The following is a 57,671-nucleotide window of genomic DNA, read 5'->3' as shown; positions in this document are numbered from 1 at the left end:
CAAGAGTTGAAGACGTTGAATGAAGAATTGACGCGAAAGTCGGAAGAATTGGAACAACTGACGCAGCAGCTAAAACAAGCCAATGAGTTGTTGAAAATTGCTGATATTCAGAAGGACGACTTTTTGTCAACGGTCACGCACGAAATACGTACCCCGCTGACGTCGATACGGGCACTATCGGAAATTGTCCACGATAACCCCGATATGGAAGAAGACCAACGGTCGCATTTTGTGAATACCATTACCAAAGAATCCGAACGTTTGACCCGTCTCATTAACCAAGTGCTGGCCCTCGAACGTTTTGAAACGGGAAAACAAGAGTTGGACATCGACGAATTTTTGATGGAAGACATTATAGAAGAGTCACTGGAAGCACTTGACCAACTGGCGAAAGAAAAAAACATCAAAATCGAAGTCACTTATGAAGGGATTTATGGCCCTATTCGCGCTGATCGCGATCGACTTATTCAGGTGATTATCAATTTGGTATCCAACGCGATTAAGTTTTGTCCTGCTGATACGGGAAAAATTCAAATCAATACCCTTCAAACCGAAGCATCTCTATCATTTAGCATATCAGATAATGGCCAAGGCATAGATAATAAATATCAAGAGCTTATATTTGAAAAATTTTATCAAACTCGCGACCAATCGGTGCGAAAACCGAAAGGCAGCGGCCTCGGATTAGCTATCTGCAAAAAAATCATAGAACTACACCAAGGAACTATCCAGGTAGAAAGCGAGCTAGGTAAAGGAAGTGTATTTACGTGCGAAATCCCACTGGGTAAAAACTAAAAACAAAATGACGGGCATGAAAATTTTGATTGTTGATGATGAGCCTAACATCTTAATGTCTTTGGAGTTTTTGATGAAAAAAGAAGGACATAAAGTGTTTATTGCTCGCGACGGTGCCGAGGCATTTGACATCATCGAGGCGAACATCCCTGATATTGTACTACTTGATATTATGATGCCCAAGGTGGACGGGTACCAAGTCTGCGAATTTATTAAAAAACACGATTCTTATAAACATGCTAAAGTGGTGTTTATGAGCGCTAAAAGCAAAGAAGCCGATATGGCCAAAGGGCTTGAGCTAGGGGCAAGCTTGTACGTTCCGAAGCCATTTTCTACCCGCGATTTGATGGCAAAAGTAAACGGACTGATACGGGAGATTTCGGGAGCAGCGGCCTAAAAATCAGGATGTTATACTGCAAAACAGTAGCTATACCAACTTAGCGAAAAATATTACTATTCCTCGAATATTTTAGATTACTTTTGGATGAAAATTCAGTTATCCCAAACTTTAATCTTATTCGTCATGGAAGAAAGTAAGTCGTCGTCAGGTATTGTTACCAAGGTAATCATTGCGGTTGTGGTGCTAGTATTTATTTATGGTATTTACTGGCTTTTGAATGGTGGTATGGACGGAGCTTCACTCGAAGGAAGCCACTAAGGTTGTCTCAATTTCACCCTTTCAATTGCCTTTGCCATGTCTAGCAATACACAATCAACAAACTACACTTCACTTTTTGAAGCGAGTCTAGCCAATCCCGAAACCTTTTGGGCCGAGCAAGCCGAGCAAATTGCGTGGTTTAAGAAACCCGAAACCGTGCTTGGAAAAGACGCCAATGGGCTTGACCGCTGGTATGCTGGGGGGCAGCTCAATACTTGCTATTTAGCGATAGACTACCACGTACAGAATGGGCGAGGAGCGCAAGTAGCGATGATTTATGACTCTCCTGTCACAAATACCATCCAGAAATATACATTTGCCGAGTTACAACACGAAGTGGCCAAGTGTGCAGGGGCATTGCGGGCATTGGGGGTTGAAAAGGGCGACCGAGTGGTGATTTATATGCCCATGATTCCCGAAACGGCGTTTGCCATGCTGGCTTGTGCCCGTTTGGGGGCGGTGCATTCGGTCGTTTTTGGAGGTTTTGCACCACATGAGTTGGCTATACGTATAGAAGATGCCGAACCCAAAGTAGTGATTTCGGCTTCGTGTGGAATTGAGTTTGACCGTGTATTACCATATAAACCGCTGTTGGACGAAGCCATCGAATTGGCCGCTTTCAAGCCCAAACATTGCCTCATTTATCAGCGTTCGATGTGCCATGCCCCAATGTTAGAAGGGCGTGATGTGGATTATGCGGAAGCCGTTGCGCAGGCCGACCCGACCGAATGTGTCCCCGTGGACGCAACTCATCCCCTGTACATTTTATATACCTCAGGAACGACAGGAAAACCCAAGGGTGTCGTGCGCGACAATGGTGGGCACGCAGTGGCACTTAAATTTAGTATGCACCACGTTTATGATGCCCACGCGGGAGATGTTTTTTGGGCAGCCTCCGATTTTGGTTGGGTAGTAGGGCACAGTTATATTTTATACGGGCCGTTGATTGCAGGTTGTACAACTATTTTGTTTGAAGGAAAACCCGTACGGACGCCCGATGCAGGTACGTTTTGGCGGGTGATTGCTGAGCATAAAGTAAAAACGTTTTTTACGGCTCCAACGGCGTTTCGGGCGATAAAAAAAGAAGACCCTGAGGCGTTGTTGAAGGCTAAGTACGATATATCAAGTTTGCAAAATATTTTTGTGGCAGGCGAACGCTGCGACCCGCCAACGTTGGAGTGGCTGCAACGAATTTCACAACTCCCCATCACTGACCATTGGTGGCAAACCGAGTCGGGCTGGCCGATGGTGGCTAATATGATGGGATTAGAGGCTTTTCCTGTCAAAGCAGGATCGGCAACCAAACCTGTGTGTGGGTATAATCTTAAAATTGTGGGAGAAAATGGTCAGGAACTTGAAGCCAACCACGAAGGGTATGTGTGTTTGAAACTACCGCTTCCTCCTGGATTTACGCCCACGCTTTGGAACGATGATGCGCGTTTTAAAAGTTCGTACCTTAAAAAGTTTGAAGGTTATTATTTGTCGGGCGACGGCGGGTATGTGGATGACGATGGTTACGTGTTCATCATGGGGCGCGTGGATGATGTCATCAACGTCGCAGGGCATCGCCTCTCGACGGGAGAAATGGAAGAGTTTGTAGCGTCGCACCCTGCCGTGGCCGAATGTGCCGTGGTCGGAATAGCCGACGAACTTCGCGGACAGCGTCCTGTTGGTTTTGTGGTTTTAAAAGACGGTGTTGTTATTGATGAAATGGCGTTGGAAGCGGAGTTAGTGGGCATTGTGCGTGATCAGATTGGAGCGGTGGCGTTCTTCCGTACGGCTATTTTGGTAAAACGTTTGCCAAAAACACGTTCAGGAAAAATTTTGCGAAAAACGATTCGCCAAATTGCCGATGGAGAATCTTACACCGTGCCATCAACGATAGACGACCCCGTTATTTTGGATGAAATTGCCGATTCCTTGCAGCGCAGAGGGGTTGGGCAAGCCTTTGAAAATCAGAGAATATGAATTTAGATTACAATCATAATGTTAGGTTAACTTCGAACGCCAGACTTGACTCAAGTCTGGCGTTTTTGGTAGGTTTGAAGCATGATTTTTATCACTTTCTATATATACTTAGCAATTTTGTGATGATAATTTCACCTAAACGGGAAAATGTTTTGCTATTTTTATACCCACAATTCAGCAACGGACTTTCCTTTTAATAACCTTAATCAATCAAACACCTTTGAAATCATGCTTATCCGTACATTTGAAGAGTATCAGGCCGCTTACCAGCATAGTGTAGAAGACCCGGAAGGTTTTTGGGCAGAAGTGGCTCAGGAGTTTAAGTGGCATAAGCCTTGGAAGAAAGTATTAGACTGGAATTTCACGGGCCCTGATGTAAAATGGTTTGTGAATGGTAAAACAAATATTACCGAAAACGCACTTGACCGACACTTACGTGAATTAGGTAATCACCCAGCAATTATTTGGGAACCTAATGACCCGCACGAACCAAGTGTGACGCTTACGTACAAGATGCTGCATGATCAGGTATGCCGTTTTGCTAACGTATTGAAACGCAACGGTGTTCAAAAAGGAGACCGTGTGTGTATTTACCTTCCGATGGTGCCCGAAGCCGCTATTGCTATGTTGGCCTGTGCGCGTATTGGAGCCATTCACTCGGTGGTGTTTGGTGGTTTCTCGGCACAGTCATTGACCGATCGTATCAATGACTCTGATTGTAGGGTGATTATTACCTCAGATGGTGCGGCGCGCGGCCCGAAAAATATCCCAATGAAAGATACGGTTGACGATGCGTTGATTGGATGCCGTTCGGTCGAAAAGGTAATTGTATTGACGCATACCCGCACACCGATTTCGATGATTAAGGGACGTGACGTATGGTGGGAAAGCGAAATGAAACAAGTAACGTCTGACTGCCCTCCCGAAATCATGGATTCGGAAGACCCCTTATTTATCTTATATACATCTGGGTCAACGGGTAAACCTAAAGGGGTGGTTCACAGTACGGGTGGTTATATGGTCTATTCGGCATATACGTTCCAAAATGTCTTTCAATACGAACCTGGTCAAATTCACTTCTGTACGGCAGACGTGGGTTGGATTACAGGACACAGCTATATCGTTTATGGCCCTTTGTTGAGTGGCGCTACTACGTTGATGTTTGAGGGAGTGCCAACTTATCCCGATGCGGGTCGTTTTTGGGATATTGTAGATAAGCACAAAGTGGATATTTTATACACAGCTCCCACGGCGATTCGTTCGTTGATGGGCTTTGGTTTAAAATATGTTGAAGGTAAAGACCTGAGCTCACTCAAAGTGTTGGGGTCGGTAGGGGAGCCTATCAATGAGGAAGCGTGGAACTGGTACAACGAAAACATCGGAAAAGGTCGTTGTCCGATTGTAGATACCTGGTGGCAGACCGAAACGGGAGGGATTTTGATTTCACCGATTGCAGGGGTAACAAAAACCAAACCTACGTATGCAACTCTTCCATTGCCAGGCGTACAACCAATCTTGGTGGACGAAAATGGCGTTGAAATTGAAGGAAATGGCGTGAGTGGTAACTTGTGTATCAAATATCCATGGCCATCAATTATTCGTACAACTTGGGGCGACCACGAGCGTTGTCGTCAGACCTATTTCTCTACCTATCCTGGGCGTTATTTTACTGGCGATGGATGTTTGCGTGATGAGGATGGATACTATCGTATTACAGGACGGGTGGATGATGTATTGAACGTATCAGGACACCGTATCGGAACGGCCGAAGTAGAAAATGCCATCAACATGCACGCCGATGTCATCGAAAGTGCCGTCGTTGGTTATCCGCACGACATCAAAGGGCAAGGGATTTATGCCTTTGTGATTTGTGATAATGTGCTTGACGATGAAGATTTGTCGCGCCGTGATATTTTAGCTACCGTAACGCGTATCATTGGGCCTATTGCAAAACCAGATAAGATTCAGTTTGTGAGAGGTTTACCAAAAACTCGTTCGGGCAAAATCATGCGTCGCATCTTACGTAAGATTGCGGAAGGCGATACTTCTAACTTAGGCGATACTACGACATTGCTCGACCCAACGGTGGTTGAAGACATTAAAGAAGGAGCTCTCTAGCGCATTTTACTAGCTACCAAAAAAGCGTTCGAAGCACACTGCTTCGAGCGCTTTTTTTATGTGGAATGGGTAAAAAATAGGAGTTGTCGTCGGGTTGTGAGCAACCCGACCCACGGTGAGAAGGGTTGCTCACAACCCGACGATGGCGTGATACTAACCACGAGAAGTAAGGGGTATATTTTCTAAATTTTTTTCTTTTTAAGTACAAAAGCGAAGTTTTACAACGAATTGTATAGCACCTAGTTCATGGAAAAGTTATTAAAAGAACTTCAACAGGCAGAATTGGAACGTCAGACGCGTCGGTATTTCTTGCAGACACTCGGCGCGGGCGTAGGTGGATTAGGCTTAGGGTCGTTGCTTGGAAGCTGTGGGTATGGCTCAAAAGAGAAAATGGCCGAAGCTCCACTGGTATCTGCCGATCCAATGAACGTTCGGATGCCGCAGTTTGCACCCAAAGTAAAACAGGTGATTTACATTCACATGGCGGGAGCGCCTTCGCAGTTGGAGTTGTTTGACTATAAACCAGAACTAGAAAAATACCACGGAAAAGATTGTCCTGCGGAGTTTTTGGAGGGAAAAAAGTTTGCTTTCATCAAAGGTGTTCCTAAAATGTTGGGACCCAAAGGGCAGTTTGCCCAGCATGGACAGTCGGGTGCGTGGGTTTCGGATTATTTACCTTATTTACAAACGGCGGTGGACGATGTGTCGTTTTTGAAGGCCATGTACACCGATCAATTTAACCATGCTCCCGCTCAGTTGCTGATGCACACAGGTAGTGCGCGGCTGGGGCGTCCTAGCTTGGGGGCTTGGACCGTCTATGGTTTAGGCTCCGAAAACCGAAATCTGCCAGGGTTTATCGTGCTGGCGTCGGGAGGAAAACAGCCTGATGCGGGCAAATCGGTGTGGGGAAGTGGGTTTTTACCAACGGTTTACCAAGGAGTTCAGTGTCGTACGGGGGGCGACCCTGTTTTGTACGTATCAGACCCACAAGGGATGAACCGCGACATCCGTAAGCAGACGATTGAAGCCATCAACGAAATCAATAAACAAACCTACGAGGAAGTACGTGACCCCGAAATATTGACGCGGATTAGTCAGTACGAAATGGCGTTTCGGATGCAAATGTCGGTACCCGAAGTAATGGATGTCAGCAAAGAGCCGCAGTATATTTTGGATATGTACGGTGTGCAAGCGGGCGAAGGTTCGTTTGCTATGAACTGCCTTTTAGCTCGAAAATTAGTCGAAAATGGCGTACGCTTTGTGCAGTTGTTTGACTGGGGCTGGGACACCCACGGTACGAGCGAAGACGGTTCGGTAGAAGTGGGGCTTCGGAATAAATGCTTGTCCTCTGACCAAGCCGTAACGGCCTTGTTGAAAGACCTAAAAATGCGCGGATTATTGGATGAGACGCTAGTGGTATGGGGCGGGGAATTTGGACGAACACCCATGCAAGAAAACCGTGACGGCCAAGTGCTTCCGTATTCAGGGCGCGACCATCACTTGGAGGCGTTTACGGTCTGGATGGCAGGTGGTGGAGTCAAAAGAGGGTTTTCAATGGGAGAAACTGACCCGTTAGGATATGCTGGGGTCAAAGACCGAACGCATGTGCATGATTTACAAGCCACTATTTTGCACCTAATGGGCTTCAACCACGAAAAGTTCACGTATCCTTTTCAAGGGCGTAACTTTCGCTTAACGGATACCGCTGGCAAAATCATTACGCCCATTTTGGCCTAAATCCCGTACTTATCCAATAAATAAATAATAGCTGCCATAGAAGCGCTGCCAAGGTCTAGTTCGCGTTTGTTGACGTTTTCAAAATTATCGTTGGACGCGTGGTGTACATCAAAATACCGCTGAGAGTCAGGTTTATAACCAAATAATACAGTGCCCGATTGCGCTAACGGGCCAATGTCGGCACCACCGCCTCCTGGGCCGATTTCATGCAAACTATAGGGTGCAAGCAACTCTTTCCACGTTTGGATTTTAGCTTTTTGCTCTGGACGACCTACGACGCCGAAACCTTTTGGCGTAAAGCCACCGTTGTCAGACTCTACCGCCGCAATGTGCTTTTCATTATTTTGTTTGGCCAAATCAGCGTATTTTACGCCTCCGCGCAGGCCATTTTCTTCGTTCATAAACATCACCGCGCGAATTGTCCGTTTGGGTTTGTAACCAATGGCTTTCAATACGCGTAGCACTTCAATGGATTGTACACAGCCCGCCCCGTCGTCGTGAGCGCCTTCGGCCAAATCCCACGAATCTAAATGGCCACCTACGACGATGATTTCATCGGGAAACTCGCTCCCTTTTATTTCACCTACCACGTTGTGAGAGTCAGCATCGGGCAATGTTTCGCAGTTTTGGCGAAAATAAAACGTCAACGTTGGGTTTTCTTTGAGTTTGTCACTGAGTAGGTTTGCGGCATTGGTGCTGATTGCCGCCGTTGGAATAAGGGGAGCGCCTGTGGCATAACGCATACTTCCCGTGTGCGGAAAATCGTCTTGAACGGTACTTACTGAACGGACAATTGCACCGACGGCCCCTAAATTTCCAGCTTCACTAGCTCCGTTGGCGCGTTGTTCAACGGCACTTCCGTAAGCTTCAAACGTATTGAGCTTGGTTGGGTCCATTGGACGATTAAAAAAGACAATCTTTCCTTTTACTTTTTCTTTACCCAATTCACGTAATTGCTGAAAGCTTTTAACCTCAATCACTTCGGCTTCTACGCCCTTCGTTGGGGTCGCAATCGATCCGCCGAGGGCTGCAATAGGAACGTTGATTTTTTGCTTACCCACGTGAATGTAGGCTTCTTCTTTTTTACCGCGTACCCAGTGGGGTACTTTTACATCTTGCAAAAACACGCGGTCAAACCCTTGTTGTTGCATCAATTGTTGGGTATAAACCACCGCTTTTTTAGCTCCTTCTGAGCCGCTCAAACGCGGGCCTACTTGCTTACAGAGGTAGCGAAGCCATTCATAGCCTTGTCCATTGGTGAGTGTTTCGTTGTAAATTTTGCGAATAATGACCGAATCTTCGCGGGTTTGAGCTAGTGAGCTACCAGCCAAAAGCAGGAGTAAAACAAGTTTTTTCAATGGGTGGTTGGTTAGAAGTTTGATGATGTGATTCATCACAAAAATACATTCTATTCCAATATGTCTCCTAGCGCTGTCAAAAGAATTCCCGTCGAAGTGGCATCTTGGTCGGCAAAACGGCGGTAGTTTCCTTTCCGCCATTGCGCTAATGTAGGCCAAATCCGTCGCAAACGGTTATCGGGTAAATGGGCGCGTACGTTGAGAAAATGCACTTTTTCGGCAACCACTTGCAGGTTAGGATGTGTAGATGGAATGATCCGAGCCAAATGAGCATACACCTTTTGAAGGTCTTCGGCTTGTTTTTGAAGCGGGGCGAGTTTATTACTATGCGGGCGTGAAAAACGATTGGTCAACGTAACCGATTGGCCATTCTTTGGTTGGGTGCCTACTTGCTGAGAATTGTGTTGGCGATAATGGATGAGGACTTCTGGAATGAATTGAATTTGATTTAGGATGGAGGCGATGAAAGCCATCCAAGTATCGTGTAAAAACGTTGAAATATCGGTAGGGAAAGGTAAAATCATTTCCACGAACGATTTGCGCACAGCCATCGTACAACCCGCAACTCGGTTGCCGACGAGCAATATCTCAATACTTCGTCCCTGTTTCCATTGTTCCTGTTGAGGGGTGCCAAAACGAACAACTTCCCAAAAATGTTTTTGGAGGGAATGAGTATGTTCATCTACCAAAAGAGCATCCGAAAAAATAACATTTATGGGAGGGTTCTCACTGAAGACTTTTGATAAATGGGCTATTTTTTCGGGTACCCAACAATCGTCTTGGTCAGCTAAAAAAAGAAGATCACCTCGGCAATGGGTCAATGCCTTTTCAAAGTTTTTGGTTACGCCTAGTTGATGTTCGTTTTGAAAAATACGGACGGGAAAGGGTGCTTTTTTTGCAAATTGTTCGACCAATGCAAGGGTATTGTCCGTCGAACCATCATCGCAAACGACAAGTTCGTTGGGAAGTAAAGTCTGATTTTGAATGCTTTCCAGCTGTTCCGTTACAAATCTTGCACCGTTGTATGTACACATTGCAACCGAAATCAGCTGTTGATGGCTGGGCATAAAGTCGAATATCGAGGGTTAGAACAGAGTTTAATTAGGCGTCGAGTAAACGCAACAAACGTCGGCAGCCATTAATGAGCACTCTCCGAAGCGCTTTATTTTTTTGGTAAAAATACGAAGGTTTATGATATGCGTTTGGTAAACTTTTAAAATGAGCATCATTATTAGCTGTTAGTTCCTTTTGGTATATGTCAAAAAGCGGTTTTACGTCGGGACGAGCATTGAAAGAGAACCTATCTTGGTGAACAGACAAGTTATCTGGACTAGAAAGTCGGTAGCCACTAAAATGAAAAAATACCAAAGGAAAGGAGTCGTTTACCCAAAAGCCACCATTTTTCTGTGATACTTTTCGCTCGTGCATGTTCCAGTAAGCCAAATTATAACCTAAATGCGAACTGACAAGGGAGTTGGCATAAAACAACGGAACATAGTTGAGCCATAGTTGGTCGCAGTTCATTCCTTCGGCAAAGTTGAAATAGCCTTCGTGCCAAACGCGGTCTTCCCACCAAGCCAAAAAACGAGTAGTTTCTTCGGAGCGGCGAAGCGCAAAAAAACCGCCGTTGTACAAGCCTGCGTTCAAAAAACTGCGTAGATGCGGAATCCCTTCGCCAGTGATGGGAGTGACCACGTGTGGCGTAATGACAATGCTGTGATGGTCAAGGTCTTTTTCGATGGGAGTAACATCTCCAAAAAGCCGAATGTCAGCATCAAAATAAAGTAGTTTTTCAACATCGGGATAAGTTTTGAAAAGCCAACTAGCCATAAAAGGCTTGGCCAAACAACTCAGCTCGAAAACAGTATATCGGTTGAAAAGATTGTGAAAATCGGGGACTTGCTGTTCATTGATTTCAACGATTGTATGCGCACTGACGGATGAAACATCACGGTCGTTGATTTTGTCAAAAAGTCCAATCACCACACGGTAGTCGGGGTTATATTTTACCAAACTATCGGCCATCGTTTTGGCCAGTGCTAAATGACTTAGGGTACAGATTGTAAATGCAAGACGCATTAGAAAAGAAATAGTTTTGAGGCAAAAATACATACTTCTTCTGAGTTTCGGTCGGCAGAAGTTGTTTTTTGATTAAGCGGAAACGTAAGTTTTTAACGAACTGAAAGAAAGGACTTTGAAAAAGACCTAGTAAAAACGAAAACGAAACCACTTATAGGACAAAACCCTTTGATAACTATTTAAGAGACGTTACACACATGAACCTTTCTAGCTCACGTCGCGATTTTATGAAAGCAACCGCAACTACGTTGCTCGCTCCTTCGATTTTATCAAATTCTTCTATGGCCAGTGCCGCCGACGGTGACATTGTTGGCCACGGTAGCCACCGCTACAAAATTCAGGCAGGATGGGGTAAACTTGATGCCGCGCAATTTCCCGTTAAAAACTGCCATGAAATGGTCATGGACAGTAAAGGAAGGCTTATTATGGTAACGGATGAGACCAAAAATAATATTTTGGTGTACGACCGTTCGGGTAAGCTACTAGAAAGCTGGGGGCACGAATACCCTGGTGGGCACGGCCTTACGCTGTGGAATGCCAACGGCGAAGAATTTTTGTTTATCTGTGATCCTAACTCTGGAAAAGTGACCAAAACCGACTTGAAAGGGAAAGTTTTGATGACCATCGAGCACCCATCAAAAGTGGGAGCATACAAACCAGAAGATAAGTTTTTGCCTACCGAAACGGCCGTCGGCCCAACGGGCGACATCTACGTCGCAGACGGATACGGCTCGCAGTGGATTTTGCAATATACCTCAAAAGGCGAGTTTATTCGGAAATTTGGAGGCTCGGGCGATGAAGATGGACAATTTTCGACCGCTCATGGAATCACCGTCGATTATCGCAATAAATCGAACCCGACGTTGTTGATTACTTCGCGCGCGCATAATGCCTTCAAACGTTTTACACTTGATGGGAAATATTTGTCAACCATCTTTTTGCCAGGAGCTTATGTGTGTCGCCCCGTAATTCATGGCGATACATTGTATGCAGGGGTATGCTGGTCGCGTTTGCGGTATTTAAACCAAACTCCTAACTCGGGTTTTGTGACAATTTTGGATAAAAACGACAAAGTGATTTCAAATCCTGGGGGGACAAAACCCGAATACCGTAACGGACAACTTCAATTGATGGTGCAAGACAAAGCGGCGGTTGACGGGATTTTGATGCACTGCCACGATGTGTGTATCGACAATGACGAAAATATCTATATCTGTCAATGGAATGCCAAACAGACGTATCCAGTGAAGCTGGCAAGAATCTAGGGTTTAGTGCAGAGGGTAGAATGTCGAATAAAAAATCTATTCGACATTCTACCCTCTGCACTCGACACTAACTATCTGCCATTCCAATTTGGAAGGAATAGAATTGATAGAAATCATTTTATTTGTATAAAAATTAGATTTAATTGTGTATTTCTAAACCTAAATACAATGAAAACTTTTAATTCTGTTGCTGAAAAAGAAGAATATTACGCCAAGCGCCGAAAGAAAGGCTTGATAGTTGGTGCAGTAGGGGCGGCCATTTTGGGCGGCGGATTTATTCTTCAGTATATTTTATATATGACGGGCCACTCGTTTAATGGCGTCATGTATTCGCTTACCACCATCGGAATATGCCTCGTCATGTACGCTGCCGTCGAAATATTTGGTTGGTAAATTTATTCATTCCCATCTTTTTTCTCGTTTACAGATAATTTTTTGGCATTTTGGAGTTTTTAAAAGAAAAGACTTCCACAATGTTGAAATATGCTATTGCTGTGTTTGGAGTATTCCTCTTTGAGTTATCAACTTTAAAAGGATGGGCACAGACCGAACAAACTACGTTGCGTGCTTTGCTTTCTCTGAAAAATCCTTCCCCTAAAAAAACATATTTAGTGACCGATGTGGGCAAAGAAGGAGAATGGCGCTACGACCCTAGTGATAAAGCCTCGCCTGCCAACGGAGGAACGGTGCTGGAAAGTACTAACCGAGCAGTGCAGGGACGGTTCAAACGTCAATTTGACCCCAGGGCAGGAGTGCACATTGACTGGTTTTTGGACAAGTCGATGGCAACAATCAACGGTGCTTTGTTGGAAGCGGTGAAAGTGAGCGAACGGGTAAACTTTGGGACTAAAGTCTATGTAATTGCCCAGCTTACGCTTACACCCGATGCGCTGTGGTCGCCGCAGCGATTACGTTTCCATTTTCAAAATACGACCCTGCAAGCACAAAGTGGATTGAAGCAAGTGCGTGTTCTTGAACTGCAAGATATTACCGAACTTACGCTTTCAGGGGCTGTTTTTTTGGATGGCAATGTAAAAAAATCGCAAATTGCGCAACCTTTGAACGAAGGAGGCAATGCTTTTTTGACCATTGTAGCCCCGTCTAATCGTGCCGCTTCTCGTTTGGAAATTGGCTCGTTGACCATTCAAAATATGCCGATGTGTGGCGTGAACATTGTCACTCATAACGATGAGCGGGACGAAGGATACCGTCGTATTTTGGTAAAAGCATTTCGAGAAATCAATGGTTATAACGGGCTCAATATCCAGAATGATGGATTTGCAGTGTGGGGGTTCAACGTTAAAGGAGCACATCGTTCGGTGGTGATCGATTCGTTGTATGCACTGCAAGACAATGAACCTTGGGGCGACGCGCCGATTGAAAAATCGTTTTATACCTTCACCTTTGAGAACCAAGTAGATCCGCAAGTTCATAAGCGAAAAGACACTCTCTACATCAAAAACTTGTACGCCAAATACCCTTGTTCGTTGATTTTATACACCCAGGCAGTCAATAACGTACTGATTGACAACTACGTGATGGATGGTGTGCTTAGAAAGCCTGCGGTAGCCGATGAAAAAGCGTACCCAACCATGCTACGAAAAAACCTGTCGTGGGTTGGTTCTAAACATACGTGGACGTCATTTAAAAGCCCGAAGAGTAGTTTTCGGGTAAAGAAAATGCAGATTCAGAACACCAATAAAGTGTTTATGAGTGAGTCGTCCATCAGCGATATAACGGGTTTGTGGCTCAACAAAGGCATTACGGGAGCTGTATTTGATTCCATCGAAACAGATGTTCGCATCAAACTCCACGGCGACGGCTACTACTTTGGGTTTTCCAATGTACCCGATGGCAGGCACCGAGTGGGGACGTTCATTAGTCATATTCCTGCCAAACGCAATTATGTTCAGCCATTGAATGCTGATTTGATGATTGATAAATTACACATTGGGAGAGGCTCAGGGGTAATTTTTGCGATGGGAAATGCTAAAATTGGAAGTATCACGCAAGACAGTGACAGTCGCGGAATTTTTGAAAGTCGAGAAAATAGGTTTAAAAATACCGAGTTGTTGTACAATGGGTTTATTGTTGATAAGTGCCAAGCGACGGATATTCTGTGGCGCTTTAATTGGTTTGTTAACCAAAAACAATTGACGGACGAAGCGACCGTTCAGGCGGGAGAAAGGTATGAGTTTAAGAATTTTACGGGCAATAATTACCTAGAATCACACACGACATTTACGGCTTCCAACGAAACTTCATCGTACATAACTGCGTACCGATACGATGGCGATGCGACGATTCAGCGCAACATGGAGCAGTTTCTACAGTTTGTTGAATTTAATTGGACCAACGTCAAAATGAAATTGATTGATGGATCGTCTAGCAATTTTGTACGACGTTTTATGCCCACCAAATACACTGAAAAACCGCTGCTTCTGAACCTATCTCGTAAGCCTAGACCTTTGAAAGGCTGGAAGATGGATTGGAAAACTAGCGTGTTTACCCAATGTGTGATTGAATAACTGCCCATAAAAAAAGCTCCAATCATTTTGACGATTGGAGCTTTTCAACAACTTCCCGAAAGTTTTTAACTTTCGGGAAGTTCACCAGATTCCTAGTTAGGATAACCTGGGTTTTGTGGTTTCAAGTTAGGGTTGTTAAGCATTTCTTGACGTCCTAACGGCAACAACAAGTGTTTTTCTTGCAAAGCTTGGTTCGAGCTTAGGTTTACGTGACCAACGAAGTTGTCGAAACCGTTTGTCTTCTCGTTATATACTTTACGAAGACGTACCATGTCAAACCATGTGATTTGCTCATAGCACAACTCGTGCCAACGCTCTCTCCAAACCGCCTCGCGGAATGTTGTTTGCGTATAAGTACCAATTGCAGGAGTAGTAAGCTGGGCACGATCTCTGATACGTTTGAAGGCATCATAAGCAGCTTGTGTAGGCGCTCCTAGTTCGTTTTGAGCTTCAGCAAAGATCAACAATACTTCGGCGTAGCGGATTTGAGGCACGTTCAAGTTGTTTTGACGAGTACCTGCTGTACCAGAAGTTCCGTTTGCCGTACGGTTGAAGTGCTTGAAGATATAAGGGGCACCCAAGTCGAAACGAGCTCCATTACCGTTGGTAAAATACGTAGTATAGAAATACCCTTCTTGGTCTTTGGCACGCAAGTCACCTGCTTCATACGACTTGTAGAAGAACGAAGTTGGTACCGTACTTCCTGTTCCTGATGGACCGTTGTAGGTTACAGGTTTGAAGTTGGGGAACATATTGTCCATTGGGTTACCAGCTACCGACGTGTTGTATTGAAGCATGAAAAGGTGCTCAATACGGTTCTTTGTGCTTTCCTTGTGAACGTCCTCGTATGTAGGGAAGAGGTTAATCGTTCCAGGGTTTGCATTGGCGTAAGTGATTACTTCCAACGCTTTGTCTGCCGCTAGTTTATAGTGAGACGCCCCTTTGCTAAGTGGGAAGCCAGCCATTGTCAGATATACGCGTGCCAACTGTGCTTTTACCGCCGCTAAGTTAGCGCGTCCGCTTGCATCCATCCAAGCCAAACCAGCACCTTCTGCTGCTACAAGGTCATCTACAATAAGCTTGTAAATTGATTCTTGTGGTGCACGACTTGGTTGGAAATCTTCCGAGCTTGCTGTTTGAGGTTTTGTTACCAATGGAATATCACCCCACAAACGTACAGCCGTGAAGTAAGCAGAAGCTCTCAAGAAGCGAGCTTCTCCCAATACCTTATTTTTCTGTGCATCGGGCATGATTGTGATACCAGGTACTTTATCAATTACTTGGTTAGCTTGCGCAATTACTTTGTACAAACCGTTCCAATAGTTGACAACGTGCGCGGTGTTTCCGTCGTGAACCAACCCGTAAAGGTTGTTCAAGTCAGAGTTTTGCGCTGTTTCGGTGGTTGAAGTTCCTGTCATGGCTTCTAATAATTGCCAGTTTGACGAGAAGATACCCGCACCATCGCCCATGAAACGCAAGTCAGCATATACCGAGGCTAAAGCTGCTTCTGCGTGGTCTGGAATGGTATAAAAGTTGTCGGGAGTAAGGTTAGACGGCGCTTGTTCGCTCAAGAAATCCGTACAGCTCGAAGGTCCGATGAGAACGGCTCCGATAAGTGCGGCTTTTCCTAGGTTCTTTATAATGTTTAGTTGCATGATAATGTTCAATTTAAGTGAAAGAGTGTGAATTAGAACCCAACCTGAATACCCAACATGTAAGTAGTAGGTTTAGGGTAGTTGTGCCAAATCATCCCTTGTGAGAAAGCACTGTTACCGTCTCCTTGGTTGGTTGGAGTAACTTCTGGGTCACCAACAATCTTGTCTTTCAATGCCAAGAAGAAGTTTTGGGTAGTAGCATACACTCTTAGACGGCTCAACTTCAATTTGCTTGTTACGTGGCTAGGAACTGTGTAGCCCAACAAGAGGTTTCTACCACGAAGGAACGAACCATCTTTGATCCACCATGAGTCAACGTTAGTTACGTAACCTGCACGTGTATCACGGATTTCAGCAATCATCGAGTTTTGGTTTTGTGGAGTCCATGCGCCCAATACCGAAGAGTAGCTGTTTGCCAATGCTTGACGGTCTTCACTTGCGTGAAGGTTCATCATCATAACATCGTTTCCGTACGAGAACTGAAGCTCAAGTGTAAGGTCGAAGTTATTGTAACGGAACGTGTTTGTCATCGCACCCCATGATTTAGGGCTACCATTTCCGATGATGCTACGGTCAGCGTCAGTAATGGCTTTGTCACCGTTTACGTCAAGGTACTTGATGTCACCAGGAAGAATCGTCAAACCGTTACGGTAGCTAGTGTATTTAGCCGCTTCTTCGCGCTCTGACTCGCTCCATACGCCCAAACGAGTAAGTCCCCAGAACGAACCTACTGGCTCGCCGATACGAATTACGTTGGTTGGGTTAGTAAAGTTAGGACCACCTACGTTGAAAATGTCTGAAGGTGTTGCCAACGAAAGCACTTTGTTGCGGTTAAATGAAATGTTGAAAGTTGTATTCCACTGGAATCCACCACGGTCGATGTTTACAGTGTTTATACCAAGTTCAAACCCTTTATTTTGCATCGAACCAACGTTTTTACGGATTGTTCCGTAACCGCTTGTACGTGGTACTGGAGCATCCAAAAGCATGTCAGTTGTCTTACGATAGTAGTAGTCAGCTTCGAGTGTCACTTTACCTTTGAAAAGAGAAATCTCTGCACCTACGTCAGCTTGAGCCGTTTTTTCCCAACGTAAGTCTGGGTTAGCCAAACGAGAAATACCTGTACCCGACACACGTGAGTCGTTATAGATAGTAGCATAGTTAGAGCTCAAAAGAGACAATGAAGAGTAAGCTGGGATTTCTGAGTTACCTGTCAAACCGAAGCTAGTACGTAATTTCAAATTAGAAATAAACGAGTTGTTTTTCAAGAACTCTTCTTCAGACACACGCCATGCCAACGCTCCTGATGGGAAGAAGGCAAATTTGTGGTTTTCCCCGAACTTAGATGAACCGTCGGCACGTCCAGTCACTGTTACCAAGTATTTGTTGGCCAATGAATAGTTGATACGTCCAAAGTACGAGTTAAACGCAAAACGAGATGCTCCTGAACCTACTCCAGGGTTAGTTGCACCTGCACCTAAGTTGTTGTAAAGGAAGTAGTCTGTTGCAAAGTTGTTAATACTAGCACTCATGCTAAAGAGGTTCGTTTCTTGCCACGAAATCCCCAAAAGGGCAGTCAATGAGTGCTTGTCGCCAAACTGTTTGTTGTACGTCAAGTAGTTTTCCAACGACCAGAAACTCTCTTTACGGTTGCTGGTAGAGGCGTTACCGTTACCACCGATGTTGAGCGTACGCGTTTGCGACTGGTTGTTTTCTTGCGTTTGAACGTTGATACCAAATACGGTACGCATCTCAAGACCTTTAGCAAGGTTGATGTTTGAGTACATACTTCCTACCGTTGTTTGGGTATTTAAGATGTAAGTACGGCCCATCAAACGGTGCAAAGAGCTCATTGTTCCTTCTGCATAAGGATAATCGCGGTTGTTGGCATACGTTCCGTCAGCGTATTTAGTAGGCATGAACGGGAAGTCTTCCACAATCTGACGAGCTACGGCATCACCTTGATCGACAATGTTTTCGCTTTGGTTATTGTAGCTCAATGTACCTCCTACTTTCAACCATTTTTTGATTTGATCGTCGATGGTAAAACGTCCAGAATAACGCTTCATGTACGAAGTTTTGAGAAGTCCTTGGTCGTCGCGGTAACCCAATGAGAATGAGTACTGCGTGCGCTCGTTACCACCGCTGAAACCCAACTGATGGTTTTGAGAAAGGCTATTTTGTGACGTTTCTTTGAACCAATCGGTATCGTAAAGTGGGTTACCGTTGCTGTCAAAAATACGTGGGTCAGTGCGGCGGAGTTTAGGGTTTAAGTATGCCCATTTACCCGCTGCCCAACCTGTTGGGTCATACTTAGCCATGTTTGCCCATGCCAAATCTTCAACGGCAAGGTATTCTTTGGCGTTGAGTACTTGTGGACGGTTTGGCCCGATGGTATTTACGCTGAAATCAGCATTGTAGGTAACAGTACCTTCACCTGCTTTTCCTTTTTTGGTAGTTACCAAGATAACCCCGTTGGCGCCACGTGCCCCGTAAATCGCCGTAGAAGAAGCATCTTTCAATACTTCTACCGACACGATGTCGTTCGGGTTGATGTAGTCAATTGCCGAGCTAAATTGGTTTTGGTTTCCTTGTGGAAGCATCACCCCGTCCACTACATAAAGTGGGTTGTTTGACGAGTTGATAGAGCTAAAACCACGCACACGAATCGTAGTACGACCACCTGGACGACCAGAGTTAGTGTTTACTTGTACCCCTGGCATACGTCCCGAAAGGGCTTGCGTCAACGAAGGCGCAGGACGCTCCATGAGTTGTTCGGCTTTTACCGAACCTACGGCACCTGTTAAGTCAGATTTCTTCAAAGTACCATAACCGATAACGACGATTTCTTCAAGTACTTTGCTGTCCACTTTCATGGTCAGGTTAAGCACATTTTGGTTGCCCACTACTACCTCTTGTGGCTCATAACCAACAAAAGAGAGAACCAATGTTGCTTTTTCAGGTACATCAAGACGGAACTGACCGTTTGCGTCAGTTACAGTTCCTTTTTGACTTCCTTTAATGACGATACTAACCCCTGGAAGAGGGCTGTTGGTTTCGTCCACAATTTTACCAGTGATGGCCTTGTCCACCGCAGTGGCTTCAACAAGAATGGCGTGATTCCGCGTTGGCACTCCTGCTACAGGAGCTGCATAAGCGAAATGGAGGCAGGAGAGAGACAATAGGAGGGGCGCCGAAGAATTTCGTGCCATCCTAACAACCCGCCGGTGTGGTTGTAGTTTTCTTTTCATACAAGTTAGAATTCTGTGCTGGTGTGAGCAGCGTTTAGGGTGGAAAATAGGTTAAAGATATAAACTATCACCTTATACAAGGGACAAAACTAGGTAAACTACTCTATTGTTTTATAAAAAAAGTGTTAATATATATAGGTATAATTTAATAATTTTATGAACTATATGTCTTTTTATTTTCACCTTACTTGCATTTATGATAAAATATTATGGTTTGATGAATGTGGCTGTTTTTTGGTATAAATAGTATAACAAAAGAAGAGAATTGGCTAAGAAAGTATATTAGTGTCGTTTAATTTGACTGAGTTTTAGGCATATTTTTTACTGTATTGCTCAAAATGTAACAAACAAAGTTTCGCGTTGGGTGTAATATTCTGGATTTTACTTGCCAAAATATGCCTTTTAGTGAGTAAAAATATATGGCATTTTTTGCAAAAAAAAGTTGCATATTTTGCAAATTGTAAGAGCAGATGGATTAATTAGTAGTTAAAGTGTAGAATATTGTACAAAATGAAGCGAAAGCAGATGAAATATGAAGTAGGAAAGATTTGTAAGAGAGTAAATTTTGCTAAAATTGAAAATGACACTAGATAATATATGTCTTATAATTCAAGTTTGTGTAGAATAATAACCTATTCAAAAAATAGTGTTATATTGATTTTTAATGAACAATTAGAGGAAAAACCAGCAATTATTTATCGTTTTTTAACTAAACACAGGTTTTATATGAGGGAGAAGTTTGTCTTGTTGGCGGTTTTAATGGCATTTTTGAGGGTGGAGCTGAAAGCGCAAGTATCGATAGTGAAAATTCGGTTAGAAACTCCTGAGAAAAATGGGAGAATGGTGAGTGTTCCCAACAGCCAAGGTGTTCAGAGGATTGTTGTGGTACAGGAAGGGAAAACGGCCGTTGTCCTCCGAACAGTGGATTCGACAGGGTATTTAGTAACGTACCAATTTCAACAGATGAAGAAGGCTAGTTTGGTGTTCATCAGTTATTTTAAAAGTGAAACGACTCTAACAATGCAAAATGTATTCCTGACCCCTAATGATACACTTGTATGTTTGGAAAGAAAAGGGCGGTTGGTTTTTGAAGGCAAAGGGGCAACGGTTGAGGTCAATCGCTTTCTTCAAAAATACCTACTGTTGGAGCAGGATTCGTTGCAGCGGCGGCCATTGATGCGGAATGTTTCAGAAGAAATATACAGGAATCTTATGCGTGACATTGCCGATCGACAGTGGGCGGAATATCAGGGCTTCCAAAGTAGTATAGACGAGACTCAAAATGCGTTTATTCAAGCGGCTATCGAAAGCCAGTATTATCATCGAGCCGCTTTTTACAATGTAACCAAAGATTGGACAGATGATATGTTTGATGACTTGCAAAGAATACGACAAGTGGAGAGTAGTCCCAAAAAATACCAAGAAGGTCTCACTCCCCGATTGAAATTATACATTGTTCCGCATGAAGACGCGTGGATGTCACCCAACTACCGAAGGGCACTGTTGTCATTTTTGGGAGAAAAGTACGTGGTAGATGAACTTTTGCATAAGGAGCCCTCAAAAATGATGGATTTTTATAATGACACAGACAAAGCCCTCACTAACTTACCCACGACGCGGGAGGAAATTCTGAATTTGGCTTTAACAGAAAAAGGCTTTTGGACATCGGAGTCAGAGAAAGGGTCTTTCATTGAACGTTTTGAGCGAGACTTTCCGCAGTCAAAACATTTGCCCAATATTAAAATGCGGTATTGGAAGAATCTACGAATGGTACGGGGAGCTCAGATTCCTCACTTACCTGTCTTTGACCAAGATAGCACATCGATGACGCTTCAACGCCTTTTGGGGAAGAAAACCTTGTTATTACTTTGGAATACGTGGGAGGATAGCTGTCAAGCGGCACTTGCTGCATTCGGAACGTTAGGACAAAAAATAACACACAGAAATGTTCAGTTGGCTACGCTTTGCTCCAAAAATCGTTTTGAAAGTTGGAAGGGTGCTTTGCGTAGCTATCCACTCAGTAAGGTCAGTGAACATCATTTTTATGCTGATTATCTACTAGGAGATGTCCTAGAAGCTATTTTTACTACTAAACGCCCATTGTTGGTTTTATTGGATACAGAAGGACGATACTTGGATGCTGGAAGCCCCTTTGATGGTCAAAAAATAAGCCGATGGCTGAAAGAGTAACAGACTTACCAAGTTTTTAAAACTTGGTAAGTCTAGGTTACAACTTACAATTTCTTCAAAAAGAAGGCCGCAATGGCTTTGTTGACGTTGACCTGATTTTGGTGTTTCATAAAATGATGGGTATCATCCACAATCACTAGGGTTTCGTGGTAAATGTTTTTGTCTTCTAATCGGCGAACAAGGTCAGTGCTTTGGCTAAAGCGTACATTGCGGTCGTCGTCGCCGTGAATAATAAGTACGGGCGATTTCCAGGTATCCATATAAGCAATGGGTGATGATTTCCAAGCCACTTCGAGGGCATATTGGGCATCGGGTGCGCGGTCGTATTGGTCGGGAAGTACCATGTTACGCGTACGCTCAATGGTGCGGTCATGTACACCGTGAACATCCACGCCCGCGGCAAAAAACTGCGAATCTTTGCCCAAAGCCATTGCCGTCAGAAATCCACCGTACGAGCCACCATACACCCCAATTCGTTTAGAATCGACTTGATTTTGTTTCGCAAGCCACTCACCTGCGGCCTTGATGTCAGTGTATTCCGAAGCACCATAACCGCCCCCATTTTTGGGATTATGAAACTCAAATCCGTACCCGATTCCCAAACGATAATTGACCGAAAGAACCACAAATCCCAAACTCGCCAAGTACTGATTCATGGCGTAGGCGTTGGCATAGTAGTCGGAATAGTGCCAACCAAGGAGCATTTGGCGAGGTGGCCCGCCGTGGATATAAACAATGGCTGGTTTTTTGGAAGGACTTCCTGCTTTTTCAAAAAGCTGTCCATGAACGGTAAAGCCGTCGGGGGTTTTGAAGGTAACTTGTTTGGGTGTCACCAACGCCGAAGCAGGATATTGGGCTGGAAGTTTGTCGGTCGCGAGTAGCTGAGGAGTAGCTGAGGGAGAGGTAGTAAGTACGTGGGGCATAGGTGGGCGTTGAGAGGTAGCGCCAATGAATGCTATTGCTGCGCCATCGCCTGTTAAAATAGGCGACCATTCCAAGCCTGAGCCTGGAGTAACGACTTGCATATCGGCGCGGTCAACGGAGACTTTTACCACGTGGCGGCGGTCGATGTCGAGCGGGTCAGTACCTGCATTGGCCGTAAATAACAGCGTTTTTTTGTCAGAACTCAGTTGAATGTGTTCACACATAAAACTGCCAGGAGTGAGTAAGATGGGCGCACCTCCTGACTCGGCCAACGAGTACAAATGTGGCCAACCGTCGTGATACGACAAAAAGACAATGCGGTTGGCCGCCCAGTGCAAATTGGTAGTACCGTGGGTGGTGGGCAAGGTGCCGTTCAGGCGCTTGGGCGATGTCCAGATGGGCGTTGTTTTACCCGTAGCAAAATCAAAAGTAAGAATCGACCACAGATTTGGGCGACGGGCCAAAATTGAATCTGGTTTTCCGCCGAGACCGTTGGTGCGAACAAACGCTAATTTCTGCCCGTCGGGCGACCAGCGCGGCGATTGGTCACGCTTGAATTGCGGGTCAATCCACCGAATAGGCGTTTGGGCATCGGTATAGACACCAATAAACTGGTGGTCGGTGCGGTTGGATTGGAAGGCAATGCGGCTACCGTCGGGCGACCAAACGGGGGAACTATTGGTACCACGGGCCGTAAAAAGAACTGTAGCAGGTGCGGCACCGTCGATGGGTACGGTATAAATTTGTCCACCTTTACTGTAAGCTACCTTATCACTTTTGGGAGAAATGACAGGGTTTTCGCCTTCGCCAAGCGATTTGGGCTCACCTCCCGAAAAAGGAATACTCCACACTTGGACTTTGGTAGGTACGGGATGAAAGCTCGGGTTGACGGGGAGGTCGTCGTTCCAGTTGGAACCGTGGTCGCCCCCGCGAAGATAAATAACCCATTTTCCGTCGGGTGAAATCGCTACACTACTGAGCTCTTGCCCATCGTCTTGGAGATAATTAGTGAGGCGACGAGCGGTAAACGTTGGTCCTTCGGCGACGTAAATGTTGCGTTGACCTTGTTCGTTAAAAGCCCAAGCAATGCGAGAACCTGTGGCGGCAGCGGTGAGCTCGTTGGGAAACGGGTACGCTTTAAGGGCATCCATGTCAAGTTGTTGGGCAAAAAGGGCCATCCAGCCACCCAAAATGAGGTGAATAAAGAGGGTGTAGAAAAATTTCATACGATTAGGTTTGCGATGTTTTCAAATGTACAAAATAAAGTAGTACCATCGGAGGTAAATTCGACCCTTTGGGAGGTAGTATGCGTAGCGGCTTTGCTGTATTTTAAAAATTAACCCGTATTTTTCGGACTTATATGTCACCAAACTGATGAAAACGTTTCAAGTCATTTCTCCTGTCGATGGCTCGGTTTATTTAGAACGCGAGTACGTTACAGCTTCCCACATCGAAACAGTATTAACTACTGCCAAAGCTGCCCAAAAAGCATGGAAAGCCGTTCCTCTGTCGGAACGTATTGCCATTTGTGAACGAGCAGTTGCTTATTTTATCGAACATGCCGACGCCATCGGTACTGAGCTAACGTGGCAGATGGGGCGCCCCATTGCTTATACTCCCAACGAAATCCGTCGAGGTTTTCAGGAGCGCGCGCGTTATATGATGCAAGCCGCTATAGGGGCTTTGTCTGACGTATCGGTGTCTGAAAGAGATGGTTTCCAGCGTTTTATTCGCCGCGAAGCCCTCGGGACAGTCTTTGTCGTAGCTCCTTGGAACTACCCTTACTTGACGTCGGTCAATGTGGTTATTCCTGCCTTATTGTCTGGAAATACCGTTATCCTGAAACACGCGCAACAAACACCCCTTTGCGCCGAGCGCTACGCCGAAGCCTTCAAAGCGGCGGGCTTGCCAGAAGGCGTGTTTCAATATATTCATACGACCCACGACTACGTAGCACGAATTATTGCCGACTCTCGCGTTGATTTTGTGGCATTTACGGGTTCGGTATCGGGTGGCCACGCAGTACAACGGGCCGCAGCCGAGCGTTTTATTGCAACAGGCTTAGAGCTTGGGGGAAAAGACCCTGCCTACGTTCGAGCGGATGGGAATGTGGCATTTGCGGTTGAAAACCTTGTGGACGGGGCGTTGTTCAATTCGGGGCAATCGTGCTGTGGAATTGAGCGCATTTATGTTCACGAAAAAGTCTATGACGAGTTTGTACACGGTGCGGTGGACTTGGTCAACAAATACATTTTAGGTAATCCGTTTGATGCAGGTACGCACCTTGGTCCGATGGTGCGTACGTCGGCGGCAGAGTTTGTGCGTGAGCAAATCCGCGAAGCGGTAAGCCAAGGTGCCAATGCACTGATTGATCCTTCATTGTTCCCAAGCAATCAGGTAGGGACTCCTTATTTAGCACCTCAATTGTTGGTAAACGTCAACCACTCGATGCGTATTATGACGGAAGAAACGTTTGGCCCTGCCGTCGGAATTATGAAAGTGAGCAGCGATGAAGAGGCGATTGCGTTGATGAACGACAGCGATTACGGGCTTACGGCGTCGGTGTGGACGGGGGATGCCGAAGCGGCACTTTTCATTGGAAACCAGATAGAAACAGGTACGTGGTTTATGAACCGTTGCGATTATCTCGACCCAGAATTGGCGTGGACAGGCGTGAAAGATTCGGGGCGTGGTTGTACTTTGTCGGCCTTAGGTTACGAAGCGCTTACACGACCAAAGTCTTTCCATTTGCGCGTGGGAGGGTTTTAATTATAATAAATAGAATTTCAAAAAGTTTTCTAAAGGTAAACAAATTTGTTTACCTTTAGAAAACTTTTTGAATACTCAACAGCCAAATTATATAAAGTTGTTGTTGTAAGTGCTTTAAAAATAGTAAGTTATGGCAAATGTGCTGTCTACAAGGACTTTAAATTATTATATCCAAAAATACCCTGAAGCAGGAGAAGCATTGCGAAAACTATATAAAGAATTGGAGAAGAGTGAGTTTAATAATTTTAATGAGTTAAAGGCTGTTTATGGAAATGCGAGCGTTGTAGGAGATAGCCGAGTTATTTTTAATGTTGTAGGGAATAGATATCGCCTGATTATTAGAGTTAATTTTCAGTTTAAACGGATGATGATAAAATGGTTTGGAACACATGAAGAATATAATTCTGTTGATGCAGCAACGATTGAATATATCCATGAATGAAATAGCATAGCGATTACTTTTAAAAGGGGAGATACTAACTAATTTTTCAAAATAATACTGATTCAATTTTAATATGACGTACTCATCGTAAAATCGTACCATTTTGGAATTGAAACCACTGTTGTAGTAGTGGATATAGAGTATTTGCGAATCCACGTTAAATCCTATCATTTAGGGATTGAAATTTTTAATATACCTTAATTATGAGCTGGTTCTGGACGATGGCGATATTCTTCCAGAGTAATTGCCAGAAGAACAAGGATTGAAGTCACAAAAAGGAAAAAACTAACTCTACAAATCGGAAGAAATTCTTCTGATTCACAAAAGAATAAATAAAATGAACCACGTTTTGAAAACCGAAAAAGATTACAACGATGCTCTTCTTCGAATTGATCAGATTTTTGATGCAGCTCCAGGTACACCAGAAGGGGACGAGGTTGAGTTACTTGTAGTTTTAATAAAAGATTATGAAAATAAATATCATCCTGTTCTACCTCCAGATCCAATTGAAGCAATCAAATTGACATTAGACGAAAGAGGAATGAAAGCAAAAGATTTGGTAGGACTAATTGGTTCCAAAGGATATGTTTCGCAAATACTAAACCGAAAAAAGCCACTAACTGCGGAAATAATGCGGATATTGAATCGACAATTAGGAATTCCTGCTGATATTTTACTTTCGTAGCCATAACGAGCTTTTATGAAAAGACTTTTGTTGCTTTTCTGGATAATTACCTTGGCTGAGGTGGGGCAGGCGCAACAGCGTACTACCCTGTTTTTGGAAGGTTTAGGAACGGGGTTATTGACGTCGATTGGGGTTGACCAGTTGGTAAAAACTGCCCCTTCTTACAAAATAGCCCTCAATGGAGCGCTTGGCTTTTTTCCACTCAATGGACGAAAAATGTATTCTGTTCCTGTTTCGGGGAGTTTATTGTTTGGAAGAGAATCTCATTTCTTTGAGCTAGGAATTGGAATGGCGTATGTCCAGTTTAGACAGCATTGGAAAAAGTCAATGATATTTTTCGATGATATGGGTATGGATCCTACATCCGAGAAGTATCATGTGAATAAACTTGTAGAACGAGAACAGTATCTCTTCGTGACTACCCGTGTGGGATATCGTTTTCAAAAGCCAGAAGGTGGATGGTTCTTTAAGGTTGGCTTTACTCCATTAAGTTCTATTTTTTGGGAAGATAAAAGTATCTATAAGGGAGACAACCCATACCCTTCGATAACACATAGTAAAAGCTGGGGGAAAATCGACCGCAATTTCTTGTTATGGGGTGGAGTGGGGGTAGGTTATACATTGAAATAAGTGATATACAAAGTGAAAAACACCATAAAAATCGGCCTTTTAGAGTGCGACCACGTTCGCGATGAATTTCGACACATTGCGGGAGACTATCGAAATATGTTCCCTACTTTGTTTCTACCCCTTGCTCCCGAATGGGAATTTACCTTTTATGACGTCTCCAATGGGCATTTTCCTGCGTCAGTCGATGAGTGCGATGCGTACTTGAGCACGGGGTCTAAGTTTTCGGTCTATGACGATGAACCTTGGATTCATACCCTAAAAGCATTTGTGGCAGATTTGTACGCGCACCAAAAAATCTACGTAGGCGTTTGTTTTGGGCATCAACTTCTGGCGGAAGCATTGGGAGGAAAAGTACAAAAATCGTCGGTGGGTTGGTGCGTGGGTGTGCATCGGTTTACAGTTTCGGGTTTACAGCTTACAGTTTCAGGTTTGCCTTTGGAGGGAAGTTATCCACAATGGATGCAGCCTTTTCAACAAAACGTCAATTTATTGATGATGTGCCAAGACCAAGTACAGGTGTTACCTCCCGATGCGCAAATACTTGCTACTGCTGACGATTGCCCAGTGGCCATGTTTCAAGTAGGCCAGCGGATGTTGGGCGTACAAGCGCATCCTGAATTTACGGTTCCTTACGAAGAAGCGTTGATGCGGTCGCGGGTGGAGCGAATTGGCGAAACCAAAACCCAACAAGGACTAGAAAGCTTATCTCAGTCCTTAGATAGTGTCTTGGTGGCGCGTTGGATTGTTGAGTTTGTGGCGTCAAGGTTGTAAAAAAAGCGCGAAAGCGCGTTATTTGCCGCTTCAATTTGTCATAACACCCCACTACATGGTTTTTGCGCAATTTCAAGTCAGCGAGCTGGCAGAGTTTCTCAAGTACGGTATTTCAGGATTGAGCGCGATTGCGTTTATTTTATCGTTTTTTTTGCTCAACCGTGAAAGTAGCCGTCCGAAGCCACGCCCCGAAATGCTGCGTTCGATTCGGATGTTTATGGGCCTGACGTTGGTGCTGGGGCTGGTGTCGGGCGTTGCAGCCATTATGAATCCCGAAAGTTCGCCCAAACCAGAAAAAATAAAAACGACTACAACACCGACGAAAAAAGCCTCATTGATTAGTAAAATTACCAGTCCACGAAAAGAGTGGGTCATTGAGGTTTTTTATGATGCAGGGGCAGAACCATTGGCTGATCAACTGGCTGAGGAGTTGGCCGCTTATAAAGAATATGAGGTAAAAACAACGCAGTTGTCGTCATCACGAAAAAAAGAATTAAAAATAACCCGTAGTCAAATTCGTTACGAACTCGTTGAAAAAGAGACGGCTACGCAGTTACAAAAACGTTTGACTAAAATACTTCCCCAAGACGTAAGCCTCAGCCTAAAACAGATTACGTCATCATCGCCCGATTATTTAAGCATCTTTGTATGCGATTAATGCGCAGAGAACGTTAAAAAGACCAACCGTTTGACTTTGTAGAAAAAAAGGTTGTTTGATTCGTAAAACTTTTAATTTCTAATACACCCATGATGAAAAAAACGCTTCTTACTGCGTCGCTCGTCGCTTGTGCTGCTGCTGCTTTTGCACAAGGTTATCCAGGTACTCCTCCTGCGGTTTCGCCCATGCCAATGAAACCCGAAATGACTGAAATTTGGGAGCCTGAAGTAGCGACTGTTACTCCAGCTAAAAACCTTGGCGAAGCACCTTCGGATGCTATCATCCTTTTTAATGGTAAAGACTTATCTCAGTGGGTTTCTGCCAAAGATGGTAGCCCTGCCCCTTGGAAAATTGTCAATGGCGATTACCTCGAAGTAGTGCCTAAAAGTGGTGACATCAAAACTAAAATGAAATTTGGTGATTGCCAATTACACCTTGAGTTTAGCGCTCCTGATAAAGTTGAAAGTGCAGGCCAAGGCCGTGGTAACAGTGGGGTTTTCTTCCAAGACCGTTATGAGTTGCAAATTTTGGATTCGTACCAAAACCGTACCTACCGCAACGGGCAAGCAGGAAGTATTTACAAAGACCATGCACCGCTCGTAAATCCAATGCGTAGCCCGTCGGAGTGGAATGTATATGATGTGGTATATACAGCACCGCGTTTCAAGCCAGATGGTCGTTTGGATGCTCCTGCTCGTATTACTGTCTTTTTGAATGGTGTATTGGTACAAAACAATACCACCATCAACGGTCTAACACTTTACATTGGTCTTCACCACTATCCAGAAGCACACGGAGAGGATGTAATTCACCTCCAAGATCACAATAACGCGACTCAGTTCCGTAACATCTGGATTCGCAGATTGTAATCGTTACAGAAAAATATCCATACAGCCCCGAAAAAACGCATTTTTCGGGGCTGTCTTGTTTCATAACCTATCAATTTTAACCAACTATCATGATGAAAAAAATGCAGGGTATTGTGCTTTTATTATGGGCACTCACTAGCCAAGCCCAACAAGCGGAATTTTGGCTTACAAAAGCAGATAAATCGGTTCTTTTTCAAAAACAAGCCGAGAGGTTGTCGTTTGGTACTACGACCAACACGCTTCCCAGTATTTACGTTGACGACACCAAGACGTTTCAAAAAATGGATGGCTTTGGATATACTCTTACGGGAGGAAGTGCTCAGTTGTTGGCAGCAATGAAGCCTACTGAGCGTGCAAAATTGCTGAAAGAACTCTTTGCCACGGATCAAAATAATATTGGCGTGAGCTATTTGCGCATTAGCATTGGAGCATCCGACTTGAGTGATCATGTATTTACGTACAACGACCTACCAGCGGGCCAAACCGACCCGACACTGACGAAATTTACGTTGGCAGAAGAGAGAAAAGAACTTATTCCTGTGTTGAAAGAGATACTGTTGATAGCGCCCTCGCTCAAAATACTGGGCTCACCTTGGACGCCGCCCGCTTGGATGAAAACCAACGCTGCCTCGAAAGGAGGAAGTTTGAAGCCCGAATTTTACGATGTGTATGCCCAATATTTGGTAAAGTATATTCAAGAAATGCAAAAAGAAGGGATTCAAATAGACGCAATCACGGTGCAAAACGAACCCCTCCATCCAGGAAATAACCCAAGTTTATTAATGCCGCAAGATGAACAAGCCGCTTTTATCAAAAAGAGCCTTGGGCCTATCTTTAAAAAAGCCAATATTAGAACCAAAATTCTGGTTTATGACCACAACGCCGATCGCCCCGATTACCCCATTAGCATTTTAAATGACCCGGAAGCGCGTCGGTACATCGATGGTTCTGCGTTTCATTTGTACGGGGGAAACATCGAGAGTTTGAGGGATGTACACGAAGCCCATCCCGACAAAAACCTCTATTTTACGGAACAGTGGATAGGTGCGCCTGCTAATTTTGGGGGTGATTTGATGTGGCATGTTAAAAATCTAGTCATTGGAGCGCCGCGCAATTGGTGTAAAACCGTTTTGGAGTGGAATTTAGCCGCCGATCCCCAACAAAAGCCTTATACCGAAGGTGGATGTACGGCTTGTTTAGGAGCGCTAACTATTGGCGAAACGGTGGTTCGGAATCCCGCTTACTATATCATTGCGCACGCATCAAAACTTGTCCGACCCAATTCCGTACGTATAGCATCAAACGTCACAATGAGCTTATCAAATGTCGCATTTAAGACACCAGATGGCAAAACGGTACTCATTGTTATCAATGAAAGCGATAAGCCAATGACGTTTAATGTTCGTCATAAAAACAAGCAAATAATGCCTACGTTGGAAGCTAAATCAGTGGCTACGCTTGTTTGGTAAATGATTAAAAACTAATAACGGTGTGTGTATGAGAAACGCTTAAAAGTGATTAGCTGGCGTGTTGGAGTTGGTACTTTTTGGGTGTCACTCCAAAGTGTTTTTGGAACATTTTGTTAAACTTAATGGCCGAATTACTGCCATAGCCAACCATTTTGGCTACTTCATTGCATTTGAGACCTTTACGGAGAAGTTTGCTGGCGTACTCCATTCGTTTTTCAAGGTAAAGTTGATAAAACCCTTTGCCGTAGATTTTCTTAAAAAGGCTGCGGAATTGACTGGTCGCTATTTCTAACTGTGACGCAATCTCCGTTTCAGCAGGGACGTTTTGGGTATGTTTTCGTTGAATATAATAGTCGTAAGCCCACTCAATTTTTTCACGTGTACTTAGGTGAGAAGATGGGACGGCTGATACTGATTCTTCCTTTGGTACATAACCAGCGGATGGAAGTACAGAAACTCCTGCTTTAAGGGACGACGAAAGTACAGGATGATAGACTAACTCAAACGAAATTTGTTTGGACAACAAGAATGAAAGAAGGGTTTGTGTGTCTTGCTGTTCAATTTGTAAACATACTGTTAAGTCCTGATTTTTAGGAAGCTCAGGAGCCGATGTGAAAGGATGTGAATTCATGGTTTTCAAAGTTTGGTGAAAAATAGGGTATTAAATGTATAATGGGTAGATGGATGACGTGGATTAGTATGTTTCGTCACATGAAATCGAAACTTTTTTTTACTATTTGTAAACAATCTAATCTTGACATACCAAAAGAAATATGCCTATTATCTCTTCGTCTAATTAGATTTGAAGATATAAAAACAAAAAGTCCCCAACAGAAAAACTCCGTTGGGGACTGAATAAGAGGGGGATAATTATAATTAAGGACAGGGCAAGCTTATTTTTTTGACCCTCGTTTAATGGCCTGAAGCAGCGAGAACTCATCGTTGGTATCGCACGAAATTTCCCAAATCATGACACCACCGCATCCTCGGTCTTTGGCCAGCTTGGTTTTAAGCTCAATCGTATGAATACCGTTATAAAAAGCGCCTTTCCAATAGTCATCGTAAGGACTTGCGCCGTCTTTTAGCAAACCTTTATAATCGGGGCCATAATTTCCCATTCCTTTTTTAGAATAAAATGGTAGTCCCAAAATGGCTTTTTTCGCGGCAACTCCGCGTTCTTTTGTCCAATAATCTAAGCTTTTAACGGCCAAAGAATAAGGAGAATGGGCGCGGATATAGTTGGGGCCGTAGTCGTCGTCGTAAGCCATCACGTTGACCCAATCCATTTTATCAAGGGCTTCCTTTTTCATTCCATAGCCTTTTTTACCGTAAGAAATCACGGCGGCAGTCAATTTTTTGCCTTGGGCATGGAGCGAATCACCGAGTTCGCTCATGAGGGCTACGTAATGGTCGGCCGAGGGGGAGTCTTCGTCAGGGTATTCCCAGTCCAAATCCACGCCATCTACTTTATAAGTACGAACAAATTTCATGACGTGTTGGACAAACGTATGACGACCTTCGGCACGTTCGGCCATTTTGTGAAATCGGGTATCATCTCCGCCGCCATCACCAATACCCCAACCACCGATGGAGATAAACACTTGGATGTTGTGTTGGTGCAAATACCGTACTAAGCTGTGAAGTGCCTCAGGATTTCGGAGTGGTTCGAGGGAGTCGCCCGTTTTGGCAGGAATTGCAAACGAAAAATTGACGTGGGTCAGAACATCCACGGGAATTTGTTCAGCAGGGATATTGGGTACATAATAGCCAATAACTTTAAAATCATTTGATTTTTTTTGAGCAAAAACGCCCAAACTTAGCGCTACCAAAGCGCTCGAAATAAAGGGTCTGATGTTCATAGAAACGGGATTTGTGAGAGTATAGTTGAAGATGAAATAAAGTTGTCAATTAAAGATTTAAAAAATACCGTGTATGTTTTAATTCGCCCGTTTTGAAGAAGGCGTTGAGGGCTACTAACTCCTGTAGGTCACGGGTGGTTGTAGCGGGAGAAGCTCCCGAAATCACTTGATAGTTTTTTGCACTGAGTCCTCCTCTAAACCCTTCAACGCCCTCTTCAAATACTCTGTTTATTACTTTTACCTGCCTTGGGTTAAGAAGAGCTAGATAATTGGCATAAAATTTATTTTTGTTGATGGTAAATTCTACGATTTTGAGGGTGTAACGCTGTGCTTCTAGCGTAAGTTGAGCAAAATAGGTAAGATACGAATCAATCACAAGTCGATGATTGCAAGCTTGTATGGCGCTGTAGTAGGCTTTTTTGTTAAGGTCAATAACTTTAGAAAATGAGGTGAGAGCAGGATAACCAAGACGCTGAGAAATGGCTTTTTCGGCCAGTGCCCGCCCAATCCTACCGTTTCCATCTTCAAATGGATGAATCATTTCAAAATAAAGATGGGCGATTCCTGCGAATGCTAGTGCAGGCAGTTGCTGATGTGTTGACGTCAGCGTATTATACCAATCTATGTAGGCTTCCATTTCATACTTGACACGAAAAGAAGGTGGAGCTTCATAGTATAATTTAGGAGTAGCTAAGTTACCAGATACAATTTGCATTGGTTCTTCATGTTGCCGATAAGTGCCAATGCTGATTAAATCGCGACGACCGTTCGTGAGCATTTTGTGCCACTCAAATAGCATTTGATGGTTAAGGGGTTGGTTATAATGCAAGTACAAGTCAACCATCATTTCAGCGATACCCACGGCATTGGGTGCCACTTTTCGGTAGTCTGTTTTTAACCCTAAGTGTTTACGAATAGAACTTTGTACGGAGTCCCGATCTAGTATTTCTCCTTCAATACTAGAAGTGGACACCGCTTCTTGGGATAAAATGTCAATTTTGATGGCTTCTTGGTGAGCATTATTTAAGTGCTGAATGCTTCCGATGAATTGCCCTGAATTTCTATGAAACTCAAGTTCATATTCATACAGTTTCGAGTGATTATACTCAAAATGAGGCCAATCGGAATGTTGCCATATCCATTGCATGAGCGATAGCTTTTGATTTTATCGCTCAAAAATAAGAAAATTATGAGCGATAAAATTGTTTGAGCAGTCTTAATTTGAAAGTATAGTTGTTTAATGATGGAATGCCCGCTTTAACTCATTTACTTCTTCAACAACTCCTGCTCTAAGCGTTTGCCAGCTTCTTCATAGCCTGCTGCGCTGGGATGAAGTCCGTCCGAAAAGAAGCTCTCATTGATTTTTCCATCTTTTTGTAAAAACCCTTTACCAATGTCCGAAAACCCTACTTTTTCGGCTTTGGTCATGGCTTGGATGGCTTTGTTGAGCGTGGCTACGCGAGCCTCTTGTTCACGACGAGGGTAAATACCCAACAGCGTAATCTTGGCTTGGGGCTGACGTGTATGAATGGCTTGTACTAAAAAACGGAGGCCTTGCACAATTTCGTCGTCGGTGTTGAGCTGGAGGTTGTTGGTGCCGATGTTGATGATGATTTTTTCGGGGGCAATGCCGTCAAACTCATCGTGATAGACGCGCCACAGCACGTTTTCGACACGGTCCCAGCCAAAACCAAAGTTGCGCACTTGGTAGGGTTCGACGTACTTCTGCCACGAATCGACTCCTTTAATGCGGTTGTTGAGCGGTTTTCCACCCCAATTATGGGTAATCGAATTGCCTATCAAAACCACTTTAGGGGAGTCAGTTTGGTTCAACCGAAGCATATCGTAGTGGCGGTCTTCCCACACGTAGCTGCCTGGTTCGCGGTTTTGACGGGTGGGAATTTGCGTTTTGATTGTCCCAGCAGGTTCCTGCATGATTTCGCGCAGCTTTTTCTCATACGCCTCGGCGTAGCGTATCATCCCGATGTCGTTGGGGTGCGTCCCGTCCACCATTCCTTCGTGGTCGATGTTGATGTCGGAAATGGGCAACGAATACACGCCCGTAATTTTTTCGTTGGCTAATTGTGCCAAAGCTTCGCGCAGATCTTTGTTGGCATCCTCAAACAAGGGCTGGCGGTGAGGCATCAAATAGCCTTCGGTGTAGCCGTCGTGGTCGGTAAGTAAAATTGGCGTGTTGGGGTGTTTGGCGCGAATGGATTTGACCGATGCGACGATTCTTTTTTGGAGTTCTTGGTGATCCACGATGGGGACAATCAAGTTGGGCAAACAATCCAACACAAACACTTTGGCATCAAGCTCATTGATAAGGTCGATGACTTCTTTCTCCAAACGACCGTTGCCCGAAAACCCAAGGTTGATGACCGTTCGGTCAAGCTTTCGAGACAAAATATTTGTCCATGCCATGCCTGGGCGGGTAGCGCAAGCGCCTTGGGCAATGGACGTTCCATAAACCACAATCGGTTTTTCGAGGCGTTGAGGTAATACTTTAAATAAACTACCCTCGGGGACGCCAATCTCCAGATTGCGAACGCTGTTGTACAAAGGCAAAAACAGGCGATACTCGCGGCCGAGCTTGTGGTAGTTGTCGTTGGGGCGAAGCTGGGCAAAAACGTACTGAACTGTGTCTTTGAAGCTGTATTTGCCGTTGGCCCACTGCCAATTTCCGTCGCTATCAATGCCGTACAAATCTACGCCACTCACACCTGTAGAGGGCATGTGGGGCATATTGATAGCGCCCGTTACTTTGTAGCGAACGACGATTTGGTCGGTATTGCTTACAAAACGAATCGAAAGCCCTGCGCTGTTACGTGAGAGGTTCCAAACAGCCTTACGGACGTTGGCTTCGGCGCGCGGTGGAAAACGTTGGATGGTGTCGCGCATTTCGCTAGACCACGCTTGGCCGTCGATAACGGGGAAATTACTGTCGGAAGGCTTCCACCAAACCAACTTCGTTTGGGCGGAGGCAAGAAAGGTGGTTAAGCTGAATAGAAATGTGATGAACAGACGCATGAATGGAAGGAGGTAAGGGTTTAATTTCGGTAGCAATTTAAAGTAAAATACGCACTCAATAGTATTTACTAGGGGATGGCGCGTATATTTTTAACGAACATCTTTTAACCTTCAACCTTTCTATTAAAACTAATGACGAAGTCTTCCCGTTACCCTTGGATTTTGGTCGGCCTGCTGTGGGTCGTTGCATTACTCAATTACATGGATCGCCAGATGTTGGCAACCATGCGGCCTTCCATGCAAATCGACATTGCCGAACTGCAACAAGCCACTAATTTTGGCCGATTGATGGCCGTGTTTCTATGGGTATATGCTTTTATGAGCCCCGTAGCAGGGATGATTGGGGATCGATTGAATCGTAAGTGGTTGATTGTCGGAAGTTTGTTTGTTTGGTCGGGAGTGACATTTGCGATGGGTTATGCTACTTCTTTTTCTCAATTATACGTTTTGCGTGCCTTGATGGGAGTCAGCGAAGCGCTTTATATGCCTACGGGTTTGGCCATGATTGCCGATTTTCACTCGTCACGTACGCGTTCCATGGCGATTGGAGTTCACCTTTCGGGAAACTATATGGGACAAGCTTTAGGAGGCTTTGGAGCGACCATCGCCGACAAGTTTTCGTGGAATACAGCGTTTCAGGCTTTTGGGATGATTGGGATGGCTTATGCGGTGGTGTTGATTGTTTTTTTACGAGAAAAAAATAAAAGTGAACTAATTGAAGAAACGGTAAGCCTCAAGAGTCAGGAAAAAGTACCATTGCTCAAAGGTCTCGGTGTATTGCTTGGAAACCCTGCTTTCTGGCTGATTTTGCTGCTTTTCTCGGTGCCAAGTTTGCCAGGATGGGCGGTAAAAAACTGGCTTCCTACGCTCTTTGCGGATAAGTTAAACATTGAAATGGGTCAAGCGGGCCCACTTTCCACGATTACGACTTCTTTATCATCGCTTATCGGGGTTATCATCGGAGGTTATTTGTCAGACCGTTGGGTGCAAAAGCATCTGCGGGGGCGTATTTATACAAGTATCATTGGTTTGGTGTTGACTATCCCTGCGTTGTTACTCATTGCGTATGGCACAACGATTACCCACGCGATTGCGGCAGGTATTTGTTTTGGGTTAGGTTTTGGGATGTTTGATGGCAACAATATGCCAATTTTATGTCAATTCGTTTCGCCCAAATACCGTGCTACGGGCTACGGTTTTATGAACATGATGGGAATTATGGCGGGGGCACTTATCACCGAGTGGTTGGGAAAATCAACTGATTCGGGGGGCTTGGCAGGCGATTTTGCACTGTTAGCGGGAGTCGTTTTGGCGGTAGTGGTAGTGCAACTGCTGTTCTTGCGCCCCAAAGTGCGTGATTTTGTTGACTAAAAATAGGTAAGCGTGAGTTCTCGCCTACAAAGCGCCTTTCCAAACGACTTGGGAAGGCGCTTTTTTTATCTGTAAAAATGAGTCTTTCATAATAGGCAGGGCTGCTTTAGCAGTAAACCAAAATCCTGCTAATGTTAATTTTGCCAACTTTTCGGTGGAAGAAAACCAAGGAAAACAATTGTTTTTTGGGTCAGGTAACTGCGGAGCTTGCCACGGAACAGAAACGTTTACGGCAGCAGGAGCCCGTAACAATGGGCTAGATGTTGTTTCGACTGACAATGGCGTAGGAGCAATCACGGGTAATGCTGCACAAAATGCCCTGTTCAAAGTGCCCTCGTTGCGTGGGATTGAAAAGTCGGCACCGTACATGCACGACGGGCGATTTGCGACGTTGGAGCAGGTAGTTGAACACTATAACAGCCAAGTGAAACCTCACGCTAATTTATCGCCGCAGTTGCGTGGCCCAATGGACAGCCTCGTCGTTTGAATTTGACGCAAGCTCAAAAAAATGCACTTGTCGCTTTTATGAAAACACTAACCGATACGGGCATCGCCTCTGATCCTAAATTCAGTAATCCATTCTAAAAATCAGGCACAAGAAAAAAGCGAACGGCCTTCTATCGTTTAGAGCATAGAAGGCCGTTCGCTTTTTGAAGGGTGGATGTCTAAGGCGTTACTTCAAACGTCCAAGCGTATTGGCACGGAATAGTACTAGGGTTGACAGAAGGGGCGATAATCCGTAAAACATTGTTTTTGTAGCTGAATTTTACCTCCCCCTTGAAACCAAGCAGGTTTACTTTGGTTGGTTTGGGAACGTTAGAAATTACGATCTCATTTTGCCACGAACGAGCAATCGCGTACAATGTGCTGCCTTTTTGGGTAAAATAAACCTGCGACTCTTTGGTGTACGGCGGTGCTTTTTCCCACTTCCGTGTTCCGTAAATAGCAGCCCCGTTTACGCGTAGCCAGCCGCCAATTTCATTGAGCCGTTCTTGCATGATGACGGGGATGCGGCCATCGGCGGTAGGACCGATATTGAGCAATAAATTTCCGCCATGGGCCACAATGTCAATGAGTTGGTGTACCAGTTGCTCGCCTGTTTGGTAGCTGTCTAAGTTTTCATTACGGTTGTATCCAAACGATTCTCCCATGCCTCGGCATTCTTCCCAAGGGCGTACAAAGCCAGTTACTTCTTTGTTGTCGGCGCCACCGTGTCCGTATTCTGAAGTATAGAAACTACCATGCTGACTCTTGGTATCATTGCCCCAGCGGTCGTTGACGACAATGCTGTTTTTAACGGGAGAGTCGTTGTACAGCCACGCGAGAAACTCTTCACTTTTCCACGTTTTGGCAGGATGGTCCCATTCGCCGTCCGTCCACAAAACATCGGGTTGGTACCGCGACACAAGGTCTTTCATTTGGGGAATCATGCGCTCGCCGACGTACTGATTGACGTTCGACTTATACACGGGGTTAAACCACTCGTACAGTGAGTAATAATACCCCATCCGAAGATTACGGGCTTTGACCGACTTGGCCAAATCACCCGCTAAATCACGGTGAGGGCCTACATCGACGGCGTTCCAGTTCCACGACTGCGGGCTAGGCCACATCGTAAAACCTTCGTGGTGTTTGGAGGTGAGTACTACGTATTTAGCACCTGCTTGCTCAAACATCTTGGCCCAGTCGTCGGGGTTAAATAGTTCGGCCTTGAAGTCCTGCACAAAATCTTGGTACGTTCGATTGCCGTAGTTTTTTTTGTGAAACTCCACAAACTCAGGATGAATTTTGAGATTAGGGGCAAAAAGCCGTTGCCAGTACCATTCCGAGTAGCCGCTCCCAAAACCATCGGCATTGGATTTGGTCGCCCAAGCAGGAACGGAAAAGACGCCCCAGTGAATAAATATCCCAAACTTAGCGTCTTCAAACCACGTGGGCGTAGGGCGTTTATCGAGGCTTTGCCAGTTGGGTTGGTATTGGGCATAGCTAGCAGTGAGGCACAGGACAAGTAGGAGTAAGATACTCGTATTACGCTGTATCCTACGGGTGTTACCCGTAGTTACTCGAATTGAACCCCGTTGGGGTTTTGGTAGCTCAAGAGGGCTTAATGACGATTCGTAATGAGTGGTCATTGATACTTGGCTTTTCTTGCATTGGTTTTTTTGTAGCCCAACGGGCTTAAATGTCCATTTGCGAGGAGTGGTCATTGATACTTTGCTTTCTTTGTATTGGTTTTTTTGTAGCCCAACGGGCTTAAATGTTCATGGCGGTGGGTAGAACCCACCGATGTCGGAAGAACTAATTTTAAAGCAAGTATTTTTCATCGAATTCAATCGCGTTCTCAATGAGAAGTCGTTTGTATTCATCATAAAACGTTTCTTTTTTGTGGTGCTGCTTTTGCTTTTTGACGTAGTTGATGATTTTGTCTTTTTCACGAATGGAATAAGTAAAAGCTCCGTAGCCTTCTTGCCAAGCTTCAAAATCAGGGAAAAGGCCACTTTGTTTCATCCAAATACTACTAGCGACTTTGATGTCTTTTACAAAATCTGAGAGTGCTACCGAAGGGTGCAAATCACAAAAAATATGAATGTGGTCTTCTATGCCGTTGATGCGGTATAGTTTACACTTATTGTTTTTTATAATGCCCCAGATGTATCTATACAGTTCCTCACAATGTGCTTCAGCAATCGTCGGGCGGCGATATTTAGTGCCAAAGACAATCTGGTAGTAGATTTGTCGGTAGCTACTCATCTTTCCAAGTTTTTACGCTTTTGGAAAATGGCTCTTGGCCATAAACACCTTGCCACCATCGTCAGCGAGGGTAACGGAATAGCTGAAGCCGTGATGGAGAGAATAGGCTCCGTATTCGCCTTGTTTGTTGATAGCGATAAAACCTACCTGAAAATCTTTGGCTTTAGTAGGGTTAATTTTGACGATTCGATCTACCGCAATTTTGCACGCTTCTTCTGGGCTTTTGCCTTGACGCATCATTTCGACAATCAAAAAAGCCCCCGCCACGCGAAGTACTTCTTCACCCTGGCCAGAACCCGTAGCGGCTCCTACTTCGTTATCGACATAAAGTCCTGCTCCGATAATGGGCGAATCTCCCACGCGGCCCCGCATTTTGAAACCCATGCCGCTGGTCGTACAGGCTCCCGACAGGTTGCCTGAGCCGTCCATGGCAATCGTCCCCATGGTATCGTGGTTAAAGCTACCATCGTCGAAGAAATTAGGCGCAAAAGGCCCGTGTCCAGCTTTGGCTTTTTGTCCTTTGCCCTGCTGCTGTTCGATGTTGATAACAGGCTTATATTCCGATTTTTTAAGCCACTGCTTGTAGGTCTTTTCGGCGTCGGCCGACAGTTTTCCTGATTCTTTCTGAAAACCACTTTCAAGCGCAAACTGAAGCGCTCCGTCGCCTACAAGCTGAACGTGAGGAGTCGTTTCCATCACTTTGCGCGCTACCGAAATTGGGTGCTTGATTTGCTCCAATGCCATCACCGAGCCGCAATTGAACTTGTCGTCCATGATGCTGGCGTCGAGTGTAACTTTGCCTTCGCGGTCGGGGTTGCCTCCCAAGCCAACGCAGCAATTGATGGTATCTTCAATCGAACGAGCGCCTGCTTCAACCGCATCAAGAGCGCGGCTATTGGGCTGTTTTAAGACTTTCCAGGCGACTGCATTCACAGGTAAGCCGCTGTCCCAAGTCGAAACGACGATGGGTTTGGTAACGACTGCTGGCGATGATTTAGCAAATAATTTTCCAATTGATAAAAGGGGCATACTTAATGCTGACCAACGGAGAAAGTTTCTTCTTGTACTCATGGTTTTTAGGTTGATTGGGGTTTAAACCTTTAAACCTTATAGGTTTCAAAAACCTATAAGGTTTGGATTTGCTTGTTTACTTACTTCGTGATCTTTAGTACCCAAGCGTAGTTATTAGGCACTTTTTGGGCTAATTTTTGGGGAATTTGAACTGTAATTTTCCCCTCTTTTTGAACCCATTTCAAATTATCAGGAAGCCCTAAAAGGTTGATTTTAGAGGTTTTGGTCAAGTTTATTTTTTCAAGGTCAAACGACAGCGGAAAGCTTTCTTTTTCGTCGGCGCAGTAAATGGCGTATGTCACATTATCTCCTTTGTGCGTAAACACAAACTTACCTTGCTTGCCAACCACATTGTCGCCGCGTGTTTCGTAAATCGCTTCACCGTTTACTTTTATCCATTTGCCAATTTCTTCCAAACGCTGGTAGGCTTCGGCGTCAAAATCGCCTTCGGGGCTAGGAGCGATATTGAGTAGCAAATTGCCATTTTTTGAAACAATATCCGCCAAAATGTGAATTAACTTTCGCGCTGATTTGTAATTTTCCTTTGGTACATAGCTCCAAGAGTCGCCCATCGTCATACAAGTTTCCCACGGAATAGGCATGTAGCTGTCAGGAATTTGATGCTCAGGCGTTACGTAGTTTTCAAACTCACCTGATACGGTTCTATCCACGACCAATAACCCAGGTTGCAACTCACGACCACGTTTGGCAATTTTAGCCATGTCAATGTCTTGGTCGAAGGGAATTGTTTTTTGCCAAGAAATGGTCGTGTCGATGGTGCTAAACGGACGAACCCAGCCGCCATCAAGCCAAAGAATATCAACCTTTCCGTAGTCACTCATCAACTCTTCGATTTGGTTGTAGGTAAACTTCTTAAAGCTTTCCCACTTCTGAGGATACTTTTTAGGGTGATACGATGGGTTGCGGTCTTTAGGTGGGAAATACGACCACCAATAATCATCGGTATGCCAATCGGGTTTTGAGAAGTAAGCACCTACCATAAAACCTTCGTTACGAAAAGCCCCAAATACTTCTTTGGCTACGTTGCTGCGAGGATTGGAAGAAAACGGTGATTTGGTGATTTTATAATCCGTGTATTTAGAATCAAACATACAGAATCCGTCGTGGTGTTTGGTGGTAAAAACCACGTACTTCATCCCCGCATTTTTGGCGGCAGTTGCCCATTTTTCAGGAGCAAATTGGGTAGGATTAAAAGTGTATTGGAGGCGCTCGTATGCTTTTTTGTATTCGTACCAATTGTCTTTGTACGGCCCACGACGCTCGCACCATCCTTCGTCTTCGGGACATAAGCTCCAGCTCTCAACGATGCCCCACTGGCTGTACGTACCCCAGTGCATGAGTAAGCCAAACTTTACGTTTTGCCACTGTGCTAGTTTGGTTTTTACCTGTGGGTCAGAGGGAGCAATGTACTTGCTGTGGTTTTGCTCTGAATGCTGCTGGGCCGAAGCAGTAAGGCTTAATAACGCGATTCCAAGCGAGAAAAGTGATTTTTTCATAGGGCATAAAAGTCTCCAAGCCTCCAGAGGAGGCTTGAGAGATTGGGTGTTTATAAGTTAGGTATTGGGTGCATAAATGGCTAAAATTGAGCGGACTATGCTTTGAGTAAATGCGGGCGCTCTCGTTCAATTTTCAGGAGAAGTTCCCCAAAAAGTGTGTTGGCCCACGCAAACCACTTACGGGTAAACTTCGAGGCATCGTCTTTATCGAAAGACTCGTGCATGAAGCCAGTTCCTGCGTGGGTCGATTTTAAGAAACGGAGTTGGGTAGCTATTTCTTGGTCGTTGGTAGAGGTCATGGCTCGCATGATAATACTCATCGGCCAAATCTGATTCACCAGCGTGTGTGGACTGCCGATGCCTTCGGCTGCTTTTCCACGGAAGAAATAAGGGTTGGAATCGCTCAATATAAACCGACGTGTATTTTGGTAAATCTTGTCATTGGCGTTTACTGCGCCCAAGTAAGGCAAACCGAGCAAGTTGGGAACGTTGGCATCGTCTTGGAAAAGGCAGTTGCCAAACCCATCCACTTCCATCGCGTACATTGGCCCAAAGGTTGGGTGGTTGATAATAGCGTGTTTTTTGATAGCCTGTTCGACTTCGTTGGCAAACGCACGGCATTCTTGGGCAAACGCAGCATTTTTATAAACGGTTTCAGCAATTTCGCCCATTTGGCGGAAAGAAACGACGGCAAACAGATTGGAAGGAATCAAAAATGGGTATTGTGTTGCGTCGTCAGAAGGTCTAAAAATACTATGAATTAGGCCATTAGGCTTGGTATTATTGCCATATCCGTTGCCAGGGACAGTGTCGGTTGACCATGACGTCGTTCGGCCAAAACGATAACTACCGCGCCCTTTCAAGCGTTGTTGTTCGCGGCAAGTCGCAATGATAAGTTGAGCGGCTTTGAGCCATTTGTCGTCAAAAATACTCGTGTCTTGGGCGGTTTTCCAATAGTGATACGCCAACCGAACTGTATAACAAAGCGAATCCAATTCCCACTTACGTTCGTGCAACTCGGGCTTCATATCGGTATGGTCTTTGAGCCATTCGCTGTGCCCAGGGCCGTCGTTGAAGGCATTGGCATAAGGATCAATCAAAATGCACTCCGTTTGGCGATTGACTACCCCCGCAATGAGTTTTTTCAACGATTCATCTTGCTTAATTAACGGCAAGTACGGCCACACCTGAGCGGTGCTGTCGCGTAGCCACATGGCATGAATATCGCCCGTAATCACAAACGTGTCGGGGCGGCCGTCTTTTATTTTATGATGAACGGTGGTGTCGAGCGTGTTAGGAAAGCAGTTCTCAAAGAGCCAAGCCAATTCGGGATCTTTGATGACGTTTTTCATGCGACTGATGGTAGCCTCAATCGTAGAACTGTTGAACTTACGCTGGGCAGCTGGTACACGAACCGTCGGGAAAGAGTTCGCAAAAGCAGCGGGAGCCATTAAAACTCCCGCGCCTGCCATTGAAGTGGTTTTAATAAAATGTCTGCGATTCAATGATTTCATGTGTGATAGGAACAGATCAATGGCATAAAAATAGTGCGAAACGTCGAAAAACGTGTGTAAAAATCGGAAAAATAAATGAAGTATAAAAAAATATTTTAAAATATAAGCTATTTTAATGTAAAAAAATCATTAAATTGTTCTTTCCTTCTTTCACAAAGATATGTTTGTTTGGGGAAAAATAATACAATAAAAACTGACCCAAAATCATTCTATAAACTAGGGCATTTTAGCAGGAATTTACTTTTTTCGACAGTTATCTCTATCTTTAGCCCGCTTTCTTAAAAATATCCGTTTACTCGAAGACGATTGGCAAGGTTTTGGCCGTTAAGCTTTTGAGTACGTAAGACCGTTGAAGCATCGTGGGCATTATTACACAAAAATTCTATTTTAGTTCTGTTAAATCGTACGCTATCGCCAGTTTGTCAACTGCCTTGTGGCTGGGTGTCGAATCTGCTGAGGCTCAGACTTCTAACCAAAGTCGGAGAACGGCCGTTCAAGACACTAGCCGTGAGAACCGTCAAAGTCGGCGATTGCTGTACTCTCGTTGGGACGATCGCCCAAGCAATCGTTTCAATTATGTTCCTCCTCGTTCCTCACTTTTTTTACGTGAGCCTAAAAGCCTCACCAATGAGTTTCGATTAGACACCAACCGACGAATGTCGGTCTATGAGCGCATAGGTGATCCTAAAGCGCCGCCACTCAACTACCGTAATCCTTTGAGTATGACCTACGAGGATTTTCAGAAGTTGCAGGATCGCCGCGTTTTTAACTACCTCTGGCGCGATTATTCATCGAAGCAAGATGGAAAAGGGGCGTTGGGAGCCAAGGGCTTATTGCCTAAATTAGACTTGCCTCCAGGGTTCGATCGAATCTTTGGGAGTAATGGTATTGACTTTAAACCCAACGGCTTTGTGTTATTGGATTTTGGAGTCATGCACCAAGAAACCGACAACCCGCTTATTCCGATTAGGCAGCGTCGGGCTACTAACTTTATTTTTAACGAACAAATCAACGTCAACTTCAATGGAAAGATTGGCGATAAATTGGGTTTGTTGACCAACTTCGATACCAAGTCGAGTTTTAATTTTGAAAATCAGCTGAAACTTGATTATCGTCCAGGGAAAGTGAACCAAAACTTGCCCAATGTCCCTAACATGCCCAATGGGGCGGGCTTGGGACAAGGTGTGCAGAATGGCTTAAACCAACAAGGAATGGGTGTCGGTCAAATGGGAACTGGCCCGCTTGATTATATTCCCGAAAACGAAAGTATTATTCAAGGTATTCAGGCGGGGAATGTCAACTGGCAGATACCGTCTCAGCTAATTCCTGGGGTACAAAACTTGTTTGGAGCAAAAGTTGACCTTCGTTTTGGACGTTTAACTGCGACGGTCGTGGCTTCGCAACAACGCTCTCGTCAGCAGTGTATCACGCTGCGGGGAGGAGCCCAAAATCGTCAGTTTGAGATTCGGGCAGATGCCTACGACGAAAACCGCCACTTTTTCTTGGGACAATATTTCCGCGAAAACTACGAGCGTTGGTTGGGTAACTTGCCGATGATTATGTCGGGAGTGACAGTGACGCGTTTGGAAGTATATGTAACCAACCGTACCAACAATACAGAGACCCTTCGTAACCTGGTGGGGGTGTCGGATTTGGGAGAACCGAAGCCATTTAATACGACCAACCCGAACTTTCAGCCGATTGCGGCAACGCGCCCGTTGGATAACAAATCGAACGGTTTGTTTGATAAAATTAGAAACGACATCAATGTACGCCAAGCCGATCAAACAAGTACGGCCATGGAACAAACGTACAATCTTCGTCGCGGAGATGATTATGATGTGTTGAGAGGGGCGCGTCGTTTGAGTGAGCGGGAGTTTAAATTTCATCCTGAGTTGGGATATATGTCGCTTTTGACTCCACTTCGGAACGATGAAATTTTGGCCGTTGCTTATGAATATACCCTTAACGGACAAAAATATAAAGTAGGGGAGCTGACCGAAGATTATCAGAGCCGTGCCGAAGACGAAGTATTGGTGTTGAAGTTGCTTAAATCATCGACGATTCGTAACAATACCAATCACCCGATGTGGAATTTGATGATGAAAAACATCTATTCGCTCAATACCACACAGTTAGGGAAACAAAATTTTCAGCTTCGGGTCATTTATAAAGATGACATCACTGGAATGGACATTCCAAACTTACAGGAAGGCCCAATTGCCAATATTCCATTATTACGTGTGATGGGGCTTGATAAATTGAATCCGCTCAACGACCCTGTTTTGGACAATAACCGCAAGCCTATCGGCGACGGAAACTTTGACTTCATTGATGGAACAACCGTTGATAGCCGCTACGGACGGATTATTTTTCCCGTATTGGAGCCATTTGGGTCAAATTTAGCCAAGCAATTTACGGGTGATGAAGTACTTGCCAATAAGTACGTTTTCAACGAGTTGTATCGCTCTACCCAGATTGATGCACAGCAGATTACGGAAAAAAACAAGTATTTCTTGAAAGGCTCGTACCAAGGTTCGATGGGAGGGGCAACGGTACCTTTGCCGTTTGGCGTATCCGAAAAATCGGTGATTGTACGGGCGGGTGGCGTTCAGCTTACCCCAGGCGTTGATTACATGGTCGAAGGACAGTCGGCAGTGCGGATTATGAACGAAAGTGTGATTAATTCGGGTCGTGATATTGAAGTCTGTTACGAACAGCCCGATTTGTTCCAAAACCAAATTCGTACCTTATTAGGAACTCGCCTCAATTATACCATCAATCGCCACGTGCAAGTGGGGATGACGGCCATGCGCCTACGCGAAACGCCCGCAGGGTTTTTGACGCGTGCTGCTTTGGGTAACGACCCAGTAAGTAACAGCATCGTTGGGTTTGATTTTACCTACCGCAAAGACGCGCCGTTCTTGACAAAATTACTGGATAAACTTCCGTTGATTCAGACCAAAGAAATGTCGAGTATTCAGTTTCAGGGCGAGGTCGCACAGTCATTTGCAGGCTTGCACCCACAAGTACGAAACCGTATTGTGGTCGATGACTTTGAATCGGCACGGACTCAGTACGACCTTACTCGTCAGCCTACGCGTTGGCGGATGGGTGCTACGCCGCAAAACTTCCCGCAAGGGACATTGTCTAATCCATTGGAATACGGGTACAATCGGGCAAAAATTTCTGCTTATTCCATTGATATTTCGTTTTCTCCCAATGCCCAGATTGGCCTGGCCCAACGCCCAAATATTGTTCAAGAAGATTTTAACAACGTTTATGAGCGCTTGTTTACACCGCAAGAAATCTTCACAGGACGAGGCTTGTACTTAGTGAATTTGCCAGAAAATATTCTTGACGTGGCTTACTTCCCAAGCGAACGTGGGCAGTACAACTATAACCCAGACCTTGACCCTGACGGGCGCTTGCGCAATCCCCGTAAAAACTTTGGGGCTATTACCCGTGCCATTGGATCTGACGTGGACTTTGACAATGCCAACGTCGAAATCTTGGAATTTTGGATGATGGATCCATTCAAAAAAGGTACAAATGGGATTGTGAAAGATGGATTCGTCAACAAGAATAATGTGAAGGGAGGCAAACTTTTTTTCAACTTAGGAGAAATTTCGGAGGACGTCATGAAAAATGGTCGTTATGACTATGAAAATGGCCTTCCAACTGACCCTAAAAAAGATAGCGTCAACGTTGCTAAAACGGCTTGGGGATATAGTACCAAGCAACAGTTTATCATTAATGCCTTTACCAACCAGCCTGGCGCGCGCGAAAAGCAAGACATTGGCTTAGATGGTTTAAATAATGCTGAAGAGCGAACTTTCTTTAATGATTATATTCAAAATCTTCCGAAAGACTTAAAAACTGAAGCAAAACAGAAAATAGTTGCTGACCCATCGGGTGACGACTTTGAGTTTTACTTTAGTGCCAAGGCCGATAGTGCCAACGCGAAAATTGTAGAGCGGTATAAAAACTACATGGGTACAGAAAACAACACTCCTGAGTTTGAACGTACCAACGCAATCACAGAAGCGGCCACTAACTTGCCCGACGGAGAAGACCTCAATACCGACAATACCATCAATGACCAAGAGGCTTATTACGAGTATGAAATTGATCTTAAATCTGATCAGTTGGATGTGGGTAAGCCCTACATTGTGGACAAAGTAACCGCCTCTAATGGGGCAGGAGACAATGTGAACTGGTACTTGTTCCGAATCCCTGTGAGGGAGTTTACGCGCAAAGTGGGCAATATGAACGGTTTTAAATCCATTCGATTTATCCGCTTGTATATGACTGATTGGGAAGAGCCTGTGGTACTTCGTTTTGCGCAGCTCCAAATGGTAGCTACTCAGTACCGTAAATATACGGGAGATCTCAATGCCAAAGGACTACAAGAAGTACCCGAACCGTATGACGCGCAGTTTAAAATTGCGACAGTAAGTGCTGAAGAAAACAGCTCAAAAGTGGTGCCAGGTTCAACGACAGAGAAGCAAATCTATGCCGTACCTCCAGGATGGCAGCGCGACGTGGATTATACAACGCCGAATCAGCGTCCGTTGAATGAGCAAGCCATGAGCTTGTGCGTGACCAACCTTCGTGATGGCGATTCTCGTGCAGCGTTCAAAAACGTGACAAGCCAAAACATGCTTTTCCGTGAGCGTTTGAAAATGTTTGTTCACATGCACAACGACAAAAATGAAGATGGACAGGTGTCGGCCTTCTTGCGTTTGGGAACGGATGTGACGGAGCATTATTATGAAGTAGAAGTAACCAAATTGCAGGCTACCCGCCCCAATATCGATATTCCAGAGCAAGTATGGCCTGAGCAAAACGAGATTGATATCGAAATGAAATGGCTCATTGAGGCCAAACAAGAGCGTGATAGACAAACAGCACCTTCGTTGACTGTACCTTATAGCATTACCAAAACCGATGCTTTAGGACGAATTTATCGAATTACGGTGGTGGGACGGCCCGATTTGAGTAATATCATGGTGACCATGATTGGTTTACGAAATCCGCGTTCGGATGACCAAGAAGCCAAGAGTTTCTGTATTTGGGTGAATGAATTGCACGTGCAAGGATTTGAAAACCAATCGGGAACGGCAGCTATCGCTAGGGCTGATATTAAATTGGCGGACTTAGGGACTATCCAACTAGCTGGAAAATGGACAACTTTTGGTTTTGGTGGGGTTCAACAAAAACTCGCCGATCGCTCTCGTGACAATACCACGGAGTTTAGCTTGTCGTCGGCGTTGGCGTTGGATAAGTTTTTACCACAACAATGGGGCTTCAAAATTCCTGTATATGTCAACTACGACCTGCGTGAAGTGCGTCCCCATTTTAATCCTTACGACCCTGATACGCCCCTTGCAACTTCGTTGGCCAATTATGCCGAGAATGATGCCCGAAGGATGCAGCTAGAAAATTCGGCAGTTGAAAAAATGGAACGACGGGGTATCAACTTCTCAAACGTGCGAAAGACAAAAGTAGGGCCGAATGCCAAACGGCATCTTTGGGACATTGAAAACTTCTCGTTTACGTATGCTTTCAATGAACAAACGCGTCGTAGTAGCTTGTTGGCCGATTATACCCAACGCCAATACCGTGGAGGTATCGTGTACCAATACAGTTTTCCGCAAAAACCTTGGGCGCCGTTTAAGACTGTAAAAAGCCTCGAACGTCCTTATTTAGAGTTGCTAAAAGAGTTCAACCTTTCGTTGTTGCCAACGCAGGTGGCAGTGCGTTTTGATGCCGATCGCAGTTTTGTTCGTACGCTGTACCGAACAAGTGATTTGACTTCGTTGGGCCAGTCTCCGTTGTACGAAAAATATTTCTTGTTCAATCGTTCGTACGACGTGTCGTGGAATTTGACCAAAAGCATCATGTTGTCTTACAGTGCTTTGGCCAATGCCGTGGTGGATGAGCCTCAGGGTGACATTGACACGCGAGCAAAGCAAGATTCAATTTGGAACAACTTGCGCCGATTTGGTCGGACTAAAAACTTTGACCAAAAACTACGGCTAACGTACCGCTTGCCGTTGGATAAAATCCCGTTGCTCGACTGGATGACGGCAGATTATAGCCACAACATTGGCTACCAATACCAAGCCAATTCACTCGGAATCAGCGATACGGATGGTATATTCTATGGAAATACTATTCGGAATAGCCTAGACCGAAGTATTCGGGGTAAAGTCGATTTTGTGATGTTGTACAACAAACTCCGTTACTTACGTTTTGCCAATACACCGTCGCCCAAACGGAAAAACTTTGCGCGTAGCCCAGGGGATGACGAAGACATCAACCGAGAACCTAGCAAATTGCTGAAAAACATCACTCGCTTGTTGATGACCGTGCGTGGTATTGATGTGGATTATTCGCGCCAAGAGACGACGACTTTGCCAGGGTTTTTACCCGATGATCCTAATCGATTTGGGTTAGATGCGGCCATGAATGCCCCTGGATTACCTTTTGTATTGGGAAGCCAAGACCGCAATTTCCACCGAGAAGCTGCCGATGAAGGTTGGTTGACCAAAAGTACGATGCTCAACTTACCGTTTATGCAGACGCTCAATCGGACGTTCCGAATGAACACTCGCTTGGAGCCGTTCAAAGATTTTAGGGTTCAGATTTCGGCGACCTTAACGCGAGGGGATGACTATCGAGAGTTTTATCGACCATCTACTCTAGGCGGGCCTTACGAAGTCCAAAGCCCGATTCGTAACGGTAATTTCCAAATGTCATTTATGTCGTTCCGAACGGCTTTTGCCAAAATTAATGACGATAATACGTCGCCTATTTTCGACCGCTTCAAAGCCTACCGCGAAGATTTTGTGAAGATTTTGACCGAAAAACGCCTGGGTGAGAATCCCAATGCTACGTTGGGCAAGTACAATAATAATTCACAAGATGTATTGATTGCGGCGTTTTTTGCGGCTTACAACGGTAAAGATCCGAAGAAAGACCCCTCGAAAGTGCGTACCAATCCATTCCTTGGCTTCCCAATGCCGAACTGGCGGGTGGACTACAACGGGTTGTCGCAGCTGGGTGCTTTCAAAAAGATATTTAGCTCATTTACCTTGGAGCATAGCTATCAATCGACTTATAGCGTGGGGAACTTTACTTCATCGCTTGACTATCAGTCGATGTATGTCAACCTTGCCGTGATGAACTATCCGTTGGCGATATTGCCAGGAGATAATGGCCAAGCCATCCCTGTGTTTGTGATGAGTACGATTTCACTATCAGAGAAATTTTCGCCTTTGATTGGGATTCGTGCCCGTACGCAGAATAAGATTGACATGCAGTTTAGCTACAACCAAGACCGCAACGTGGCGCTCAATTTGTCGAACTCTCAAATGGCAGAGTTGTTTAACCGTGACATAACGGCAACGATTGGTTTCACGCGCAACAACGTACGAATTCCGTTCCGTATCAATGGTGAGTTTAAGAAGTTGAAAAATGACTTGCAGTTCCGCTGTAGCTTTACCATCAGAGATACCCGGGCGATTCAGCGTCGTTTTGAAGAGCCTCCGACGGCTACGCAAGGGAATTATAACTTCCAGTTGCGCCCGCAGTTGAATTATACAGTGAGCAAATTGTGGAGCTTACAGTTTTATTTCGACCGTACGTTCAACAATCCTTATGTACTTAACTCATATCGCCGCTCGGTTACTTCTGGTGGTATTCAAGTACGATTCAACGTCGCAGAGCTGTAGTGAACATATATGAAGTAGGTTGCTCACAACCTACCGTTTGAGACAAACAAAAAGCCCTCCGAAAGCATCAAAACTTTCGGAGGGCTTTTTGTTTGGGGAGTTTCCCATTTTTGTCATTGCGCCGCATTTTGTCACCCCGCTGCATTTTGTCACCCCGACGAAGGAGGGGTCTAACACCTCATCCCAGAGACTCATACTCGGCGGGCGGGGTTGTGAGCAACCCCTGACACAGCTTGGTTGTGAGCAACCTCGAACACAGCCCTGACACGGCTCGGTTGTAAGCAACCTCGAACACAGCCCGAACACAGCTCGGTTGTGAGCAACCTCGCTCACGCTGTTAATCGGCTAACTCGAAAATCACTTCAATTTCGATGGCAGCCATGCGCGGCAATGAACCCATGCCTACTGCACTACGTGCCCCTACGCCGCGCTCATCTCCCCAGATTTCAGCGAACAGTTCGCTGCAACCGTTCATGACGTAAGCGTGTTGTTCAAACTCAGGAATGGCGTTAATCATGCCCAATATTTTTACTACTTTGTTGATTTTATCGAGGCTACCAAACTGCGAACGAAGCGTCGAAAGAAGTAAATAGCCTGTTTTACGAGCAGCTTCTTTGGCTTCGTCGGCGGTTAAGTCTCTGCCTACTTTTCCCGCAATCAGACTACCGTCAAGTTCCAAGGAGATGTGTCCAGAGATATAAGCTAAATTTCCTGTGACAACGACAGGTGTGTAAACCCCTCCTTTGGCTGGCGGAGGTGGTAAAGTGATTCCAAGTTTTGCGAGATTTTGTTCGGCAGTCATAAAAAAATAGTATGGTTGTTAGAAATATTTACTTTTTATTCGTTGATGAGTTGGGTGCCTGCAGTGCCATTATTGACGGCGGTAGCAAGCTGGTCGGCATGACAAATGGTTACTTTGGCGACGCCATTTTGGAGTGCGGCAAAGGCATTGTCAAGTTTGGGAATCATTCCTTTATTGATTACCCCTTCGGCTTTGTAAGCTTGGTAGGCACTTGGGGCAATTTGAGGAATGACTGCGTCATCGTTGGTGGGGTCAGACAAGACGCCTTTTTTCTCAAAACAATACACCAAGTTTACTTCAAACTGGGCCGCCAAGGCTACTGCCACCGACGAAGCCATGGTATCGGCGTTGGTATTGAGCATGCTTCCCGAAGCAGGGTCGAAGGTCAAAGGGGCAATGATAGGCACAAGACCACCACGGAGAAAGGCGGAAAGTTGGTCGCTATTCACTGCTTCGACATCGCCCACAAACCCGTAGTCGATTTCTTTTACGGGGCGTTTGCGGGCCTTGATAACGGCCGCATCGGCACCCGTGAGCCCAATGGCATTGCTGTCTTTTTGTTGGAGTTTTCCAACGATGGTTTTGTTTACCAAACCTCCATAGACCATCGTGACGACGTTCAGCATGGCTTCGTCGGTAATGCGTCGGCCATCGACCATCAAGGTTTCGATGCCTAACTTTTCGGCCACTTGGGTCGCGATTTTGCCGCCACCGTGGATCAATATTTTGTGTTGAGGTAAGCCCGCAAACGACGATAGAAAGCGGTCGAGGGCTTCAGGATTATCAATGACGTTGCCGCCTATTTTAATTACTAGCAATTTTTCCATAAACTTGACATCTAATTTGGTCGGCAAATTACTGAAATTCCTACGACTCACGCCCCACTATTCGTCAGTATCTCCCTTATGATTCACAAAACCCGTGGCATAGCACTTAATTTCCTTCGTTATCGCGAAACGTCGATTATTGCCAAAATCTACACGGAAGAGTTTGGTATTCAGAGCTATATCGTGAACGGCGTAAGGTCGGCCAAGTCCAAAACCAACCGAATTGCGTTGTTTCAGCCACTGACCTTGCTCGACTTAGTGGTGTACCACAAGAGTAAAGAACAAACCATCCATCGTCTATCCGAAATTAAATGCAGTTTGCCTTTTAAAAGTCTCCCGTTTGATTTTGTAAAATCGAGCATTGCGCTTTTTATCACCGAACTTTTGGTTAAAACACTCAGAGAGGAAGAAACTAATAGTCCTTTGTTTGAATTTCTTAGCGAATCCATCACTTATTTGGAAGAAACGACGGCGGGATACGAAAATTTTCACCTTCAATTTTTGGCAAAATTTGCGTTTTTTCTAGGTTTTGGTCCCGAAACGGTGAAGGAAATTGAGGAGCAACTGGTGGAGAATTTATATCCATATACCCTCGAATCCGAAATGCGAGAGGCCGTACAAGTGTTTATACATTTGCCTTACGAAGCCCGAGTCCATTTAGACCGTCTTCAACGCAGCAAATTGCTGGACGCACTCATTTTTTTCTACAAAGTCCACCTGGAAGGGTTAGGAGAAATCAAATCACTGGATGTTCTTCGAGAGTTGATGCGTTAGTTTTTCTGTTTTGGGTTTTCTGTTTCGGGTTTCGGGTTTTTTGTTTCCTGTTTTGGGTTTCTTGTTTCGGGTTTTCTGTTTTCCAAAAATGAAACCTTCAAACCCCAAACAGTAAACCTCCAAACCTCAAACAGTAAACTCCAAACCTCAAACAGTAAACCCCAAACCCCAAACAGTAAACTTAAAAACTCACTTCTTCCCCCTTCCTTCTTCGCCAGGGTAGAGGGTTTGGAGGATGTCACTTTGCCAATATTCTTTGGTGGTAGCATCCATTAATGTGAGTTTTCCGTGAAAAGCAGCGCCTGTATCGATATTCCAAATGTTGGCACGGTGCATGGGCAAATCAGTGTTGTAATTGAGGGTTGGCGTGTGGCCAATAAAAATTTCTTTGAAGCGCTTAAAACGCTTAGGGTAAAGCGTTGAAGACAGGTTTTTATCCATACTAACTGCCGTTTCCCACAAGGTACGATCCCAGCAACAAATGGTTTCATCCTCTTCTTGTTCGGGGCCGTAAACCGACGTAAAGCCGCCGTGTACAAACAAACGGTTTTGAGAATCAATGTAGTAATATTTCATTTGACTAAAAAAAGCCAAATGAGCCAGCTTGGCCTCAATGTTGTAGCGTTGATAACTTTTGGCCGTGCTACTTCCGCCGTGCAGCAACCAGTGGTGCGGGGCAAGGCCCATTTCAAGCCAGCCCTCACACCATAAATCGTGGTTTCCTTTGATAAAAATACAGGGTTGTTTTGACGAAAGCTTCATCAAAAAATCAATGACTTGGGCCGATTCGCTCCAGCCATCGACATAATCGCCCAAAAAAATGAGCGTATCCTCGGTCGTGACAGTAGCCCGTTGCATTACTTGCTGTAACGCACGCAAACCACCGTGTATGTCACCTATGACCAAGGTTCTTTTCATAAAAAAATACAATTAAGCGCCAAAGCCGCTAATCAAAGCCGCAACAAACAAGACGCCAAGGATTAATAACAAAAGTTCGATAAAACCTAGAACAAGCCCAGCAATGGCCCAGCCTCTTCCGCTGAGTTGCCCGTTGCTATGACGAACGCGGCTGAGACCAATAAAGCCGAGGACAATGGCAGCGACCATTCCAATTAAAAAGAGCCAACCCGTGGCAAATAAACCTACGATGCCAAGAATGGCGGCTAGAAATGAGGCAACTGATACTCCGTCGGTTTTGGCGGCTTTGGGTTGTGTATGCTTTAAAACGCCCATTTTCGTGAGTTTACGTTCTACCACTCGTTGGGCTATGCGTTGTTTTAATGATACTTTTTTAGGCTGAAAGGTGGTGTTTGTGGTAGAAGCAAGCTCTGTTGAAGCAGCTGCTATTTCAGTAGAAGCGCTTTCTTCGGGGATGGCTGGAGCATTATCTTCCTGCGGTACAGAAGCAAGTGCTTCAGCCGTTATTTCAGGGGTATGAGCGTGTACTTGCCCCTTTTGTGGGCTAGAGTGGTACTCAAAAGTAGGAGCAGGAATGAAAGTGACGTACGCCCGTTTTTGACAGGAAGCAAATAGTACAACGAGTGTAAAAAGGTAAAAGAGATTTTTCATTGAGGTTGAAAAAGGTTGAGAAAAATGGGAAATGAATGGTAGCAATTATACGTAAAACCCCAGTTGAATCAAAAAGTAAAGTTGTTTCTTTGAGATTAATCAGTGAAAAATTTTTGAGGAAACAATAAAAATGAAACTAGCTAAACCAGCACATAATCAAAAAGTTAAGGAAAATTACTAGCGACTTTTACCTCTTTTTTACTCGCCCTAGAAAGGGAAAATGTTAAAAAATTGTATTTTTCAAAGAATTAATTTGAACTTTAATAATTTTTTAATTTTTTTTTAAGGAAACCATTGCAAATATTAAAAATGTATTTACCTTTGTAACGGAAACCTTAAAAACATCACAAAAAATGAAAAAGGCATTTGCATTCTTATTTGTTGCTGGTATGATGACTCTAGCAGCTTGTGGCGGTAAAACTGAAGAAGCTGCTACTACTGACACTACAGCTGCTGCTGCAGTTGACACTACTGCTGCTGTTGATACTACTGCTGCTGTTGATACTACTGCTGCTGATACTTCAGCTGCGAAATAATTTTCGCCGCAACAAACGAGTACAACAAATGAAAGCTTTGCGAACCTTCGCGAAGCTTTCGTCGTTTTTATAGCATGATGAAAACGATTGCTGAAAAAATCCGACTCCTTCGCCTCGAAAAAGGCTTTTCGCAAGAAAATGTGGCCGATATGCTCGGTATCTCTACCACAGCCTACGGAGATATTGAACGAGGTAAAACCGATTTGACCCTTTCGCGGCTCCAAAGTATTGCCCAGGTATTTTCGACTTCATTGGGGCGTTTAATGGGTGAAGATGATGCTATTACTTCCCAAATTCAACAGTTAGAGCTTGAAAAACTTCAGATGGAGAACGAAAAGCTACGCCTTGAAAATCAGCTATTAAAAGAAAAATTAGCAGGAAGAATCGTCATAGATTTGCTGCGCGAACGTACGCAAGTTCCCGCCGAACGACAACGGATTGGTTTTTAAGCCAAGAAATAATAAATCCCTACCCCGACGCTTGTTCACGTCGGGGTATTTTTTTAGGTTTAGGGCGTAAAACCAAATAAACCTATGATGAATCTTGCCGAAATTGCTGGAAAAAACCGCGTTATCATTGAAAAAGTAACCCCTGAGCTAGACGGAGGACAGTTTTATATCAAAGCTGTTCCCAACGAAGTGATTCAGGTAGAAGCGGACATCTTTTGTGATGGACACGATAAAACCGCCGCCCGCCTCTGTTTTAAACATCAATCCGAAAAAAAATGGTCTGAAGTACCCATGCGGTTTGTTAATAACGACCGCTGGGAAGGGCAATTTACCGTCGAAAAAGAAGGAGATTATCTTTATACCATCGAAGCGTGGGTAGATCATCTCGCGTCGTGGGAACACGAAATTACCCTCAAAATTCGCGATGCGCAGCACGTCAATAGTGAACTGTTGGTGGGGGCGAGTTTGCTGGAAAAGACGTTAAAAAATGCTTCAAAAGAAGATAAAAAAGCGATTCAGGAGGCTATAAAGGCATTTAGAGACGAAAAGCGCTATAACGAAGCGGTGCTGTTGGCCATCGGCGAACAAATGGCCGAATGGATAGAAAAGTACGCATATCGTGAAAATGTGGCTCGTTATAAAGAACTGAGCCTATGGGTTGACCGTCCGAGAGCAGGCTTTTCAACGTGGTATTCGATGTTTCCGCGTTCGGCTGCTAAAGAGCCAGGGCAGCACGGAACTTTCCGAGATGTGATAGATTTGCTACCCCGCATCGAACGCATGGGATTTGATGTACTTTATTTGCCGCCCATTCACCCGATTGGGATGCAGTTTCGGAAGGGAAAAAATAATAATGTGTTGTGCCAGCCTGGTGAACCAGGGGTTCCGTACGGCATTGGTTCTGAATTGGGTGGTCACGACGCGATTCATCCTGACTTGGGAACACTCGATGATTTTAAAGCCTTGGTTGCGGCCTGCAAAGCCCACGGAATGGAGATTGCGATGGACTTAGCGATTCAGTGTTCACCCGACCACCCTTGGGC

Annotated in this window: 44 protein-coding genes (2 of these 44 running past the window's edge); 25 read left to right on the top strand and 19 right to left on the bottom strand. The window is 44.8% G+C overall.

The features are described 5' to 3' along the window. The 6 genes from K339_RS0102410 to K339_RS0102385 form a co-directional block, all read left to right on the top strand. A protein-coding gene (locus tag K339_RS0102410; protein ID WP_037299010.1) for an ATP-binding protein crosses the window boundary here: on the top strand, positions 1 to 795 show its 3' portion. 1,905 nt of this gene lie to the left of the window's left edge; only the last 795 of its 2,700 coding nucleotides appear in the window; its start codon lies off the left edge, out of view; it ends in the stop codon at positions 793 to 795. A gap of 16 nt (positions 796 to 811) precedes the next feature. Beyond that, positions 812 to 1,192 carry a response regulator transcription factor gene (locus K339_RS0102405; RefSeq protein WP_028522181.1) on the top strand — a complete coding sequence of 127 codons (381 nt, stop codon included), beginning with the start codon at positions 812 to 814 and terminating at the stop codon, positions 1,190 to 1,192. A 126-nt stretch (positions 1,193 to 1,318) separates the two neighbouring features. Next, a complete protein-coding gene (locus tag K339_RS37980) occupies positions 1,319 to 1,453 on the top strand; it encodes a hypothetical protein (RefSeq protein ID WP_255417943.1) in 135 nt (44 codons plus the stop codon). A 24-nt stretch (positions 1,454 to 1,477) separates the two neighbouring features. After that, positions 1,478 to 3,421: a propionyl-CoA synthetase gene (locus K339_RS0102395; RefSeq protein WP_262505697.1), complete on the top strand. Its 1,944-nt coding sequence runs from the start codon at positions 1,478 to 1,480 to the stop codon at positions 3,419 to 3,421. A 228-nt stretch (positions 3,422 to 3,649) separates the two neighbouring features. Next, positions 3,650 to 5,539: an acetate--CoA ligase gene (acs, locus tag K339_RS0102390; RefSeq protein ID WP_028522179.1), complete on the top strand. Its 1,890-nt coding sequence runs from the start codon at positions 3,650 to 3,652 to the stop codon at positions 5,537 to 5,539. A gap of 246 nt (positions 5,540 to 5,785) precedes the next feature. Beyond that, positions 5,786 to 7,276 carry a DUF1501 domain-containing protein gene (locus tag K339_RS0102385; protein WP_028522178.1) on the top strand — a complete coding sequence of 497 codons (1,491 nt, stop codon included), beginning with the start codon at positions 5,786 to 5,788 and terminating at the stop codon, positions 7,274 to 7,276. Here K339_RS0102385 and K339_RS0102380 read toward each other — a convergent pair. Genes K339_RS0102380 through K339_RS0102370 form a run of 3 tightly spaced genes read right to left on the bottom strand, consistent with a single transcriptional unit; the run spans position 7,273 to position 10,713 of the window. Continuing rightward, positions 7,273 to 8,670 (bottom strand): M28 family peptidase, encoded by a 1,398-nt coding sequence (locus K339_RS0102380; protein WP_051397756.1) that lies wholly within the window; start codon positions 8,668 to 8,670, stop codon positions 7,273 to 7,275. The genes K339_RS0102385 and K339_RS0102380 overlap by 4 nt on opposite strands. A gap of 14 nt (positions 8,671 to 8,684) precedes the next feature. After that, positions 8,685 to 9,701, bottom strand: a complete 1,017-nt coding sequence (locus K339_RS0102375; protein ID WP_028522176.1) for a glycosyltransferase family 2 protein — start codon at positions 9,699 to 9,701, stop codon at positions 8,685 to 8,687. A gap of 34 nt (positions 9,702 to 9,735) precedes the next feature. Further along, entirely contained in the window at positions 9,736 to 10,713 is a 978-nt protein-coding gene (locus tag K339_RS0102370) for a glycosyltransferase family protein (RefSeq protein WP_028522175.1), read from the bottom strand. A gap of 197 nt (positions 10,714 to 10,910) precedes the next feature. Between K339_RS0102370 and K339_RS0102365 the strand changes: the two genes are divergently transcribed. From K339_RS0102365 to K339_RS0102355, 3 genes are all read left to right on the top strand, one after another. Then, positions 10,911 to 11,978 (top strand): NHL repeat-containing protein, encoded by a 1,068-nt coding sequence (locus K339_RS0102365; RefSeq protein ID WP_028522174.1) that lies wholly within the window; start codon positions 10,911 to 10,913, stop codon positions 11,976 to 11,978. A 168-nt stretch (positions 11,979 to 12,146) separates the two neighbouring features. Continuing rightward, positions 12,147 to 12,371, top strand: coding sequence for a hypothetical protein (locus K339_RS0102360; RefSeq protein ID WP_028522173.1), 225 nt, complete (start codon positions 12,147 to 12,149; stop codon positions 12,369 to 12,371). Positions 12,372 to 12,451: 80 nt separating this feature from the next. Beyond that, positions 12,452 to 14,506, top strand: coding sequence for a putative phage tail protein (locus tag K339_RS0102355; protein WP_028522172.1), 2,055 nt, complete (start codon positions 12,452 to 12,454; stop codon positions 14,504 to 14,506). A gap of 92 nt (positions 14,507 to 14,598) precedes the next feature. Here K339_RS0102355 and K339_RS0102350 read toward each other — a convergent pair whose 3' ends face one another. Both K339_RS0102350 and K339_RS0102345 read right to left on the bottom strand, forming a co-directional pair. Continuing rightward, positions 14,599 to 16,161 (bottom strand): RagB/SusD family nutrient uptake outer membrane protein, encoded by a 1,563-nt coding sequence (locus K339_RS0102350; RefSeq protein ID WP_028522171.1) that lies wholly within the window; start codon positions 16,159 to 16,161, stop codon positions 14,599 to 14,601. Positions 16,162 to 16,193: 32 nt separating this feature from the next. Then, on the bottom strand, positions 16,194 to 19,373 hold the full coding sequence (locus tag K339_RS0102345) for a SusC/RagA family TonB-linked outer membrane protein (RefSeq protein ID WP_157607451.1): 3,180 nt from the start codon (positions 19,371 to 19,373) through the stop codon (positions 16,194 to 16,196). 765 nt (positions 19,374 to 20,138) lie between these two features. Here K339_RS0102345 and K339_RS0102340 point away from each other — a divergent pair. Then, positions 20,139 to 21,602 (top strand): redoxin domain-containing protein, encoded by a 1,464-nt coding sequence (locus K339_RS0102340; protein WP_028522169.1) that lies wholly within the window; start codon positions 20,139 to 20,141, stop codon positions 21,600 to 21,602. A 44-nt stretch (positions 21,603 to 21,646) separates the two neighbouring features. Here K339_RS0102340 and K339_RS0102335 read toward each other — a convergent pair whose 3' ends face one another. Continuing rightward, the gene (locus K339_RS0102335) at positions 21,647 to 23,752 is read right to left on the bottom strand and encodes a S9 family peptidase (RefSeq protein ID WP_028522168.1); all 2,106 of its coding nucleotides are present in this window, start codon (positions 23,750 to 23,752) and stop codon (positions 21,647 to 21,649) included. Between the two features lie 148 nt (positions 23,753 to 23,900). On the opposite strand from K339_RS0102335, the gene K339_RS0102330 reads away from it, so the two are divergent. The 8 genes from K339_RS0102330 (at position 23,901) to K339_RS0102295 (ending at position 30,819) form a co-directional block, all read left to right on the top strand. Then, positions 23,901 to 25,295 carry an aldehyde dehydrogenase family protein gene (locus K339_RS0102330; protein ID WP_028522167.1) on the top strand — a complete coding sequence of 465 codons (1,395 nt, stop codon included), beginning with the start codon at positions 23,901 to 23,903 and terminating at the stop codon, positions 25,293 to 25,295. Positions 25,296 to 25,425: 130 nt separating this feature from the next. Continuing rightward, on the top strand, positions 25,426 to 25,737 hold the full coding sequence (locus tag K339_RS0102325; RefSeq protein WP_028522166.1) for a type II toxin-antitoxin system HigB family toxin: 312 nt from the start codon (positions 25,426 to 25,428) through the stop codon (positions 25,735 to 25,737). A 349-nt stretch (positions 25,738 to 26,086) separates the two neighbouring features. Then, positions 26,087 to 26,422 carry a helix-turn-helix domain-containing protein gene (locus K339_RS0102320; RefSeq protein ID WP_229598682.1) on the top strand — a complete coding sequence of 112 codons (336 nt, stop codon included), beginning with the start codon at positions 26,087 to 26,089 and terminating at the stop codon, positions 26,420 to 26,422. A gap of 15 nt (positions 26,423 to 26,437) precedes the next feature. Continuing rightward, complete coding sequence (locus K339_RS0102315; RefSeq protein ID WP_028522164.1) at positions 26,438 to 27,052, top strand: hypothetical protein; 615 nt, start codon at positions 26,438 to 26,440, stop codon at positions 27,050 to 27,052. A gap of 12 nt (positions 27,053 to 27,064) precedes the next feature. Next, the gene (locus K339_RS0102310; protein WP_229598681.1) at positions 27,065 to 27,823 is read left to right on the top strand and encodes a glutamine amidotransferase-related protein; all 759 of its coding nucleotides are present in this window, start codon (positions 27,065 to 27,067) and stop codon (positions 27,821 to 27,823) included. A 55-nt stretch (positions 27,824 to 27,878) separates the two neighbouring features. After that, on the top strand, positions 27,879 to 28,481 hold the full coding sequence (locus tag K339_RS0102305; RefSeq protein WP_037299004.1) for a hypothetical protein: 603 nt from the start codon (positions 27,879 to 27,881) through the stop codon (positions 28,479 to 28,481). Between the two features lie 92 nt (positions 28,482 to 28,573). Beyond that, a complete protein-coding gene (locus K339_RS0102300; RefSeq protein WP_028522161.1) occupies positions 28,574 to 29,350 on the top strand; it encodes a 3-keto-disaccharide hydrolase in 777 nt (258 codons plus the stop codon). 89 nt (positions 29,351 to 29,439) lie between these two features. Continuing rightward, positions 29,440 to 30,819: a glycoside hydrolase family 30 protein gene (locus K339_RS0102295; protein ID WP_028522160.1), complete on the top strand. Its 1,380-nt coding sequence runs from the start codon at positions 29,440 to 29,442 to the stop codon at positions 30,817 to 30,819. Between the two features lie 49 nt (positions 30,820 to 30,868). Here the strand turns inward: K339_RS0102295 and K339_RS0102290 are convergent, their stop codons facing one another. The 4 genes from K339_RS0102290 to K339_RS0102275 all read right to left on the bottom strand — a co-directional run bounded on the left by K339_RS0102290 (position 30,869) and on the right by K339_RS0102275 (position 35,708). Further along, positions 30,869 to 31,450, bottom strand: coding sequence for a helix-turn-helix transcriptional regulator (locus K339_RS0102290; protein ID WP_028522159.1), 582 nt, complete (start codon positions 31,448 to 31,450; stop codon positions 30,869 to 30,871). 262 nt (positions 31,451 to 31,712) lie between these two features. Then, positions 31,713 to 32,678 (bottom strand): glycosyl hydrolase family 18 protein, encoded by a 966-nt coding sequence (locus K339_RS0102285; protein WP_028522158.1) that lies wholly within the window; start codon positions 32,676 to 32,678, stop codon positions 31,713 to 31,715. 49 nt (positions 32,679 to 32,727) lie between these two features. Beyond that, entirely contained in the window at positions 32,728 to 33,825 is a 1,098-nt protein-coding gene (locus K339_RS0102280; RefSeq protein ID WP_028522157.1) for a Fic family protein, read from the bottom strand. A 119-nt stretch (positions 33,826 to 33,944) separates the two neighbouring features. Then, positions 33,945 to 35,708 carry an SGNH/GDSL hydrolase family protein gene (locus K339_RS0102275; RefSeq protein WP_028522156.1) on the bottom strand — a complete coding sequence of 588 codons (1,764 nt, stop codon included), beginning with the start codon at positions 35,706 to 35,708 and terminating at the stop codon, positions 33,945 to 33,947. Between the two features lie 132 nt (positions 35,709 to 35,840). Here K339_RS0102275 and K339_RS0102270 point away from each other — a divergent pair, with 132 nt between their 5' ends. Both K339_RS0102270 and K339_RS32375 read left to right on the top strand, forming a co-directional pair. Beyond that, positions 35,841 to 37,079 carry an MFS transporter gene (locus tag K339_RS0102270; RefSeq protein ID WP_028522155.1) on the top strand — a complete coding sequence of 413 codons (1,239 nt, stop codon included), beginning with the start codon at positions 35,841 to 35,843 and terminating at the stop codon, positions 37,077 to 37,079. Positions 37,080 to 37,233: 154 nt separating this feature from the next. Then, positions 37,234 to 37,566 carry a cytochrome-c peroxidase gene (locus K339_RS32375; protein ID WP_028522154.1) on the top strand — a complete coding sequence of 111 codons (333 nt, stop codon included), beginning with the start codon at positions 37,234 to 37,236 and terminating at the stop codon, positions 37,564 to 37,566. Between the two features lie 178 nt (positions 37,567 to 37,744). Here the strand turns inward: K339_RS32375 and K339_RS0102260 are convergent, their stop codons facing one another. From K339_RS0102260 to K339_RS0102240, 5 genes are all read right to left on the bottom strand, one after another. After that, entirely contained in the window at positions 37,745 to 39,286 is a 1,542-nt protein-coding gene (locus tag K339_RS0102260) for an alpha-L-fucosidase (protein WP_229598680.1), read from the bottom strand. A 97-nt stretch (positions 39,287 to 39,383) separates the two neighbouring features. Further along, positions 39,384 to 39,830, bottom strand: a complete 447-nt coding sequence (gene tnpA, locus K339_RS0102255; protein WP_028522152.1) for an IS200/IS605 family transposase — start codon at positions 39,828 to 39,830, stop codon at positions 39,384 to 39,386. Between the two features lie 12 nt (positions 39,831 to 39,842). Then, positions 39,843 to 40,901: an isoaspartyl peptidase/L-asparaginase family protein gene (locus tag K339_RS0102250; protein WP_028522151.1), complete on the bottom strand. Its 1,059-nt coding sequence runs from the start codon at positions 40,899 to 40,901 to the stop codon at positions 39,843 to 39,845. An 80-nt stretch (positions 40,902 to 40,981) separates the two neighbouring features. After that, positions 40,982 to 42,418, bottom strand: coding sequence for an alpha-L-fucosidase (locus tag K339_RS0102245; protein WP_028522150.1), 1,437 nt, complete (start codon positions 42,416 to 42,418; stop codon positions 40,982 to 40,984). Between the two features lie 95 nt (positions 42,419 to 42,513). Next, complete coding sequence (locus K339_RS0102240; protein WP_028522149.1) at positions 42,514 to 43,932, bottom strand: glycoside hydrolase family 125 protein; 1,419 nt, start codon at positions 43,930 to 43,932, stop codon at positions 42,514 to 42,516. Between the two features lie 359 nt (positions 43,933 to 44,291). Between K339_RS0102240 and sov the strand changes: the two genes are divergently transcribed. Continuing rightward, positions 44,292 to 51,671: a T9SS outer membrane translocon Sov/SprA gene (gene sov, locus K339_RS0102235; RefSeq protein ID WP_028522148.1), complete on the top strand. Its 7,380-nt coding sequence runs from the start codon at positions 44,292 to 44,294 to the stop codon at positions 51,669 to 51,671. Between the two features lie 337 nt (positions 51,672 to 52,008). Here sov and K339_RS0102230 read toward each other — a convergent pair whose 3' ends face one another. Continuing rightward, a complete protein-coding gene (locus K339_RS0102230; RefSeq protein WP_028522147.1) occupies positions 52,009 to 52,473 on the bottom strand; it encodes a RidA family protein in 465 nt (154 codons plus the stop codon). A gap of 35 nt (positions 52,474 to 52,508) precedes the next feature. Next, entirely contained in the window at positions 52,509 to 53,300 is a 792-nt protein-coding gene (gene argB / locus K339_RS0102225; RefSeq protein ID WP_028522146.1) for an acetylglutamate kinase, read from the bottom strand. Between the two features lie 78 nt (positions 53,301 to 53,378). Between argB and recO the strand changes: the two genes are divergently transcribed. Then, complete coding sequence (recO, locus tag K339_RS0102220; protein ID WP_028522145.1) at positions 53,379 to 54,074, top strand: DNA repair protein RecO; 696 nt, start codon at positions 53,379 to 53,381, stop codon at positions 54,072 to 54,074. Positions 54,075 to 54,263: 189 nt separating this feature from the next. On the opposite strand, the gene K339_RS0102210 is transcribed toward recO, so the two are convergent. Continuing rightward, positions 54,264 to 54,992 carry a metallophosphoesterase family protein gene (locus K339_RS0102210; RefSeq protein ID WP_028522144.1) on the bottom strand — a complete coding sequence of 243 codons (729 nt, stop codon included), beginning with the start codon at positions 54,990 to 54,992 and terminating at the stop codon, positions 54,264 to 54,266. A gap of 12 nt (positions 54,993 to 55,004) precedes the next feature. Next, positions 55,005 to 55,643, bottom strand: a complete 639-nt coding sequence (locus K339_RS36560; protein WP_051397754.1) for a DUF4190 domain-containing protein — start codon at positions 55,641 to 55,643, stop codon at positions 55,005 to 55,007. Between the two features lie 353 nt (positions 55,644 to 55,996). On the opposite strand from K339_RS36560, the gene K339_RS0102200 reads away from it, so the two are divergent. The 3 genes from K339_RS0102200 to K339_RS0102190 form a co-directional block, all read left to right on the top strand. Beyond that, entirely contained in the window at positions 55,997 to 56,179 is a 183-nt protein-coding gene (locus tag K339_RS0102200; RefSeq protein WP_028522143.1) for a hypothetical protein, read from the top strand. A 77-nt stretch (positions 56,180 to 56,256) separates the two neighbouring features. Continuing rightward, entirely contained in the window at positions 56,257 to 56,628 is a 372-nt protein-coding gene (locus K339_RS0102195) for a helix-turn-helix domain-containing protein (RefSeq protein WP_028522142.1), read from the top strand. An 84-nt stretch (positions 56,629 to 56,712) separates the two neighbouring features. Beyond that, positions 56,713 to 57,671 carry the 5' end (the start) of an alpha-1,4-glucan--maltose-1-phosphate maltosyltransferase gene (locus tag K339_RS0102190; protein WP_028522141.1) on the top strand. It continues 1,000 nt past the right edge of the window, so the window shows 959 of its 1,959 coding nt (coding positions 1-959); the start codon lies at positions 56,713 to 56,715; the stop codon falls past the right edge of the window.

It is taken from the genome of Runella limosa DSM 17973 (assembly GCF_000482465.1).
Classification (GTDB): Bacteria; Bacteroidota; Bacteroidia; order Cytophagales; family Spirosomataceae; genus Runella; species Runella limosa.
The sequence above is the reverse complement of the archived record's forward strand: the minus strand, read 5'-3'. Positions and strand labels throughout refer to the sequence as shown.

Coding starts and splice junctions, on each gene's coding strand:
- K339_RS0102315 (WP_028522164.1), top strand. CDS start 26,438: ATGAAAAGACTTTTGTTGCTTTTCTGGATAATTACCTTGGCTGAGGTG.
- K339_RS0102350 (WP_028522171.1), bottom strand. CDS start 16,161: ATGCAACTAAACATTATAAAGAACCTAGGAAAAGCCGCACTTATCGGA.
- recO (WP_028522145.1), top strand. CDS start 53,379: ATGATTCACAAAACCCGTGGCATAGCACTTAATTTCCTTCGTTATCGC.
- K339_RS0102280 (WP_028522157.1), bottom strand. CDS start 33,825: ATGCAATGGATATGGCAACATTCCGATTGGCCTCATTTTGAGTATAAT.
- K339_RS0102275 (WP_028522156.1), bottom strand. CDS start 35,708: ATGCGTCTGTTCATCACATTTCTATTCAGCTTAACCACCTTTCTTGCC.
- K339_RS0102290 (WP_028522159.1), bottom strand. CDS start 31,450: ATGAATTCACATCCTTTCACATCGGCTCCTGAGCTTCCTAAAAATCAG.
- K339_RS0102270 (WP_028522155.1), top strand. CDS start 35,841: ATGACGAAGTCTTCCCGTTACCCTTGGATTTTGGTCGGCCTGCTGTGG.
- K339_RS0102325 (WP_028522166.1), top strand. CDS start 25,426: ATGGCAAATGTGCTGTCTACAAGGACTTTAAATTATTATATCCAAAAA.
- K339_RS0102365 (WP_028522174.1), top strand. CDS start 10,911: ATGAACCTTTCTAGCTCACGTCGCGATTTTATGAAAGCAACCGCAACT.
- K339_RS0102380 (WP_051397756.1), bottom strand. CDS start 8,670: ATGAATCACATCATCAAACTTCTAACCAACCACCCATTGAAAAAACTT.
- K339_RS0102345 (WP_157607451.1), bottom strand. CDS start 19,373: ATGGCACGAAATTCTTCGGCGCCCCTCCTATTGTCTCTCTCCTGCCTC.
- K339_RS0102260 (WP_229598680.1), bottom strand. CDS start 39,286: ATGACCACTCCTCGCAAATGGACATTTAAGCCCGTTGGGCTACAAAAA.
- K339_RS0102385 (WP_028522178.1), top strand. CDS start 5,786: ATGGAAAAGTTATTAAAAGAACTTCAACAGGCAGAATTGGAACGTCAG.
- K339_RS0102210 (WP_028522144.1), bottom strand. CDS start 54,992: ATGAAAAGAACCTTGGTCATAGGTGACATACACGGTGGTTTGCGTGCG.
- K339_RS0102370 (WP_028522175.1), bottom strand. CDS start 10,713: ATGCGTCTTGCATTTACAATCTGTACCCTAAGTCATTTAGCACTGGCC.
- K339_RS0102355 (WP_028522172.1), top strand. CDS start 12,452: ATGTTGAAATATGCTATTGCTGTGTTTGGAGTATTCCTCTTTGAGTTA.
- K339_RS0102250 (WP_028522151.1), bottom strand. CDS start 40,901: ATGAGTACAAGAAGAAACTTTCTCCGTTGGTCAGCATTAAGTATGCCC.
- K339_RS0102330 (WP_028522167.1), top strand. CDS start 23,901: ATGAAAACGTTTCAAGTCATTTCTCCTGTCGATGGCTCGGTTTATTTA.
- K339_RS0102340 (WP_028522169.1), top strand. CDS start 20,139: ATGAGGGAGAAGTTTGTCTTGTTGGCGGTTTTAATGGCATTTTTGAGG.
- acs (WP_028522179.1), top strand. CDS start 3,650: ATGCTTATCCGTACATTTGAAGAGTATCAGGCCGCTTACCAGCATAGT.
- K339_RS0102200 (WP_028522143.1), top strand. CDS start 55,997: ATGAAAAAGGCATTTGCATTCTTATTTGTTGCTGGTATGATGACTCTA.
- argB (WP_028522146.1), bottom strand. CDS start 53,300: ATGGAAAAATTGCTAGTAATTAAAATAGGCGGCAACGTCATTGATAAT.
- K339_RS36560 (WP_051397754.1), bottom strand. CDS start 55,643: ATGAAAAATCTCTTTTACCTTTTTACACTCGTTGTACTATTTGCTTCC.
- K339_RS0102305 (WP_037299004.1), top strand. CDS start 27,879: ATGGTTTTTGCGCAATTTCAAGTCAGCGAGCTGGCAGAGTTTCTCAAG.
- K339_RS0102195 (WP_028522142.1), top strand. CDS start 56,257: ATGAAAACGATTGCTGAAAAAATCCGACTCCTTCGCCTCGAAAAAGGC.
- K339_RS37980 (WP_255417943.1), top strand. CDS start 1,319: ATGGAAGAAAGTAAGTCGTCGTCAGGTATTGTTACCAAGGTAATCATT.
- K339_RS0102295 (WP_028522160.1), top strand. CDS start 29,440: ATGATGAAAAAAATGCAGGGTATTGTGCTTTTATTATGGGCACTCACT.
- K339_RS0102230 (WP_028522147.1), bottom strand. CDS start 52,473: ATGACTGCCGAACAAAATCTCGCAAAACTTGGAATCACTTTACCACCT.
- K339_RS0102335 (WP_028522168.1), bottom strand. CDS start 23,752: ATGAAATTTTTCTACACCCTCTTTATTCACCTCATTTTGGGTGGCTGG.
- K339_RS0102405 (WP_028522181.1), top strand. CDS start 812: ATGAAAATTTTGATTGTTGATGATGAGCCTAACATCTTAATGTCTTTG.
- K339_RS0102360 (WP_028522173.1), top strand. CDS start 12,147: ATGAAAACTTTTAATTCTGTTGCTGAAAAAGAAGAATATTACGCCAAG.
- K339_RS0102285 (WP_028522158.1), bottom strand. CDS start 32,678: ATGAACATCAGACCCTTTATTTCGAGCGCTTTGGTAGCGCTAAGTTTG.
- K339_RS0102240 (WP_028522149.1), bottom strand. CDS start 43,932: ATGAAATCATTGAATCGCAGACATTTTATTAAAACCACTTCAATGGCA.
- K339_RS0102375 (WP_028522176.1), bottom strand. CDS start 9,701: ATGCCCAGCCATCAACAGCTGATTTCGGTTGCAATGTGTACATACAAC.
- K339_RS0102245 (WP_028522150.1), bottom strand. CDS start 42,418: ATGAAAAAATCACTTTTCTCGCTTGGAATCGCGTTATTAAGCCTTACT.
- K339_RS0102300 (WP_028522161.1), top strand. CDS start 28,574: ATGAAAAAAACGCTTCTTACTGCGTCGCTCGTCGCTTGTGCTGCTGCT.
- tnpA (WP_028522152.1), bottom strand. CDS start 39,830: ATGAGTAGCTACCGACAAATCTACTACCAGATTGTCTTTGGCACTAAA.